Below are 54,988 nucleotides of genomic sequence, written 5' to 3' on the forward strand. Positions count from 1 at the left end.
CGCCATCGTTGAACATCTCGATCTCGAACTGGGTCGCGGCATGAGTGTGATCACCGGGGAAACCGGGGCCGGCAAGTCGATCATGCTCGACGCCCTCGGCCTGACGCTGGGCGATCGCGCCGACAGTGGCGTGGTAAGGCCAGGGGCCGACAAGGCAGACATTCTCGCGACCTTCGACGTGTCGGATATCCCTGAAGCAAGCGCCTGGCTGAAGGAGCGGGACCTCGAAACCGACGGCCCCTGCATTCTGCGCCGCGTCATTACTGCCGAAGGCCGTTCACGCGCCTACATCAATGGCACGCCATGCCCCCAGGGCGACCTGAAAGCACTTGGCGAGCTGGTCATCGACATTCACAGTCAGCACGAGCATCAGTCACTGCTCAAGACCGATACCCATCGGCGACTGCTGGACGAATACGCGGGCGCCACCGATCTCGCCCGTCAGGTTCAACTGGCCTTCCAGCGCTGGCGGCAAACGCGGCAGGAGCTTGAACGTCTTTCCAACTCCGGCGACGAGCAGCGTGCCAAGCATCAGTTGCTGAGCTACCAGCTTGAAGAGCTGGAAAGCCTGAGCCTTGGCGAAAACGAACTCGAGCGGCTGGAACAGGAACACACCACGCTGACCAATGCCGAGAGCCTGCTGGGCATCTGCCGGCAAGTGGTCGAGCTGTGCAGTGAAAGCGATTCGGGCAATGCGCTGAACGCACTGACCGCCAGCCTCAACAGACTCAGCAGCGTAAACAACACGCCCGATGCACTGAACGAGGCGACCAACCTGCTCTCCAGTGCGCAGATTCAGGTCGAAGAGGCCGTCGGCGAGATCAATCGTTTCCTCGATCGCTTCGAAGCGGACCCCGCCCGCCTGCAGCAAATCGAAGAGCGCCTCGACACCATCTACACGCTGGCTCGCAAACACCGCGTGCAGCCGACTGAAGTCGCGGCGCTGCATCAGAAATTGCTCGACGAGATCGAAACCCTCAACGCCAACGATGAAGCGATCGAGAGACTGGAGCATGAGGTAGGTTCCTACGCGCGGCACTATCAAGAGAAGGCGCGCGAACTGAGTGACCTGCGTCACCGCGCTGCACCGGAGCTGGCCCACAAGGTCGAGCACGAAATCCAGCGGCTGGGCATGCCGGGCGGCCGTTTCAATATCGAGCTGCGTGAGAACGTAGATAAAGAACTGTCACCCAACGGGCTGGAGCAGGTTGAGCTGCTGGTCAGCGCCAACCCGGGTCAGCCGCTCAAGGCGCTGGCGAAAGTGGCGTCGGGCGGGGAGCTGTCGCGAATTAGCCTGGCGATACAGGTGATCACCGCACAGACATCCCGGGTTCCGACGCTGGTGTTTGACGAAGTCGACGTTGGTATCGGTGGCCCAACGGCTGAAATTGTTGGCCAGCTGCTGCGACGTCTTGGCGAACGCGGCCAGGTCATGACGGTTACTCACTTGCCGCAAGTGGCCGCCCAAGGGCATCAACACCTGTTCGTGCACAAGGTTCGTGAAGCGGATGTGACGCGCACGGCGGTGTCCAAGCTAAGCAAAAATGAACGCGTGGAAGAAGTGGCGCGAATGCTGGGAGGGATCGATCTGACCAAGGAGTCGCTCGCGCACGCCAAGAAGATGGTGGTCACGTCCAAATCGTGACGATCATTATGGCCTGAGCCGGACGGCGTCGATGTGGCGGTATCCCGATCACGCAACGTAGACACAACAAAGGCGACCCGCGGGTCGCCTTTGTCGTACTTCACAAAAGGCTTATACCTTTTGCTTGCGTACGTAGAGCACCAGATTGTGATCAACCAGCTCGAAGCCGTGCTTGCTCACAATGGCTTTTTGCAGTTTTTCGATTTCTTCGTCGAAGAACTCGATAACCTCGCCGGATTCCACGTTGACCATATGGTCGTGGTGGCCTCCGTCAGCCAGCTCGAATACCGCATGGCCGCCGTCGAAATTGTGGCGAACCACCAATCCGGCCGCTTCGAACTGAGTCAGAACCCGATAAACCGTTGCCAGACCGACGTCTTCGTTGGCCTCCATCAGCGCCTTGTAGACGTCCTCCGCGCTCATGTGACGCTGCTGCGCAGAATCGAGCATTTGAAGGATCTTGACCCGCGGCAGGGTCACTTTAAGTCCGGCTTTGCGTAGTTCGCTATTTTCAACCATGGTCAGCTTTCTCGCAGACGCTGCTTCGCAGCTTCTCTTAATGCAGGTATGATCGGGGTTTACGTTGTCCCAGCCAAGATAGTGGAAGTCGCCCACCGATGCAAAACACCAAGCTCTTGCTAACCAGTTTCACCTTCGTGGGACTGCTCGCACTCGCCGGTTGTTCATTCCCCGGGGTTTATAAAATCGACATCCAACAGGGCAATGTCGTCACGCAGGACATGATAGACCAGTTACGCCCGGGAATGACCCGTCGGCAAGTAAGGTTTATCATGGGCAACCCCTTGTTGACCGACACCTTCCACCCTGAACGCTGGGACTATCTGTACAGCCTGCAGCCTGGTGGTGGTGAACGCCAGCAGGAGCGTGTCAGCCTGATATTCAACGGCAATGATCAACTGGCGAGCCTGTCCGGTGACTTCAAGCCGGGCGTCAGCCGCGACGAGGCCATTCTCGGCAATAGCAGCGACACGACTGTCACCCCCGAAAATCAAGGGACGCAGCCGCCGAAGGAAGAGCCGCCGAAGCCTGGTTCGTTGCTTGAGCAGATTCAGAACGATGTCGACAAGGTCGAGACCGTGCCCGTTCCTTCCCAGGAACCACTGGACACAAATCCGCGCTGATCCACCGTTTCCCAGTAGAATCAGCCGCACAAAAAAGCCCGGACATCCCGGGCTTTTTTACGTCTCTCAATCGTGCCGATGAGAAAATTAAATCGATTTTTGCGCCTTTCTTGAAGCCGCGGCTTTTAAAGCGCGCAGACGCCGTACCTCTTTCGGATCAGCGAGCAACGGGCGATAAATCTCGACCCTGTCACCGTCATCCAGCTCGCGCCGCTCCGGATCGCCAACGAGCTTGCCGAAGATGCCCATCGGGCACTGCGCGAGATCCAGCTCAGGAAAACGCTCGGCCATGCCCGACGCGATAGCCGCAGCGCGTACTGATGTTCCGGCAGGCACATCCAGTGCGAGCAACGTCTGACGGTCAACGGCGGCATACACCACCTCAACGCGAATCAGCCGCTCAGCCATGCAGCTCTTTGGCTCGCTGGCAGAAGGCATCAACCAGAGTGTTGGCGGCCTGATTGAACAGCGGCCCCAATGTTGCGCGGACTATCGAGCCGCTGTAGTCGAACGACAGGTCCAGACTGATCTTGCAGGCCTTTTCATTCAGGGCCTTGAAGGTCCAGACGCCGTGCAGCTGGCTGAAAGGCCCCTCCTCCAGATTCATCTCGATGGTTTGCCCGGGGGTCAGCGTATTGCGTGTGACGAAGTGCTGGCTCAAGCCGCCTTTGGCGATCTCGACACGCGCACGCATTGAGGTATCACTCTGCTCCAGCACACTGGCGCCGGAACACCAGGGCAGAAACTCGGAGTAGCGACTCACGTCATTGACCAGGTCATAAAGCGCCTGGGCGGGATACGGCAAAAGGGCGGAACGTTGAATATGCGTAGTCATGTCAGCGTCATTTCCAAAGCTGAGCGGCAAAGACAATCAAGATGCCGATCGGCGCCACATAGCGCATCAAAGAGAACGTTAAAGCGAACAGAACCGGGCTACGTACCGACAACTCGTCGCGCACCGCACCGCGTCCCATCACCCAACCTGCGAATACCACGAAACACAATCCACCCAACGGCAGCATGATCCGCGAGGTGAAGAAATCGATCACGCCAAAGAAATCCAGCCCCGACGACGATCCCCACTGATAGAGATGGAACCCGCCGCCTTCGTTCACGAAGAATTTGGCCTGCTTCCAGATGTTGAACGAGAAAACCGTACCAAGGCCCACGAACCAGCAGATGAACGATAGCCAGAAAGTCACCCAGCCACGGCGCACCTTTGTACGCTCGACCAGGTACGCGACCATGGGTTCGAGCAAGGAAATGGCCGAACTCCAGGCCGCGACGGCGACAAGAATAAAGAACACCACGCCCATGACGGTACCGAAGGCGACGTTACCAAATGCATACGGCAAGGTAACGAACATCAGGCCCGGCCCTTCGCTTGGGTTCAGGCCCGCTGCGAACACAATCGGAAACAATGCAAGGCCCGCCAGCAGCGACACAAACGTGTCGAGCAATGCCACGCCGACCACTGTCGCGCTGATCGAAGCCTCCTTGGTCATGTAGGCGCCGTAGATCATGATCGATCCAACGCCCACGCTGAGCGAGAAGAACGCGTGCCCCATGGCCGGGAGCAGACCATCAAGGACCTTCTCAGGCGTGAAGTCGAACATGAAATGCACGCCTTCCATGAAGTGCCCGGTGGTCAGGCTATAACCCAACAGAATCACGATGAGCACGAACAGCAACGGCATCAGGATGCGCAGGCTGCGCTCAAGGCCGGCGTTGACGCCCTTGGCAATGGTGATCGCCGACAGCAGCATGAACAGCGTGTGCCAGCCGACCAGGCGCCATGGATCAGCGATCATCTCGCCAAAATAGGCACCGACACCGTCAGGCGTCACGCCTTTGAAATCGCCCCTGCCGACATCGATGATGTACTCGAGCGACCAGCCCCCCACGACGCTATAGAAAGAGAGGATGAGCAACGCGGTGACCATGCCGGCAAACGCGCCCCATGACCACTTCGACGAATGCCCGGCGGCGAGCGCCAGCGAACGCAGCGCGTTGGCCGGACTCTGCCGCGCACGACGGCCGATGAGCGTCTCGGCGATCATCACCGGAATCCCGATCAGGGCGATGCACGCGAGGAACACCAGCACAAACGCACCGCCGCCGTAGACGCCGACCATGTAGGGGAATTTCCAGATGCTGCCCAAACCCACGGCAGAGCCGGTGGCAGCCAGGATGAACACCCAGCGACTGGCCCAACTCCCGTGAACCGAAACCTTGTCCGTCGACATCGTTGACACGTCCAACACGCAAAAAAGATCGCGCATTGTCCGGGATTCACTCCACGTGCTCAAGCACACAGCTTCAGCGTGCGAGCCCATAGCCGAGACGCCCGTTGATCCCTATAATGCGTCGCCTATGGCTAAGCTCAAGAAACATCCCACAGGGACCATCGCGCAAAATAAAAAGGCGCGTCACGATTACTTCATCGAACACAAGTTCGAGGCCGGTCTGGTCCTGGCTGGCTGGGAAGTAAAAAGCCTGCGTGCCAACAAGGTGCAGCTGGTGGACAGTTACGTGTTGCTCAAGGACGGTGAGGCCTGGCTGATGGGTAGCCATATCTCGCCGTTGACGACAGCCAGTACCCACGTCATCGCTGACCCGACACGCACCCGTAAACTGTTGCTCAACAAGCGCGAGCTGGAGAAGCTGACGTCGTCTGTTCAGCAAAAAGGCTATGCCTGCGTGGCCCTTGCCCTTTACTGGAAGCAGCACTTGATCAAGTGCGAGATTGCTCTGGGTAAAGGCAAGAAGGAATACGACAAGCGCGACACCGAGCGCGAACGCGATTCCAATCGCGAGCTGCAACGCGCAGTGCGGAACAAGGGCAAGGAAGACTGACTCAGTCTCTCCCGCCTGCTTCGGCAAGACCGGGTCTCGGCTGAGGCCCGGTAAAAATGCACGTTCAGCAGCGCCGGCTGGTTATCAGCGGCACGTTCCCCATCGTGCGCAACATCACCTCCTCAAATCCGGCTGCGCCGCTCAGCCCGGGCAGTTCGCTGCACTTGCTGGCGCACTTCCTCCAGCACTTCCTGCACGTACAGCAAGTGACGGCTCGACACTTCTCGAGCGTCGTCCGCCCGCCCTTCGATAATCGCCAGGTACAACTCACGATGCTGATCAATCAGCATGTCCCGGGTTTCTGCGCGCTGTTTGTACATGCCGCCAATGTTGGTGACGACACTGCGCCGCAGCAGATCGAACAGACCGCGAATGGTGTGCAGCAACACGGCGTTATGGCTGGCTTCGGCGATGGCGAGGTGAAAATTGGCGTCCGCCGCGCCCTCCTCCGCGCGGCTCACTTCCTCCGCACGGCTGTAGCAGTCCTGCAAAGCATCAAAGGCTTCGCGCAGCTGCATCCGATCAACATCTGTCGCACGTATCGCCGCGTAGTAGGCGCAGGAGGCTTCAAGGGTGTGGCGAAATTCGAGCAGGTCGCGCTGGGCTTCCGGACTGCTTTCCAGCAGATGAAGCAGCGGATCGCTGAACGTCGATCCAATGCTGTCGACGACGTAGTTGCCGCCCCCCTGACGGCTGACCAACAGCCCTTTGGCCGTCAGCTTTTGAATGGCTTCGCGCAGCGAGGGGCGTGACACACCGAATTGCTCGGCCAGCGCTCGCTCAGCCGGCAGGCGACCGCCGGAGCGCAGCGTGCCCTCCAGAATCATCCTTTCCAGCTGCTCGACAATATCGTCGGACAAGCGGCGCTGACGCACCTGATCAAACCCCATAACCCCTCACTCCACATCCCGACTGCCCCGCCTGACATGGCCGCAGGGCGCATATTCTCGCCCATCGTAACCAGACATTCACCCGGCAGATGTAGGAGAAATCGCCCTCTCAGGCGAAGAGCGGGCGAAATCCGGGCGAGCTGCTACGAAAGTTTAAGCGTCATAAATTGACACACCATCGGCAAGGCTTCTAACCTAGCGCCAAGACATTGTAAATTGGTATTACCAATTTACAATGCCGGCAATGGACGGTTTGCCGCTGTCCCACGCCGCAGGCACTTCCCGACGGCGGAACGCTTGAGCTGGTGAGCTGTGCGACTCGTTCGTCAGCGCCGGCAGGAAGACAGACAAGCAGTTGTCACCTGCAGGAGCCGCGCACGTAAGACATGGACACCGGGCCTAACCAAAAACAATTAGGGGCCTCATACATGCAAACCTGGCAACAGCTCTACACACCTCTTGGCGGCTTGGGCTTTTCGGCGCTGGCGGCTGTCATTCCGATCGTTTTCTTCTTTCTCGCGCTGGCGATATTCCGGCTCAAGGGCCACGTCGCAGGCGCCATCACGCTTGTTCTCGCCATACTGATCGCGATCTTCGCGTTCCAGATGCCTGCCGACATGGCCGTTGCTTCCGCCGGTTACGGGTTCCTCTACGGCTTGTGGCCGATCGCGTGGATCATCGTCGCCGCCGTGTTTCTCTACAAACTGACGGTCAAAAGCGGCCAGTTCGAGATCATTCGCAGTTCGGTCATGTCGATCACTGACGACCAGCGCCTGCAGGTCTTGCTGATCGGTTTCTGCTTCGGCGCGTTTCTGGAAGGGGCCGCAGGCTTCGGCGCACCGGTGGCAATCACCGCTGCGTTGCTCGTTGGCCTGGGTTTGAACCCGCTGTACGCCGCCGGCCTCTGCCTGATCGCCAACACTGCACCCGTGGCCTTTGGCGCATTGGGTATTCCGATCATCGTGGCCGGTCAGGTGTCGGGCCTCGACCCGTTCAAGATCGGTGCAATGGCCGGTCGTCAATTGCCGCTGTTGTCGGTGTTCGTGCCGTTCTGGCTGATGTTCATGATGGACGGAGTGAAAGGCGTCAAGGAGACTTGGCCGGCGGCGCTGGTCGCGGGCGGCAGCTTCGCCATCGTTCAATTTCTGACCTCCAACTTCATTGGTCCGGAACTGCCTGACATTACCTCAGCGCTGGTCAGCCTCGTGGCCCTGACGTTCTTCCTGAAAGTCTGGCAGCCCGCTCGCGCAGCCGATGCGCAGATCGCCGGTACGCCAGGCGGTGCCGCAGTCATGGGCGGCGGCGCAGGAAATGCAGGCGGCTTTGGTCAGCCGCGCACCACCAAGAAATCGCCGTACTCGGCGGGCACCATCGTCAAGGCATGGTCGCCCTTCCTGATCCTCACAGTCGTCGTGACGATCTGGACGCTGAAGCCGTTCAAGGCGCTGTTCGCGGCAGGCGGTCCGCTGCAAGCGCTGACCATGAACTTCCCCGTCCCGCACTTGGATCAACTGGTCATGAAGATGGCGCCGATTGTCGCCAACCCGACGGCCATGCCAGCGGTGTACAAGTTTGACCTGCTGGCCGCCTCGGGCAGCGCGATTCTGATCTCGGCGATTCTGGCGATGATCGTGCTGCGCATCAGCGCCAAAACCGGGCTGACCACGTTCAAAGAAACGCTCATCGAACTGCGCTGGGCCATCGTGTCCATCGGCATGGTGCTGGCCTTCGCCTTCGTCATGAACTACTCCGGCATGTCCTCCACCCTGGCGCTGGTACTCGCCGGGACAGGCAGCGCCTTCCCGTTCTTCTCACCGTTCCTCGGCTGGCTGGGCGTGTTCCTGACGGGCTCCGACACCTCGTCGAACGCGCTGTTCGGCTCGTTGCAGGCGACTACCGCACATCAACTGGGCGTCAGTGACGTGCTGATGGTAGCGGCCAACTCCAGCGGCGGCGTGACCGGCAAGATGATTTCCCCGCAGTCGATCGCAGTGGCCTGCGCGGCGACCGGGCTGGTGGGTAAAGAATCCGACCTGTTCCGCTTCACCCTCAAGCACAGCATTTTCTTTGCCACCATCGTTGGCTGCATCACCTACGCCCAGGCGTACTGGTTCACCGGCATGCTGGTTCATTAATCAGACGAGCGCCGGGTGCGTTTTTAGCGCCCGGCTGTGGCCCCCGCTCACTCATCTGCGAGATCCCATGATCATTTCTGCCTCCACCGACTACCGCGCCGCCGCTCAGCGCAAACTGCCGCCCTTCCTGTTTCACTACGCCGACGGCGGCGCCTACGCCGAGCACACCCTGCGCCACAACGTCTCCGACCTGGCCAGCATTGCGCTGCGCCAGCGCATCCTGAAGAACATGTCCGAGCTGAGTCTGGAGACGACGCTGTTCGGTGAAACCCTGAGCATGCCGATGGCACTGGCACCGGTCGGTCTCTGCGGCATGTATGCCCGCCGTGGCGAAGTGCAGGCCGCGCGCGCTGCAGACGCCAAGGGCATTCCGTTCACGCTGTCGACGGTTTCGTTGTGCCCGATTGAAGAAGTCGCTCCGGCGATCAAGCGGCCCATGTGGTTTCAGCTCTACGTGCTGAAAGACCGCGGCTTCATGCGGAATGCGCTGGAGCGAGCCAAAGCCGCCGGCGTGAAGACACTGGTATTCACCGTCGACATGCCCGTCCCGGGCGCGCGTTACCGTGATGCGCATTCCGGCATGAGCGGCAAAAGCGGGCCGATGCGCCGCGTCCTGCAAGCCATGACTCACCCGCAATGGGCGTGGGATGTCGGCATCAACGGCCGCCCCCACGACTTGGGCAACGTGTCGGCCTATCGCGGCAACCCTACCGGTCTCACCGACTACATCGCCTGGCTGGGCAACAACTTCGATCCATCGATTTCATGGAAAGACCTGGAATGGATTCGCGATTCCTGGGACGGCCCGATGATCATCAAGGGCATCCTCGACCCGGAAGACGCCCGGGATGCGGTGAAATTCGGCGCCGACGGCATCGTCGTGTCCAACCATGGCGGTCGCCAGCTCGATGGCGTGTTGTCCAGTGCCCGTGCGCTGCCGGCCATTGCCGACGCGGTGACAGGCGATCTGAAGATTCTCGCCGACTCCGGCATTCGCAGCGGCCTGGACGTAGTGCGCATGATCGCCCTCGGGGCCGACACCGTGCTGATCGGCCGCGCGTTCATCTACGCCTTGGCCACTCACGGCGAGGCCGGGGTGAAAAACCTGCTGGATCTGTTCGAGAAGGAAATGCGCGTGGCGATGGTCCTGACCGGTGCCAAGTCGATCAGCGAGATCACTCGCGATTCGCTGGTTCGCGAACTGGGCGCCTGAACGGCACCGATCCCGACCTATGCGGCCCGACAGAGACCGCAGCCGCCACTGAGATGCACCCACGAGGAAAACCGCATGACCTTGCCCGCCGCGTTTCTGGACGGAGTGAACAGCCTAATTCCTGCCGGAAGACGCTTCGACGACCCGCTCTCGACCCTGGCCTTTGGCACCGACGCCAGTTTTTATCGGCTGATCCCCAAACTGGTCATCCGCGTCGAATCAGAAGACGAAGTCGTGGCGCTGCTGAAGCTGGCGCAGGCGGATAAAGTCTCCGTGACCTTCCGCGCGGCGGGCACCAGCCTGTCGGGGCAGGCCATCAGCGACTCAGTATTGATCGTGCTCGGCGACAACTGGAACGGCCGTGAAATACGCAAGCAAGGTGCGCAGATCCGCTTGCAACCGGGCGTCATCGGTGCACAGGCCAATCTCTGGCTGGCGCCGTTCGGGCGCAAGATCGGTCCAGACCCGGCGTCCATGCACGCAGCAAAAATCGGCGGCATCGTTGCCAACAATTCCAGCGGCATGTGCTGCGGCACGGCCCAGAACACCTACCACACCCTCGCCGGCATTCGGCTGGTGCTCGGCGACGGCACTCGCTTGGACACGGAAGATGCCGCCAGCGTCGCTGCATTTAAAGTCAGCCATGGCGAGCTGCTCCACCGCCTCGCGCAACTGGGTCGTGAGACGCGCGCGAATACCGAACTCGCTGCGAAGATTCGCCACAAGTACCGCTTGAAGAACACATGCGGCCTGTCGCTAAACGCCTTGGTGGATTTCGACGAGCCCCTCGACATCCTCAGTCACCTGCTGGTGGGTTCGGAGGGCACGCTGGGTTTCATCAGTGCGGTGACGTATGACACGGTGCCCGATCACCCGAACAAGGCGACGACGCTGATTGTCTTTCCCGACATCGAAACCTGCTGCAACGCCGTAACGGTTCTGAAAACCCAGCCAGTCGCTGCCGTCGAACTGCTTGATCGACGCAGCCTGCGTTCGGTGCAGAACAAGCCAGGCATGCCGGTATTCGTTCGTGAGCTGTCGGAGGGTGCCTGCGCGCTGTTGATCGAAGCCCGCGCCGCGACCCGGCCGTTGCTGCACGAACAACTGGCCCAGATCATGGCGTCCATCGCGCATTTCCCGGTCGAGAAGCAGGTTGATTTCACCGAAGACGCGATCGAAAACGCGCGGCTCTGGGCCATTCGCAAAGACACCTTCCCTGCCGTCGGCGCGGTGCGTGAGACCGGTACGACCGTCATCATCGAAGACGTCACCTTCCCCGTCGAGCAACTGGCCGTCGGCGTTCGGCGACTGATCGAACTGTTCGAAAAGCACCGCTACGACGAAGCGATCCTGTTCGGCCATGCGTTGGAGGGCAACCTGCACTTCGTCTTCACCCAAGGGTTCAACGACCCGCAGGAAATCGCGCGTTATTCCGCGTTCATGGATGACGTCACGCAACTGGTGGCCGTGGAGTTCAACGGCTCGCTGAAGGCTGAACACGGCACCGGCCGCAACATGGCGCCGTTCGTGGAGCTTGAGTGGGGCGGCGAGGCTTATGCGCTGATGTGGCAACTCAAACGGTTGCTCGACCCCGCCGGCATTCTTAATCCGGACGTCGTGCTCAGTGAGGATCCGCAGGTGCACCTCAAGCACCTGAAACCCATGCCCGCTGCCGATGCGATCGTCGACAAATGCATCGAGTGCGGCTTTTGCGAACCGGTGTGTCCATCGAAAGGGCTGACCCTGAGTCCACGGCAGCGGATCGTCATGTGGCGTGACATTCAGGCGAAAAAACGTGCGGGCACCGACACCACTCAGCTGGAGCGCGACTACCAATACCAGGGCATCGACACCTGCGCGGCTACCGGTCTGTGCGCGCAACGTTGCCCGGTCGGCATCAATACCGGCGAACTGGTGAAAAAGCTTCGTGGGGACCAAGCGCATCATGACAAGGCCGCCAGCTGGATCAGTCAGCATTTTGCGACAGCGTTGAAGGGGACGCGATTTACGCTGCATGCGGCCAATGGCGCACGCATGCTGCTCGGCGCGCCGAGGCTGGCGAAGATTTCCAGCGCGCTGAGCAAGGCGTCGTCGGGCCGCGTACCTCAATGGACGCCGGCGATGCCGCAACCCGAGCACGCTATTCGCTTCCCTCGGCCGGTTGAAGATCAGCGCCCCCGCGTGGTCTATCTGGCTGCCTGCGTGTCCCGCGTCATGGGGCCTGCGGCGGGGGATCGCGAACAGATGTCGCTGATGGACAAGACCCGAGGGCTGCTGGAGAAAGCCGGCTATCAAGTGGTGTTTCCGGAAGACCAGGACAGTCTGTGCTGCGGCCAGCCTTTCGCCTCCAAGGGCTACGCCGAGCAGGCTGAAGACAAACTCCAGCAGCTTCTCGCCGCGCTGACCAAGGCCAGTCGTGGCGGGCTTGATCCGATCTATTGCGACACCAGCCCTTGCACGTTGCGCCTGGTTCAGGACCTCAAGGAAACACGGCTCGACCTGTATGACCCGGTACGTTTCATCCGCACCCATCTGCTGGATAAGCTGGTGTTCACCCCGCAGCAGGCGCCCATCGCCGTTCACGTCACCTGCAGCACGCAACACCTGGGTGAGAGCCAGGCGCTGATCGACCTTGCGAGGATGTGCAGCGTGAGTGTGGTCGTGCCCGAAGGCATTCATTGCTGCGGGTTCGCGGGCGACAAAGGCTTCACCACACCGGAGCTGAACGCCCATGCGCTGCGCTCGCTGAAAGACGCGGTTCAGTACTGTGATGAAGGCATTTCGACCAGCCGGACGTGCGAGATCGGGCTCACGCAACACGGCGGTATCGACTACCACGGCTTGGTCTATCTCGTGGATCGAGTGACTCAACCAAGAACCGCTTAATGCACATAAACGGGGCGTAGATCGCCCCATATCCCGAAACATCCGGCAACGTGGCTTTTTCACAGCATCGTGAAAAAAAATAGAACCCCTGCGACAGGCGGCAGTCCATCTCTTTAGGCGCCACAAACCATTCGGCGCTTTTCCCTCTATCTCGGGCACCGGCAAATTGAGCGGCGACACCGAGTCAACAGGCTCAAGGAGATACACATGAAGCGCACCGCACTGACTGGACTGTTTCTTACCGCTGCACTGTTGGGCTCCCCGGTTTTCGCTGCTGATGACCTGTGCGGCGCGAATATCGCGACACTGAAGAATGCTGAAGCGTCGACTACCACCAATCTGACCGGCGACAGCAAGACTGACATCGAAAAAACCGTTGCTGATGCCACCGCCGCGCAAAAACGTGGCGATGACAAAGAGTGCATCTCGATCACCACCAAGAAAATCACTGAGCTGAAAACCGGCGGTGACGGCAGCGACGGCGGTGCCGCGAAGTAATTGCCGAATCGCGACGGCTCCAAGGCCGTCGCGAGCGGAATGTCAGGCGGACGGTCGACGTATCTCATTGATTCGGGTAGACTCCGCCGCCTGACTGCTAGAGCAGCAGAATTGGGGCCGATTAGGATTCGACGCCGGTGATGAAACTCTAGGGGCATGCCGACTTGGTAACAGAAGTCGTAAATCCACTGTTGCAACTTTCTATAGTTGCCAATGACGAAACCTACGGGGAACAAGCTCTCGCCGCGTAAGCGGTGCTAGCCTTCCTTCTGGTAGCTTCGGCTCCAGCAATCACCAGGGGATGCCTGTAAACCCAAAGTGATTGTCATATAGAACAGGATCGCCGTGCAGTACGCTGTGGACGAATCGGCTAAAACTTACACAGCTCGCCCAAAGCACCCTGCCCGTCGGGTCGCTGAGGGTTAACTTAATAGACACGGCTAAGCATGTAGGCCCGAAAGCGGAGTACTGGCGGACGGGGGTTCAAATCCCCCCGGCTCCACCAAGCACGCATTACAAATCAAGCACTTAGCGTTTATCGCAAGTGCTTTTTTTGTGCTTGTTAGGGCTGTTTTGGCTTGGGAATGCCAGCTTAATGACAGCTGGTACCCTGCTCGGTACGCCTCAGATCCGAGAATACAGCCCTCGTAGAACACTGTTTATAAAAACAGTATTTTTGCTAGGTAAAATGTTCGTCTTGTGATAAAACGCGCCTGCGCACAGCTGCTATTCTCTCCATCGAGATGGCCCACAGCGCAACGCAGTCATCGAATGCATTGTTAGAGGTGATGAGAGTGCATAGCCCTAAATCCGTCGCAAATTATTTTCTGGATCTGGCTGCGGCCAGCGGGCAGGCCATCACCCCAATGAAACTCCAGAAGCTGGTTTATTACGCACATGGCTGGTATGCGGGCTATACCGAACAGCCGCTTATAAATGAGCCGGTCGAAGCATGGCAATACGGTCCGGTAATCCCGTCGCTATATCATGAATTCAAGCGCTTTGGGGCGAGAGTCATCAAAGGAAAGGCCACCGACGTTGATTTCGATCGTGAAGGGTTCTGCGAAGTCCCTCCCCCTTCTGACCCGAATCTTCGAGCCTTCCTCGATAACATCTGGAAAAGTTACGGGCGCTATACTGGGATCGCGCTGTCAGAGATGACCCACGCTTCGGGTAGTCCATGGCATGAAACTTGGTCTAAATGCGCAGGTATGAAAGGCACTGACATACCTTTCTCAGCTATCAAAGACCATTTCAAATCTGCTGTGCTCAAAACCAACCTTCAGGGTGTTGTCGTTTGATCAGCCAACAGCCCGGTGGTGGTGGGCAGAACATCGGGTCGGTCGTTATCGATCCTGATGCCGAGTCTGAAAGCGCCGGTACGGTTGGAGTTAGCGGCAAACAGGAAGAGGCTTTTTTTGATCGTGGCCGTCGTGAGCATGAGATCAGACAAAATGAGCTCAACTTGGGCTGGTTGGGGAAGTTTTGGGGCGGCAGCTCGGCTGCGTCGAATGTTGCCGGTCTCGTGGCGATCACGACAATACTGATGATTTTCGTCACCCTCTGCTTTGAATCCACCCCTGAAATCACCGACACACGAAAGCTACTTTTCGGCCTCGTAGGCTCAGCCCTGAGCTTTCTGTTCGGTGCGGCTACAAAAAAATAGCCGCGCGGCCCGAAGTGCGCGTGCGGGCAGCGTTGGTATAGCCGTACGCTCCATATCACACACTCCTGTGTAGAGCAGAACTTCCCCTCCCCTAGGCGTCAGGCACATGACTTCTAATCAGTAGGTCCCGGGTTCGACTCCTGGTGCCGGCACCATACAAAACAAGGGCTCGCAGAAATGCGGGCCCTTCGTTTTTCGCTAGACGGACAATTGCACGTACAAAACATTGTGTTCTCCTTTCCCATGGCGGTCTTATCCACAGTGACGGCTGCACCCTGTGCGGATTAGCTGGCGTAAGAATTATGCGTTCAAGGGGGCATTGCAGCGTACTCCGCCCCCCCCTAACAACTCCTGCCGAGAACACTGATTGGTACATAAAGGGGTACGAGCTTTTAACCCACCCCACTGCCCCCCTCTTGAAAGCTTGACTGCGATGAATACGGATGACCTTGCTATGCCTCCGCTGCTCGCCAGGAGCTGCATCAACTTCTGGCTATGATGAGCGCGCCACGACCTGCGACAAAGCAGAGCGCGCCGGTATTCGGGCGAAAGGTTACGTCTTGGGACGTCGAGCGGCTCAGAGGTCTGCCGCTGCATCTATCGAGGCGCTTTACTTGGTGGTCGAGCAATTCGTCGAATTGCGAGTCGGGGAGCTTGCCGCGCAAGCGTGACCTCTGCACAATCGCCACCCACGCGGCCGAAGCTTCTCGGCATAACGTGGAGGACAGAGATTGATATGCAGGTTGCATCAGAAGCCATAATGGCTCAAGCCAGAATTCTAATTTCGGATATCGAATCGGCTCTTTCCCAAGAGCTTGCCGAGTTCAATACTCTGCTAGTCGGCGCCTATCTCACCCAAGCATTGAACGACGGGCAGCTCAATAGAGAGGAATTCAATCTGCTGACGCGCTCGGCCGGCGACACGCTGCGGAACTATATCGCTCCCTCCCCAATTTGAGAGCTGTCACACCAAAGCTGATCAGATCTTCCTTACCCCGATCTGGCCGACCTTCACCCTCGATTCGAGCTTAACCCCAGCGGCCAGATAGAGGCCCGCTAGCTAAACTGATCACCGTTTCGCTCGCTTCGAAACTACGGCGCTGGTCTCAAGGACGCCCTTCTAATTCGCGGGGACTGTGGTCGAATCAAGTTTCTGGCCTTCAGATTCGGTGCGTAATTTTCGAGATAGGTCGCGCTGCTAAAGCGGAACCTCGGATTTGCAATCCACCAAAGCCAGTAAGCCGGCAAGGGAAAGAACGTCACCACGGAGGCTTCCATACTTGCGCTTTACCGTGAGAGGGAAGGTTCGTGCAACCCACTACCAGAAAACCGAGCGTTATGGTGTAGTGCGCCTTATATCAGACAGAGGATGTCGACATGGCCAAATCCAAACAAGGATGGTTTCTGCCCCTGATCGCTCTGATGTTCATTCTGTGGCTATTTACCAAGCCCGGTGAACATACGGCGACGCTCCCTCCCGCCGCCCCCTCTCCGCCATCAGCCCTCTCGTATTCACCTTCACCCGCGGTATTGTTACCAGAGCAAACCGCAAACGCCGAAGAGTTTGTGAACGCCGATAGGTTGAACGTCCGCGACCGGCCGGATGGAAAGGTCGTTTCAAAGGTCAACCGCGGCGACAAAGTGCGCATCTATGAAAGAACCCAAAGCCTAGTCTGGGCACGAATCTCGACTGACGGCTCGTCTGCGCGATGGGTTAGCGCGGCGTCGCTGTGTGATTCACCTGGGTGTTATGACCCGCGCGCGTCCACAGCAATGGCACCTGTGCTTCGTCCAGAGCCTAAGCCACGTCAAGCGCCAATGGGCCGGGAGTACTCATGCTCATGCGATGGTGGGAATGTATGTATCGGACCCCGTGGCGGTAGGTACTGCATCACGTCAGGTGGGTACAAAAAGTATGGCAGATGAATAGCGCTAGGCAACTCTGAGCCAATAAGACCTTGGCCCAAATCTGGGAGCAGTAAATATGGCGCCTCAACCCCAACATTCATACGCATGGCTCAGGTCTTGCGGATACCGAACTGCGCTACCTTCACCCGGGATTCCTGAGCGATGCCGGCAGCCAGGTACAGCCCCATGCGTGAGGTGATGACGGTTTCGGTAACGTCGCCGGTGTAACGTTGCGTCTCCAGCACGCCCTTCCAGTTGGCCGGTAGAGTGAACGGCTCCTGGTATTTGTCCATCGAGCGGTAATAGATGGTGGTGGAAGTGCTGGACACCGGCTTGGTGATAATCAGTTCCGCTTCCCAGCCGAGGATTCCACGGCTGTTGCCTACAATTTCGGGAGCCGAAACCATCTCGATCACATCCCCTGCCAGAACATTCGACAGCGTAACGTTCGCAGCTGGCTGCAAATAGATGTAGCCGCCGGCGGCCGCCATTGCACCGGCCAGCTCTATGCACTGTGCCTCGCCATATGCGGCCGGCTCCTTGTACCACCGAGTAGTGATTCCGTTCAGGCCTGAGCCCGAGGCTTTGTAGTTGTCCGCCAGCACCGATCCGGCCAGCGGATTGACCGACGCGTTTATGACACCGGTCGAGCCCGTCATCAATGGGTTCGCGTTCAGACAGCCGAACGGGCGAATTGCCGAATACAGATCAGCAGCGTCCGTCGGCAGCGGCACGCCGAAGAATTCGAAGTTGGCATTGATCACCGGCACACACTTCGACTGGATGAAATCTGCGCCGATCAGATTCGGGTGCAAGTCATCGACGGTCATGGCCTGGGTGAAGCCATCCCAGATGTTCACCACCGGGACGAACTGTTTGACGTAGGCCAGCACCCAATCCTTGTAAGCGATCGCGTCCGCCAGTGCCTGGCCGGTTAGCGCTTTAGTGCCGAAACGCGGCGTGCCGGTGCCGACAATCAGGTACTTCCCGGGCGTGTTCTGGAACGCTGTGATGGCCTTCATCACATTGGCCTTGCTATCGGCGAGCGTCATGCCGGGCGTCGTGCTGTCGTTCGTGCGCGACAGCAGCATCCACAAATCGGCCGTCGCTGAATTCAGGCAGGACGGCAGCCGTGGCATGAACTGGCCGGAGTGGTCGCCGACCTTACCTTGATTGTCCAGGTAGCTGGGAAACAGGCCCGTCTTCGCCGCGATCGCACCGGCGTAACCATAGGCTTCGGTGCCGAAGGCCTTCGGATCAATGGTGTGGCAGTTGGCGCTAAAGCTGTCGCCTAGCAGGCCAAGCCCACGCCGGATACGTCTTTTGGTTCCAGGCGCCCCGCCTATCACCAAGGTCACTTAGCCACCTCATAAGCCGCGCCGCCTTTTGGTGTGAACCGGGTGGGCGAGTTGCCCAGATCCAGACGCCACGCGCCATCAGTGCTGAATGTGTCAGCGGTCACCCAGTCAGTGCCCACTGCCTTTTCCACAAGCACGCTTCCGCCATTTGCTTTCACGGACAGCGTATGCGGGCCGTAGCTGTACTTCATCACGAATTGATCTGTACGCACTGAGCCTCCGGGGCTTCACATGTGAGTTAGGTCGTTGGTGCTGGTACCCGAGGCGCCAGCACCAGCCGAATGTTTAGGGCACGTCCTTAAAGAACACGTGGTTGCCGAGCTTCAGCGTTCGCTTCGCTTTGGCAGCCCAGTCCGGCGCCTTCGGCATGGTGGTCGCGTGATAGTGGGTCGCCCCGCCCGTAGAATCCGGCACCTTGCCGTCAATCACCTGGTCAGCAGCAATCCGGCACTGTGCCAGCTCACGGAACGGGATCTCACGCGCGCCGCTCAGGAACTGATAGTTCGGGTCATTCCGGTTCCAGCAGCTGAACTGGTACGGCTTCTGGCACACGCCGGCGTAGCCCTCGCCCCACCACGATTTATCCTTGCCGTCGTCCACTCGGTTGCGGATCGTCCAGGCCACCGACACCATCCCGGCCAGCCCCTCCCCGCGCGCTTCGCCCCACAGTGTGCGCGCCAGCACGTCACGATCTTTCTCGGTTACGGTCATGTAGTTTTCTCCAGACGAAAAAAAGCCCGCGCATGGCGGGCCTCGTTAAAAGAACGGCTATTTGATTTGGTAGCTGAAGCTGATACGCACCTGCACCGTGACCTTCACGGTAGACTTGAACTGGATCAGCACGTTGTCGGCGGTAGCATCACTCCAGATCACACCCGTCATGAGCGGTTCCTGAACACCGACACAGAACCCAGCAGCGTCCGTCACAGCGGTAAAGTCCGAAGGGATCGGGATAGAGAGCTGCAGCTGCGTCAACGTGGATTCCACCGCCGGCGTCAGCGTGATGCAGCCGGCTACCGTGACCATGTTGCCGACTCGGTGGTAGATCAGTTGGTCTCGCGGCACCGCAGCGCTGAGGTTTTGCAGGTTGCTCATGACTGGGGTGTAGAGCCCGCTGCCGTATACAGTTGCTCGCAGATTCTCCCCATCCAGAAGCGGGCCGTAGATCAGTGTCGAGCCCAGCGACGAGAAATGATTCAGCCCGTTGCCGCCGTATGGCAGTGAGGTCGTGGCGGTCGGATTTGGCGCGCCCCATGCTTGGATTGACGTCAGCTGCGGACGATACGCAGCTGGCTCGCCCAGATTGACATGGTTAACCCGCGTCCAGGGCCCGGTTTCCAAAGCGTAGTAGCGGGTCATTGGCAAGAACTCGCCGCCGTGCGCCAGCAACTTTATCGTCGTGCGCGTCGTGTCCTGCTGTCCGTCAACGCTAATAGCTAACCAAACGCCGGTTTTGATCACCTCCAGGTTGAACGAGGCAGCAGGAAACGGAATGGTCGTGTTGATCGTTTGATAGTTCACGCCCGCGCAGTAGCACTGGAAAACGAAGAAGCCGTTCGCGTCCTTGCGGATTTGGACGATATCCCCCGAGCTACCTGAGCCGCCGCCTGCGCCCACTCGCACAAACGGCGGGTTATTGGGGTTGCCGGTCAAGCTGAAGGCCGCAGTGTTCGCCCCAGCATCACCAACGAACGCCAGGTTCAGCGTGAAGTCATGCGCCGCCACGGGGCACGTATACAGCCCGGCAGGCGTATCCACACTTGAGGCGAAACGTTTCATCGATGTGGTGAGGATGTCGCGGCCGTCGAGAACAATGCCGCCCATCCGATTGCCGTCGATCAAGCCGTGCCCGTTGTAGATCGCGAAGGAACGCACCAGGCCGGCGGCGAAGTCCCGGCCTTCCTGATCCGCGTAGCTGCCGTAGGACGCATATGCATCGTTCGGGTCTGCGCAGACCGAGGGCTGCGTGATGAAAACCAGATCAGGCACCTTGGCGAAGGCTTTCATTTTGGCGACGGCCGATGTAAGCGCCGCACTCGAAATCGCGCTGCTGTCGTTGCTGCCCATGATGATGTAGATGACATCCGGCTTCACGTCAGAGATGTAATCAATCCACGCGCGACTTGAATCTGCGTACCAACCCGGGAACGCAGACGGTTTGCCGTCCAGGTTGGCGAAGGTCTGCCCGCCAATGCAGCGGTTGAAGAAGGTGATCTTCTTTTCTGGGTTGAGCTGCTTGATACGCAGCGACAGCATCGCAGCAACGCCGCCCCCGGTATCCACCGTATTCGGATTCCAAGTACCCGTCGAGCTGCCGGTCAGGACCACAACCGGAGCGCGAGCGTTGGAAAAGACCTTGAGGTGCCGGGCCGGGTCAAGGTCATAAAACTTGGGCGGAGTGGTTGGAGCAGAGTCCGGGATAACTCGAACCCTGTAGCTGGCGTTTCCCGAGAGCTGCCCGTCGCCCACGAAGCGCACATTGGTGCGGTTCTTCAGGGCTCCCACGCAAACGTACTGGCGGGAGACCAGCACCTCCTGAACGCCGACTGCAATCGCCTCATCAATGGCGCGCTGGATTATCGCGAGGTCGGTGGAGCCTTCAAACCAGGCCGCATGCACTTTTCCTTCGTAAACCCTGCTCCATGCCGCGCCGTTGCTGGCGATGACATAGGTTCCGCCATTGTCAGCACGACCGGACTGGGCCGCGATGCGCAGAAAATCACCAGCAATCCCGGCCCGAGTCAGGGTTACGCGCATGGCATCCCCGCTGTACGCGCGCAACTCAACGTAATCGAGCAGGACCTTCGCTTTGTCCAGCTCGTCCTTGACCGTGCCGCCTTCGTACCCGATATCGTCGGCCCCATCAGGGGCCTGAAGCGCAGATACGCGGGCAAGTGACTGGGGCATCCATTCCTCCGCAAGAACGCCTGCTTCGCCTGCTTGTGGGACCTGTCCTGCACCGGCCGCCGTCGTGACTTTACCGTTGAGCGAAGTGGCCAGCTGCTCGGCATGAGCTGCTTGGGTGGCCACCTCGTTTACTCGCTGGGTCCGCGCTACGGAAGCGGGCAGCCAGTCTTCGTTGATCTTACTCTCAGCGCTGCCGATTGGGATGTTGCCCGGGGCTGGGTTGAAGCTGGCTGTGCCGCCCGTAACGACTGCGGCAGCATTAGCCTCGCTTGCCGCCGCCGCTTGAGCACTTCGCTGAGCGGCCGCCCGACCTAATTCGACCTGGACGGCAGCAGCATCTACGGCATTGCGCGCCTGCGTGACGAACACCTGGGCCTCTTGGGCGATCTGTGCCGCTGCGACAGATGCCCCTTGGCTCTGCGAGGCTGCCCTGGCGCTGGCGTCTGCCTGCCCTGCACTTTGTTGAGCCAAGCTGCGATCATCTGCCGCCGAGGTTTTGGAAATCAGAGCGGCCGCAGCGGCATTCTGTGTAGCCTCCCGATCTACTGCGACAGCCATGGTCTGATCGGCAACTTTGGCCGAATTGCGGGCAACAGCCTGAGACTGTTCAGCCACTTGCGTGGTGTCGCTTCTGACCTCGGCGCTCAGGGTTTTAACGGTCGCAGCATTCTCGCTGGTCTCGTCTCGCGCTGACTGCACCTGTGTAAGCATCTCGACTGCAGCGTCAATTTCTGGACCGGTGTGAGCACTGTTATAAGCCATTTGTTCATTTCTCCAGGCACAAAAAAACCGCCTCTCGGGCGGTGCGTGTTTGCGTTTCTGTAATCAGTAAGCGGAAAGAATCAGGTTCCGTTCTACCCCAGAAGGGGCGTCAACGTAGATGTCGGTTATCGTCTTTGGCAGGGTTACGTTGGACCAGTAGACTTGCAGCGCTGGCTCGGAGGCCACCGAAACAACGGAGCTTTGCGGCGCCCCTGTCATGTGCCCGATCCACGCTTGCGTTGACCTTGGTGTAATGCCGATGCTGATCAACAGCTCGTTGGGGGCGCGCGTACTGACATTGACAGGCTGAGCTGGGGAGATATGCGATTCCAGTTGCAGCCTTGACCAGCCCTGCGCACGAAAGGTCATTACCGCGAGTCCCAGCGTATTGGATGCCGACTTCTCCCATCGAGGAAGGGCAAGGCCCGGGGCGTATCTGGCGGCGCACAGATAGTCCTGATCGCCTTCGGAGAAGTGCTGCCAGCCGCTAGCCATAAACCTCGTCTTAATTGCTTCGGAACCTGGCGAGGCTAATGCCACCACCAGGTCACCTGGCTGAGTGCCTGCTGGGAAATTCACCTCTGCCGGCGTAGCGCCGACCGAAAGGTGGCTGTCAGCAGCAATAAGAGCCCAAGGCACAGACGGGCCGGCCTCCTCGCCGCCCATGAACAGTACCTCGATCATGACCGCGCTCCTACAGAGCCAACCCAGCCGGTACCGACCCAGAGCAGGATGACTGTCGTCCAGGCACTCCCCAGCACGGGAGCCTGGCTGTAGTTCCAGAGAATGCCGGCCGGCCAGGTGATTTTGGCCGTACCTGTTATGTGCAGAACAACGGTTTGGGCGCGGTTTGCGGCCGGCGCATTTGCAAATGTCAGTGTTCGCGGGACATTTGCGCTGACCTGAAAGACCTGGCTGACAGCCAGATCCAGAACGGCGGTGGATGACGCCACATCAAGATCGTAGCGGCGCAGGCTGCCCGTGTATTCCACCCCTCCATCAGCCCGGGCAACCAGCGGAAGGCCAGCCTTGCCTGAAGTGGCAGGAAGCCCTGCAGCGCTCTGCGCGGCGGAAGCTGCTGCCTGAGCTGAGTCCCGAAAGCCCTTGCTGGCATCGGCCTGTGTCTTAGCAGCGCCCGCCTGGCTCGCAGCGGACTGGGCACTCAGCGCAGCGGCATTTGCTCTATCTGCTGCCGCCTCGACCTGAACTGTGCCGTTGTTGGTAACCTGCCTTGCAATCTCGACTACGGCACCAGCCTGCGCATCAATGAAGTCGCCCATCTGATTTACTTGGTCGCCAAACTGCGGCAAGGCCCCCATGAAGTTGTCAGCCAAGGAGGCGAATGTCCCGGAGGCATTCTGACGGCTCGGTGCCGGCGGCAGCGGTGTAATGATCGGCATTGTTGCCATTAGACGAGTCCTTCAACAGAGATTGAGCAGTCAGATACAGTCGGGCCGCTGATGACCAAGTTAAACTCCCGGTAATACCCGTAAATAATCGTTGACTGATAAGTGGCCTCGCCGATCCACACCAACGGCTTGGCGCGGTATTTGGCAAGAGTCCGTTGGGTTGCGCTCACGCGTGAAGTCGGCACCATGAGGTCGAATTCAGCGCGTTTGGAATAACCTCTTTCCACGACAGTAAAGTTCCCAAAGTCGTCACGATCCTTGCGGCTGTAGTCCGTGATCCCAACCGAGGTGCCGTAGAGCGTTTCTCCAAGCTCTGCCATCTTCCCCATGATCAGCGCTCCAACAGAAGCGATCCCGCCAGGCTTGGATATAACGATGTCGATAGATCCGTAACTACCGACCGGAGCATCCAGAAGAACAAAGTCTTCGTTCAACTCAACCGGACTGAAGAAGTAGTCATACCAGTCATCAATGCCGTCCGTGGAAACTGGCGAGACTTGAGATTCGAATATGATCCCTTGATAGGGATCAATCGCTCGGACGTAAATCGACGCCGCATCAAGTCCAAAGAAGGCCATGGCATCTACTGCACGGCCGGGCACCATCTTCAGAGAAATGGTCTCGGGGTTGGTGGTTACAGTTCCAACCTTGTCATCAAACAGTTTCCAGCGGTTTGTTGCCCCCAAGTCCAGCCAAGTGGCCGGACTGGTGATCTTCGAAATCGGATTGGTGTTGGTGTTGGCCATCAAAGCTTCGTAGTTGCGGTGATCAAGCATTACGCGGTCGCCGACCACGTAGGACTTGGTCGACAACCACAACGGGTAGTCGTCCTCGGGGACATTCGTGCTCATCGAAGCCAGCTGAAACGCCTGCCCCACCTGGACAACCAATGGATCGGCCGCCGGCGAGACTTGAAACGCCACCACATTCATCATGCTGGGCGTTATTTGCACAGGTTCAATGATCCTCACGCCAACAACTCCTGTTCCAGTTTCTGCGGAAGCAGATCAGTATTCTTCGCCGCCTTCATGGTGTTTTTCGCGATGGCAAACAGCGCCAACTTAAGCTCCGCACGAAGCTGTCGGACTTCCTCGGCAGCATCCTGGCTGCCGCTGCCCCGCATCATCGATGCGGTTTGGTCAGCGTTGTAAATACGACTCGGACCTGTTACCTCTAGCTCCGGGCCATTCTCGCCGACCAGCCGCAGACCTCCGCCGAAACTGCCGCCGGCGGCATAGCCTGGGATTTTCACTGTTTCGCCGTTGGCCTTTCCGCCTTGCGCGATGGCATCGACAAGACCTGCGTAAGTGACCGAACCATTCGCCAGCAGGGACGACCAGAACGAGACACCGCCGGCTTCAGCAGTACGCCCGAGCACCCGCTGGTAAACCGACTCGACCAGTGCGGCGTTGTTGTTGTAGGTGTTGCCAGCGCCAGCACCAGTGGCCTGGCCGGCCAAAGCCCGAACAACGTCTGCATTCATGCGATCCACGGCATCGGTCACCGACTGCACCGTCGTGTCTACGCCGTTGAGCGCGTCCAGCTGCGACTGGGCGAACGCGAGTTGCGAGTCGAACTGCGCGACCTGAGCGTCATACGCCTTCTTCGCCTGATCCAGCTGCTCCTGCAGCGCCGCGGCCGATTTCTCGGCATTGGTGAGCTGCTTACCGTTCAGCGTGTTGAGCTCCGCCACCACGTTGGCCGTGCGGCCCTGATCGCGATTGAACTCTTCCAGCGAGGAATACAAGCCGGTGCTGTTGCTGCTTACGGCGGTGAGGGCATCGCCCAATCCTGCGAAGTTTGCCAGCGATCCGCCGGCCCGCGCGGTTGCGAGAGCATTCTGCAGCGTTGCCTGCGCCTGGCGGCGCAACATCTGCACGGCGGACTCCGAATCGCCGCGCAAAGACTTGAGCGCCGAACCGAGGTCATTGCTGACACCGGTCAGGTCACTGACCAGACTATTCGCGGTGTCGAGCATGTCGCTGATCGAAGCATTCGTAGCGTTATAGGCCGCCTCGGCTGCTTTCTGCTGGGCACTGATAGCGCGCTGTACTGCCGCGAAGCTGTTGTTGACCGCCAAGCTCAACGCATCCTTGATCGCCTGAGCAGCTGATTCGGTCGCATCAGCCTGAGCTTTCGCCGCATCCTGAGCGGCCTGAGTCGCCGACGCTGCACTTGCCTCCATGACATCAAAAGCAGCATCCGCATCCGTCGCCAAGCCCAACAACGAATTGAACAGTGCCTTACCTGCGACAGTGGTTTGATCAATCGCGTTGACCATCTCCGCGAAGTCGCTACGACTGGCTGGCAAGCCCAGGCCCAGCGCGCGAAATTCCTGAGTGGCGCGCATCAGCGCATCCCCGGCCTTCTGTGTGTCGGTCGCGAAAAGGCCGTAATAGTTCGACCACGCACTGGCCGCTGCTTGGGCTGCCTCATTGGCTGCATCCACTGCTGCCTGGGCCTGCTTGTCGATCTGGGTGTAATACGCGTCTGCGTTGGTAGCCAAGCCCATCATGGTGGCGAACATCGCCTGACCCGCAGTGGTCGTGACGTCAATGTCTTCGACCATATTCCGGTATGCAGAACGGGTGTCCGGCAGGTTTAGGCCAAAGCCCGCAAAGGCACCCTGCAAGCTCTTCGTGAGACCGGCAAATTGCTCATCGGCACTGAAGAACGCCTGGTAGTAAGTTCCCACGCTCTTGTTGAGCGCATCGACCTTTTCCTTCGCCGTCGCCGTGGCAGTGTCCAGATTAGAAATCGCCCCGATCATGTTGAGGATCGAATCGGAAGCGATCAGGCCGGTGTTGTCCAGCTTGAGGTTCGCAACGTTGATCAGGGACAGCGCATCGTTCACCCCGTTGAAGCGGGTGAAAACACCCTCGATCGCCTTGATGACCTGATCAGCCGTGGTGTTCCAATCGTTGGCAAAGGCCGTGAACTGAGACTTGAAGTACTCCGGCAGCGACTTCGAACTCACGATCGCCTTCGCGAGGAAGGTGCCCATGATGTCGTCATAGTCAGCGGTCAGCGCCGCCGCGATGTCGTCAGCCTTGAACTGCTGTTTGCCGGTGATGACAGAGCCGTCGTCGAGTTGCGCGCCGAATGTGCTCGAGTACTTCCCGGAGGTTTTGCGCTGCTGCAAAGTGCTGTAAGCCACGACAGGCGCGCCGTTGCCGAGCGCTGTGTACAGATTGCCGAGCGTGGAGCTGAACTTGTTCAGCGTCGACGACATTGCGTTATCAGCCGCAGTGCCATACTTGGGGGCCTTGCTTTGCCAAGTGGTCGCGACGCCGGTGTCAATGTACTGGCCGCCGACATAACGCCCGGTAGCCGACGTGCTCAGGTCTGGATATTTCTCTCCACTCCCGAACAGAGAGCTGGAAGCGATCGAGCCGATCACAGCACCGATAGCAGCGCCAAGAGCTGTGCCAATAACAGGAACGACGGAACCAATGGCGGCACCAGCGGCGGCAAACCCTGCCGTCGTGGCAGCGCCCTTCGCGCCGTACGCCTGGTACGACTGAATGACCGCGTATACCGCGCCGACGTAGCTTAGCGTAGCGCTCAAGGCGCTGAGGCTAGAGGAAGCAGCAGATGCCGAATAGGACGCTGCGGCGCCGCTGAAAGAACCTTGCGCCACTCCTGTGCCGAACTGCGCGCCATAACCGGCGTACGAAGTGGCAAGTGTCGAAGTCAAGCTTTCTGCGGTAGTGGATGCGACGGCGCTGGCAGTAGCCGAGCCCGCGGTGAAACCACTGGTAATGGCATCCTTGATGTAGGACGCGCCGTTCCCGAACGCGCCCTGGATACCGCCAACGATACCTTCGCCGCTACTCCAGCCAGCCATGATGGACTGCCCGAAGTTGCTGCTCGCAACAGAAAAAACGTTTTTGGCAGTACCGAGCCACGACGTCAACCCACCACCACCGCCGCCGGTCAAGTCTCCAAACAGCCCGGAGGATTGAGCCTGAGCACCGCCCACACCCAGCGCGCTGGCGAACTGAACCAGAATCGGCTTGGTGATCGCCATGTGCAGCATTTCCGCGAGGAACTGCCGGAAGCTGTCCTTGAGCGTGTCCATGAAGTTGCCGGATTTGCTCAGGACGGACTTCCACATGTCTGCAAAAGCGTCGTCGATGCGGTCAATCGCCCCCTCGGTGAACTGGCCCCAGCTTGTCGCAGCGTTCTTGTTCTTTTGGTACTCAACGCCCAGCCGCTGAAGGGCATCGCGGTATGCATCGGCTTTCTCCGGGTAAAGCTCGATCGCCTTGTTCAGCGCTTCCTGCTCTTGGGTGTAATCGCGCAACAACTTTGTCTGTGGATAGAGCCGGTCGACGATGCCGTTCGCGGCGTTGGCCTGCTCAAGCGCTTTGTTGCTTTCCAGTTGAGCCTTGGTGACAGCAACAAGCTGGTCGTACTCGGCGGAGCCGACAGCGATCTTCTTATCGATCAGCTCAGCCTGCACAGACTTGGCAACGTTGAATGTGTCGATAGCCTTTTGGCCTTGAAGGGTCGCAACGGCCTCTTTCTGAAGGCTGTCGATTTCCACGCGCAGTTCGGCCACATGCTTCATGACCTCAGCGCGATCCTTCGCGTCGTGCATTGCATTGACGGCAGCTGCGACGCGGTCATAGGCCTTGGCGCCGGTTTTCAAAACCTCGGTCTCGATCTCCTGCTTGATGGTCAGCTCACGGACGTTGTTCGCGCCAGCCAGGTATGCATCGGCGATATCGTTGGAAGCCTTGGTCGCGATGCCAGACTTGGCGAGCAGATCCTCCAGAGCTTTCTGCTGGTTTTTTAGCGCAGTGGCCGCCGCATTGGCCGCCTTGTCCACACGCTTGTTCGCCTCAGTGGTCGCGTCCAACTGCGCGATGGCAGTTTCAGCCCGCTGATCCGGCGTGGCCTTCGGCTTCACTGGCGCGACTGGTGCAGTCCCACCATTGGTAAGAAGGCCGTAACCGGTCTGGTTTTTGGTGTCCTGCTTTGTTTCTGGCAGCAGGAGAAGATTACGGCCCTTGGTCAGATTCACGGCCTGATTAATGACCAACTGCATTGCATTAACCTGGCGTGCCGCGCTTTCCTCCGCAGCCTTGGCGGTATCGTCCAACGCCTTTTTCTGCGCTGCAGCGGCTTCGTTGGCAGCGTCTTCAGCGGTGTAAAGCGCGACCAACTGGGCCTTGAGACGAACCTTTTCTGCCTCCGAACTATCCTTGATTGCGTCCTGATATTTTTTGAGCGTATCAGTCTGATCAGCAATGATCTTTGCCTGGGCAGCCTGAGCCGGGGTTGCGCCCATTTTTGCCGCGGTGTACGCGGCTTCGGCCGCAGCGTTCGCGCCAAGCAAATCGCGAGTTTTTGTCAGTTGGTCAATGTACTTGTCCCATGCAACCTTGCTCGCGTCGGTTTGGCCGGAGTTCTGCTGCGATGCCGCGAGTTGGCCGGTTGCTGTTGTGGCGGCGGTTGTGACGCTGTTGACCTGCCCAAGCAGCTTTCCGTATTTATCCGCTTTTAGGCCGTTAATCTCATACGCCGCGGCCGATTGCTCCAGCAGTGCGGTGTATGTTGGCAAGATTGCCTTGTTCTCCTTCACCCACTCAGTGACGGTATTGAGCGGCAGTGTCCCTGCGCGGACCCTCTCGACCATTTTGCTGAATGCGTCAGCGCCTTCCTCCCCTGCAACACCGAGTTGCTGAAATGCCTCCATGCCCCGCAGCGAATATTCATTCAGTGCGGCGCCGACGCTGTCCAGGGCCTCCACCTGCTTCTCGGTCCAGGTGGAAACTTGAAGCGTCCGCTGCGCGGCACCCAGCTCCTTGAACTTGGCGATGGAATCGTCCACTGTCAGGTTCTGTTCGATCAGCGCTGCCGTGGCAGTTTTTGCACTTCCTCCAAAATCTATGAACGAGGCGGCGACGAGCGCCACGGTCGCGATCATGCCAACAGGACCGGTCAGCAGGGCAAGCAAGCCACCGCCCGCCGCCGATAGGCCCGCAATACCTCTCGACACGCTGGAAGCAGCTGCGGTGGTTTTTTCCGATGCTGCGACAGCCTCATTGACCGCGAGCGTGGTCTCACCATAGGCCCCCGCCGCTGCCGATCTGCGTTGATACGCAGCTTGGATCTGTGCAGAAGTGGCAACCGACGTCTCTGCCAGCGCGGTCTCTGCCGCCCTCACCTGGTTGGTGATCGCGATTTCCGATTGTCGCAGCTCAACGATGCGAGCAATGGATTGCGCGCGGCCGGTGTCGGTTATCTGCGCACGCAGGCGTTGCTCTTCGAGCCCGCGCTCCGCGACCAGTGCCGTCTGGACGGCCTGCAAGTTTGCGACTTCTGATGCCTGACGCACGCGATCAGCTGCTACCTTTTGTTCGGCAGCCGCCAATTCGACGCTCGCGCGCTCGAGCATTGCCTTTGCGTCGACTTGGCGAGACTGAGCAGTTAGAAGTGCTTGCTGCGCACTTGCGGCGTCAGCGACCCGAGCAGCATCCGATGCAACTGCTGAGCGGCTGAGCGCAATCGCCTGTTCTATCGATGCTTTGGTTGCCGAAGCAAAGGCAGCAGCAGACTGCCCAGCAGACAGAGCCAAACGGGCGCCAATCACTATGGCGAGCTTCTCGGCAACGCTCGTTACGCGCTCAACGGTGTCTGCCAGCGACGAACCATCCGCCGACACCGAGTCCAAACTTTTCGAGACTGACGTCAAAACGCCGGCAAGTTTCTGACTGACGCCGGAAGTCTGATCCAATTTTCCGATGAGCTGGGTGGCCGAGTTGTCCAGCTTTGTCAGGCCCTGGCTGACGGTGGCCTGCATCTTTCCGTACAGCTCATTCACCGCTGCTGCCTGGGCCTGCAGTGCCTTAACGACAGAGTCGGCAGTGAGCTTGCCGGCGGCGCCCAAAGAGCGAAGCGCGCCCACAGAAACGCCCATGCCTTTTGCGATGGCTTGGGCCAGAGCTGGGGCTTGTTCCAGAACGGAGTTGAGCTCTTCGCCACGAAGAGTCCCCGAGGCAAACGCCTGTCCCAACTGGATAAGCGCAGCGTTGGCAGATTCGGTAGACGCACCACTGATCACCATGGTTTTGCTGATGGTTTCAACAATCCCAGCTACGCCCTGACCGGTCAGTTTCAGTTCTTTCTGGTTCGTCGCGATGCGCTGGTAAAGTTCGGCGGTGGCGGTCAGTGGCTGACCGGAACGCTGAGCGATATCGAAGACTGCACGCTGGGCAGCTTGGAACTCTGCGGCGTTGGTAGTCACCAGCTTTAAGCGGTTCGCGATAGTGGTGTATGCCTCGGCATGCTGCAGCAACTGACTGATGCCTGCGGTGCCTACTACGCTAGAAATTGCACCTTTAAGGGCGCTGGCGGCTGCCTCTGCGCTGGCGCCAGCCCGATCAAAAGCGCTATCCACCCGGCCAAGCTGGTTATCAATCCGCCCTGCCACTTGCGCTACGGTGGTATCCGCTTTCGCCATTTCCTGACGAAGCTGCGCCGTGGTTGCTTCAAGCCGGATCAGCATCCCGCGAACTTCTTGACCTGACATGCACTTTCTCCGGGCGAAAAAAAACCGGCTGTTAAGCCGGTTCGATGTAATTAATGTCCCGGTGGCGGGACGGAGCCAATCTATCTATTTAGCAGGCTTTGATCCTCTCGCGCCGCGTATCAGGTCGACGACTTGCTTGGCCGCATCAGCAGCGGCCAGCCCCGTTACTTCTTCAATGACCTCTGCGTCCATGCTTGCTGGCTTCAGGTTCTTGAGTCCTTTCCCTGCAATTTGGATGGGACGGCTCTCACCGCTGGGTAATAAAAGATTTCCCGTCAAAGTCACCTTGGCCTGGGCGTCAACCGTGTTCATGTAATACGTTGGAGCGAGCACCATTTGCGACGCAAACGACGAGTCATCATCAATCCACAGCTCAACACTGGCGTTAGAAAGAACTACCGTGAACCCTGCGATATCGGCGTCTTTCGTATCGCCTATTGTGGTGTGATCGAAGGTCGATCGCGCATAGGAATAGACGCCCTCTGTAAGTGTTTTGCCGATGGCAACGTTGAATTTCTGCCACTTCCAGTTGCTCGACCTCAACGGAACGTCCTGCAAGGTCAGTTGCTGAAATTGCTGGCTCGCGACGATCTGGACATTTTCGTCCCTGATTTTCGTGATGTACAAGCCCTGGTCTTTAACAACCGGGCGGATGTCATGCGTACAGCCTGCGACGGCAGCGATAACGAAACACATCAACCAGACCTGCAATCCTTTACTTCTTGACATGACGAACGCTCCTTTTTGATGGCGGCAAATCTAACACTTTTCAACAGAAGCGCCATCATCCGTCGCATGCTGCGGTCAACGTCCGAATCAGCCCCTCGCGCCACGAATCTGAGCCTTGATGCGCTGCCGCTTTTGTTCCGGGGTTTCATCCGGTGGGGGCGCTGTCGGGCCGCCTGCCTTCCCTGCCACACCCAGCGGATTGGTGTTGCGCAGGAACTCTACTTTGCAGTCCCACGCCAGCAGAATTTCGGGAACGGCCGCAGACCATGCAACGTCCGGCGTCCATCCCAAGCACCCGGTCGCTATGCCGAACAGCTCATCGACATAGCTGCCGTTGCCCTCCCGCTTTACTTTTTTGCCTTGCCGCCGGCATCAGCTACTTCGGCTTCGGCCAATTGGTCGGCAGTCTTCGCAGCGGGGTTCAGCAGCGCGCTGAGGTACTCGATCAGCGTCGGAGTGACGCTGATGATGCCCGCCTGGTAAACGGCTTCTTCCAGCTCTTCGAGCGCCGACGGCTTCAGCGCGAGGCCTGCGCCAGCAACAATCACCTGAATAATCGCCGACAGGTTGAAGCGCTGAACTTCCTGCATTGCCGGAAGAATGCCGCCCAGGGCGCGCTCGATCTTTTTGACAGCTTTGAGGTTGAAGGCCAGGACGTACAGCTCTTCGCCGATCGAGAGTTCAACAGTACCGTGGTCAGTCTTGGACATGGATCAGTGTTCCTTACAGAGAGGGGAAGATTCAAAACAGGCGCCGCGATGGCAACGCCTGTGCACTGCGTTGAGCAGCGGGCCTTAGGCCGCCGGCGCCGCTTGCTCGTAGATCGCGGAGTTGATCGCCACAGACACCGACGCCTTGCGGATCGATTCAGCGGTACCGATCTGCTTGCGGCAGCTCAGCACCTGGCCGAGGTAGAAATCGGCTGTTCCGTCGCCGTAGTCCATCTGGAAAGCGAAGTTGGAGTCGCTGGACAGCGCTGCTTTCACTGCTTTCTGCCCGAGATCAACCGGGTCGGAACCCAAGGTGATCTGCTGGGTACCGGCGTCGAAGGTGCCTTTCACCTTGCGTTTGCGACGGTTGGCCAGCGCGGTGAAGTCTGCGGTGCTGGCCTCGTCGCCCAGCTCGCCGGCGTCTTCCACTTCGCCAACTTCCACGAAGGTCAGCGCCTTGAGCGCGGTCAGCGCAGCAGCACGGCCTGCGGTGTCTTCGGCATAGGTGATGTTGTGGGCCGGGCCGATCAGGAATCGGACGCCGGCGGAAGTTTTGATAGTCATGGTTGCCCTCCAGGGCGCGGGTGGTTTTTGGCAATAAAAAACCCGCTCGATGGCGGGTGTCGGTGTTGCTCGGCGGTGTCAGTGCTGGGTGATGATTCGAAGGGTCACCGATCCCATATAGGTCTTGCCGTCCGGTTCGCGGTTCGTTTCCGTGCGCAGCACGCGGACAGAGACGGCGGTGCCCGTGCTCAGCGGCAGCGCAACTTCGTCCAGCGCCTCGGCGATCTCGCCATTGATGCGCTTCACTTCCGCCTGGCCCTGATAGTCCGACCAGACCGACAGGTAGAACAGACGGTTTTCGCGTTTCTTGCCGCTGACCGGCGTCGTGTTGTCGGTGACCTCGTAATCCAAGGTCACATACGGATACGGCGTCCCAGTGGGCACGGCGTCGAACACCGGCGCCGTCAGGCTGGCCGACAACTTCTCGAAGAGCGCCTTCTGCAGCGCGAGGCCTGGGTCACTCATTTGGCCTCCGCAGCCTTGCGCAACGTAGAATCGATCGCTCTGCTGATCAGCAAGATGATCTGCTCACGGTTGAGATCGTAGGACGGCCGCAACCACGGATGCGCTGGCCTCGCCGGAATCTGCGTTTCACCCCGGGCGTAACCCTTGGTGCCGTACTCGAGGAACTTCGTATAGAAGTACCGCGTGTTGTTTCTCTTGCCCCTGATGCCGATTTCCGCATCCAGCCCGCTTTTCGAAACGAACGACGTCAACGTCTCCGCCGCATCGCCGGTGTCCCGAGGAATCAGGAAGGTCTGGGTCTGCAGCACCAGGTCTGCTGCCTGAACCATAGCCGGGCGCAGGTCGCTTTCGATCTCGTTGCCGATCCGGCGCAACAGGCCGCGAAGCTTGATATCTCCCTGAACGCTTGAGCGCCGGCCCATGATCAGGCTTTCGGTTTGGTGGGTTTGGGTGCTTTCTGAGCCGGGTCAGGCTCGGGTACAGGCTCAGCGTCAGAGCGCTCAACCAGACCGCGCGCAATCAGCTCTTCGGCCTCGGTAGCATTCACGGTGAATTCGTCGCCCGCAGCTTTCCAGCCTTGAGCAGTGGACAGGCTTGCCAGTGCTTTCACTTTCATAAGGACCTCAGGGGTGTGGAACGTTTGAACACAACAGACGGAGCATGGACCGGTCGTTGTCGGGAAGCGCCGCCTCGATGAGGTAGGTAACGCCTGAATTGACCAGGCGAACCCCGGCCACCAGATCCGCCGCGGGCCTGACCTTTATCTCTGCGGTCACCAGTGCGGTGAGCTGCTGGGAAACGGGAGACGTCCGGCCTGTAGGTGCGGTGATTTCTGCCCAGATCTTCCGCGCTTCAATCCAGCCCTCGACCCCGCCGCCCATGCCGTCAGGCACGCGCTGCTTCGTCTGCACAGAGCACTCATGCCGAAGGTTTCCTGCTCTCATCAGACCCCCATATCAACGCGGTAAGGGCTCAGCAGCGAGCGGGAGCCCTGCGGCAGGTCTGAGACGCTAACGCTAACTACAACGTCCTCCCGGTTAGCGTACAGGTTACCTAGAATGAGCAGGCACGCCGCCGTGATGGCTTTGGTGACAACAATCGGATCGTCGCCGGCCGTACCATCCAGCACGGCGGCAGCCATGGCTTCTGCATCCGCGTAGAACGAGCGATTCAGGTAGAGCGCGGCAGATTCCTCCGCCGCCTCCAGCTTCAAAAGCACGTCATCGCGATCGCCTTCCTCGGCGCGGCAATGCCGCATGGCTACGCCGATATCGATGACCGACATATCACTCGCCCTTCGCTGGCTTTTCCGGCTTCTTGGACTTTTCAGTCTTCGCAGGAGCGGCCAACGCCGCGCTGGTCAAAACGCCCGCGCCGGCGGCATCTTCTTCGCTCAGAACAACAACGGAATCGTCGTCACCCGAGTCTGGCTCGGCGTAGCCTTTCTGGATCAGCTCGCGACCGTGCTGCTCGATGGTTTCGAAAGACGTGCCTTCAACCCGCGTTTGTCCGCCCAGATACAGCGGCTTCAGAGTCTTCAACTTCATGATTGCCTCCGTTGGGCCGCCTTTCGAGCGGCCCGACTTGAGTTAAGGGGTGACCGGTGCGTTGAACGCGCCGTAAATGAAGGCCTCAGGACGCTTAACCGCCAGCGCGCATCGCTCCTCGCAACGGACCGAGATCAGGTTTTTCTCGAAGTCGTCGGCGTTCTCGGTGGAGATCACCACGTTGGCATCTTCACGGTCGAACAGCTGAGCGCCAGTCTGGAATGCGCCAGTCAGGAACTTGCCTTGGAAGCCGGCCGCTTCAGTAGCCACCACCGGAAGGCCCCACAGCACCGGACCTGCCAGACCCAGCGGGTTCGCCAGGATGTAGCGGCCCAGCGAATCTTTGGTCAGCTCGATTTTCGCCCAGTCGATGAAGTGAAGGACGTGACCCGAAGCTGGCAGACGGGCCAACTGTGCCTGCAGCATCGCCAGACGCAGGTCGTCGATCCCGGAGCGGGCCTCGACCTCAAATGCCGGGTCGAAAACAGACGCTTGAGGCACGATGCCGTGCAGATGAACGCCGGTGCCGTCGCCGAACAGAATCTCCTGCTCTTCCGCGTACTTCAGGCCGTAGCGCATTTCCACATCGATGGTGGACTGCAGCTGCGCGAAGTCGTCCATGATCTGCTTGGACGCTTTGAACATGTGCGCGATCGTGGACACTGCGGTCAGCTTGGAAGCAAAGCTGATGTTCGAGTACGGCTTCGCCATGCCCTCGGCTACCACTTTCGCGGCGTTGACGAAGCCGGTTTGCTGAACCCAGAAAATAGCCGGCGACGTGGTGCGACCAGGAGCAATCAGGTCGCGGATGAACAGCCGCTGTTTCGCCGGCGTATCAATGCCCGGCAGGCGCTGCGGCTCGACGACACCCTGAGCGACGTCAGTCGACAGAAGCGCCGCGCTGACGGGAATGTTGACGCGTTTACCGCCTTCAAGGCTTGCAGCGAAGGCCTTCAGCGCCTCGCTTTTGATGACGGTTTGACCGAGGCTGTCGCGGTTCTGCGGCGTGCTGGCCGAGGGCAGGCGTGCGAATTCCTGCTCAACTTCGCCCAGCTTGGCCTTGAGTTGCTTCTCGGCCTCGGTCAGGGAGTTGAACTTCAGCGCCAGCTCGTCGACGGCGGCCTTGGTTTCAGCAGACAGGTTGCCTGCTTTCTTCGCCTCGGCCAGTGCCGATTCGGCCTTGGTGCTGAACTCACTGGTGGCTTTCGCCAGTTCGGCGGAGACGCTCTTGAGCAATTCGTTTGTATCGGACATGGGTCAAACTCCGGGTACGGTAGAGGCTGCCGACTTGAAAGAGGCCAGTGCCCTTTCGAAATCAGCGATTACGGAGGCCGAAACGGCCGGGGATTCGGTAGCGCTCGGCGTACCAGGGCCGGCAGCGCTGGGCGTGCCGGTTTTGAGCTCTTGAATCATTGCGCGGCGCTCGGAACGGGGCATGCCCTGCTTCGCGAGGATCACATCGAGGCGGCGAGCGGCGATCTGCTGCGGCGTAGATGCCTTGGTGCCTTCCTTCAGCTCGGCACTGTCGAGCAGCGAGTCGGCAAAGCCCTGATCGACAGCGTCACCGCCACTGATCCAGCTCTCGGCATCCATCAGCGTCTGCATGGCGGCGACTTCGTCACCGGTGCGAGCTGCGTAGATGTTCGCCATCGCTTTATCGAAAGGCTCCAGCGTGTCGGCCATTTCTCGCAGGCCGATGCGGTTACCCGCCACGCCAACCCAGCAGTTGTGGATCATGAGGAAGGCGCCGAGGCCCATGCGGACCTCGTCCCCTGCCATGGCAATGACTGACGCAGCCGAGGCGGCGAGGCCGAGGATCTTGACGGTCACCTTGCCTTTGTATTCGCGCAGGATGTTGTAGATCGCCAGGCCTTCGAACATGTCGCCACCAGGCGAATTGATGTTCACCGTGACGTCGGCGCCTGCCAGGTTGCGCAGCACCGCGCTGACCCGCTTCGCGGTAACGCCGTCACCCGTCCAGTAGTCGTAGCCGATCGGGTCGAACATGGAGATGGTGTTCTCGTCGTCGGCCGCGGCGCGGATGTCCGGGTTCCAGCGCTCGAGCGCAATCGGCAGCAGATCCGAGGAAGCGCTCGCGCGCGGTCGCTCCGCCGGCGCTGCTGGCAGGGTTCTGATCGTCATGGTTACTCCGCTGGTTCGGTGATGCTGAGGCGTGAAATCGAGATAAGGGCGTGAGCCATGGTCGAGGCGTCTGGATCCCCGCCATCAAGCGCGGAGCAAATGTCCTGGAGCAATTCGCGGGTTGCCTCGCGGTTGCCGTCCTTGTGCGCGTGGAGCGCCTTGGACATGAAGCGGTTGAACTTGGCCGAGATATCCTCGCCCTGCTCCAGGCTCTCCAGCGCGACCATCGCCGACTGAACGGTGTAGATGTCGCCACCAGGAATCGGCGGCAGGTTTTCCAAACGGCGGACCTCGTTGCGGGACATCCAGCCATTCATCAGCGCGGTGTTGTACCAGGCGCCACGGCCAGCACTGTCGGCACGCAGCAAGCCTTCCACTGCGAACTCGGCGAAGAACTCTTCGGCATCCGCCTCGCCGATCAGGCAGCGGGTGATTTCCTGCTCAATGTTGACCAGCAGCGGCCGCAGGCTGTTGGTGAGGAAGTGCAGGTTCTGCGCCTCGACACTGGCCGCCCAGCTCGACTGCTTGTCCATGTGGCCGACCATGAACGGCGGCACGCGGAACCAGCGGCAGATCTCCTCTACGTTGAATGCCCGGGTTTCCAGCATCTGCGCTGCTTCCGGGTTCATCGTGACGCTTTGGTACTTGAGGCCAGCTTCCAGCACCATCGTCTTGCCGGCGTTCTTCGAGCTGCTGAACGCTGCCAGGCTTTTCTTCAACTGCTCACGTTGCTTCGGTGTCAGCGTGCCGGAGCCCTGCGCTGCGCCGCCTTCGACTGTCAGGAAGCCCGAGGCTTGCAGGCCGTTGGCAAATACCTTGGCGGCCGCCTCTTCTGATGACAGCGCGGTGCCGATGACGTCACGGCCCGTGGTCACCGGAAGCATCCCGCACACACCGTCCAGGCCAAAGCCGCGGATGTGCATCAGGTTCTTTTCCGGGATGTCCCGGTCGTTGCCGTTTTCGGTGTAGGTGTACTTCAAGCGGCCATTGTCCAGGCGCTTGACCGTCATGCACTGCGGCAAAAGCGGGTCGAGGGCAACGATCCGGGTGCCGATGAACTTCTTCTCGGCGAAAGCGTTACCGCGTAGGCAGATGCTGGCCACAACCTGCAGCATGAAACGCTGCGGGGTCATTTCGGCATTTGGGGAGCGGCACAGCACCCTGAAGAGTGGATGATCCCGGGCGGATTCACGCGACCCGTCCGGCATCCGCCGGTAGAGCTTCAAGGGCAGCGTCGAAACGGACTCCGACAACAGACGAACGCATGCCCAGACGGTGGAAAGCCGTACCGCGCCGTCGACCGTGACGTGCTTGCCGCTGTTGGAGGTGCCAAACCACTCCTGCCAAAAAGCCTCACTGGTAAGCCCAACAGGAACACCCAGCCAGCTCTGTAGCGCGGAGCGAATGAGCCCCGGTTTGTTTTTGCTCGCCATTAGAGCCCTGCCATTATTGGGTCATCAAAGAAATCGTCGACGTTGCCCCGCGCGACGGGGTTGAGCGACAACAGGGCTACGGCGTTGAAGAACGCCATCAACGGGTCGATCTTCGCCGTCCCCGACGCTTGTTTCGTGATCAGGATCGAGTTTCCGGCCGGAACGACCTTCGCGTTACCGCAGCACCAGGACATCATCGGCTGACCGCCGTGGACCATCCCGCCCTCTGCCAGCTTGCGTTCGGCAGTCTTGATTGAACCGCCCAGCTTCCAGCCCTGCGAAATGCCAATCACCTTGTCCTGCGGAATCTCGGCCTCGATCAGGCCGTCAAGGATTCCGCCTACGCCTGCCGGGTCGACGCCGATCATGTCGAGCTTCCCGGACGCGTAGATTTCGGCCACCAACTCGGCCACCTCGGCAACGTCCTTGCCGATGTACTCCACCAGCGTCAGGTTGCCGTCTTTGGCAAAGTCATGCAGGCGCGGGGCCTCGCTCTTGCGGCGCTCCAGCACCGAGGGGTGGGCCCAGGCATGGGTCCATAGAAGCCAATTGCGCGATTCAGTCTCGCGGCCCAGCACTGCGAACCCCAGCAGGTCGTCAAGACCGCCGCCGTCGATCCCGACGTCGATGACTTCGCAACGGGTGATGAGCTGGGCGAGCGTTAGGTTCTTTGCCTTGGCCTGCGCCTGCCAGAACTCAGCACCCGCCCACCGGTTGGCGCGCAGGTTCATACCGATTTCGACGTTCAGGTGCTTGGCGAGGAACTTGCGCTGCGCGCCTGGCTCTTTCTTCGCCTCCTTGACCATCTGGTCTTCCAGCCATTCCCGGCTGACCGACCGCCCCATGTTCGGGTTGGTGATGTAGAAGTTTTCAGGCTTCAGGTATTCCTCAGACTCCACCATCGCCTTCGGAAATTCGTACAGCACGCCCAGCGACTTCTTGTCCTGGATCTTGCCGTCCCGAACGTCGCGGTAGTAATCGAGCTTTTCCTTGAAAACCCCCGCCGGCGGCTCGTCGCTCTGGGTCGAAAGGAAAATCACAAAACCTTCATCCCGCGAGATCTGGCCGCCGGTGGCTTCCATCAGCATCGCGTCAGCATTCGGGCGCTTGCCGAACACCCAGAGTTCGTCGACCAGGATCTTGCCGGACTTCTTACCGGACACCGTGTCCGAATCGGCAGCGACCACCTTCAAGGCGGCCTTGGTAGTGAGGTGCGTGATGGTCCGAATGTGATCCTGGACGTGCAGCATCTTTTCCAGACGAGGGTTGGCCCGGACCATCGCAGCAGCGGGCTTGTAACTGTTCTGAGCGACCTCGATGGTAGGCGCGAGAATCAACAGTTCTTCGTTGTCGCGCCAATTGCGCACCAGGGCGGTGACCATGATCCCGGCGGCGATCGTTGACTTGGCGTTCTTCTTGCTGATCAGCAGGAAATACTCGCGGATCTTTTGGTTGCCAGTGTCGGAGTCGTAAGCGCCGAAGATGGCCGCCACGAAATCAAACACCCACTGCTCGCAGCACTGGCCGAAGGTCGGTTGGCCTGGTACATCGACAACCTTGAGCGACTTGAACAGCTCAAGCGCGGCATCGGCCTCAGAACGGAACAGCGGCGGAAACGGAATCAGCGACTGGCGAGAGAGAATCCGGCGCTCCCAGTCTGGGCACGCGGTTGACCACTCCACCTACTTCACCGATCGAAGCGGTGGCTTGCTCGTCCCGTACATGCCGGCCGCCGCCTCTTCCGCTGCGTTCTGCCTGTCTTCTTTCTTGCCCGACTCGCCTTTGCGCTGGTGCATGAACGGCATGAGCGCTTTCGCAGCGTCGACCCTGAGCTTTGCCTCGGCTTCCGGGTCGTTCATCGCGGCAATCAGGAACGCCTTGGGGTCGGTAAAGGTCAGGGCACGGGCCAGGTCGAATGTCGGGCCTGAGTCCTCATCGTCCGCCTCAGGCTCGACCAATTTGGGCGCCTTGGCCTTCGGCTGAGCTTTAACATTTTTGTTAACGGGCCCGCTTGCCAGCTCGGCCAAAACGTGAGGGTCTTTTGCAAGCCGTGATCCGGCGGCCGATGCGCTGGAAGCGCTATAGCCTGCGGCTATCGCTGCTTCTTTGTTGGACGCACCTCCCCTCAAAGCGTCGGCGAATGCGCGCTTTTTGGGTGTTAAAGCCATTAACAAAAAACCTCAAAACAGGAAAAAAACTCTGAATGCGGGACCGGGTGGTCTAGAGCGCCAAGGCTCCGAACTTTCGAGGCACCCCTGCCCTTGTTGCACGTCACTGGCGTGCCGGAATCGACCAGCACGGGGAGTTGGCCTGCTACAGCCTTCCGGCTTCCTCGCGCTGCTTCACGGACGAGTGACAGTACGTGCAGAGCGGCTGCCAGTTGGCGCGATCCCAGAACAGCGTCATGTCACCCCGGTGCGGCTGGATGTGGTCGACCAGCGCCGTCGCTGTCACTCGACCCAATGCGTCACACATCACACACAGCGGGTTGGCAAGGATGAAAGCCTTGCTCGCCTTCTGCCATGCATAGGTGTATCCACGCTGGCCTGATGTGGCCTTGTCGTTGCGCCACGACCCGGGCTGAGCAACAGGAATCTTGCTCGCCTGCGTGCCTACTCGATTGCCAAGCGTCTGAAGGCGAGTCATAGGGAATGGTCGGCGCTAGGGTGTCGAGACCTGCCAAGCTGCTTGAACGGCATATATCACCCTTGTGTCTGAGTCTGCTTACCGGTATTGGTGTTGGACCCAAACCGAGGCTACTGAAATGGATTTTGAAACAGCGAATATCGACATTTATCAAGGCATTGACGAGGACGTTCGCTTGACTGGAGTGGCCTTCCACTTCAATCCAGGAGAGCGGTCGTTATATACCGGCGCCGATGGTACCCAGGGTGCGGTTCAAAGAGCTGGTTGGCTTGGCATCAAAACCGAGCCGTACAAAGGCTGGCATTCCGCACACGTCATATCGATCACTGGGGAGCGAGGAAGCGACCTTGTGTTCGAAGTGACGCGAAATTTCCACAACCCGATAGAAGAAGATGGTTGGCTCTGGTTTCCCGCACTCCCACAAGGGGTGGAACCTCTCACACGCTGACAAAGCTGATGCACTACGGAACGGGCTCATCTGCTTTCGTGGCACCTGTTACTTGCTTTGACTGCGGACAATCTGCGCATCGACCTGGTCAGCGCATGTGTCGAGCAGCTTGATGGCCTGATCTTTCAGCTCCCACACATCGCCGTTGTCACGCAGATCGGTATCGTCTGCGTTGACGCGCTCGCATGGAATCAGCTCAGGGGCTTCCAGCCTTATTGCCGTGGTCTTTGTTACCACTTGCGGCTTTGCCGCGCAGGCCGTCAGGCAAAGGCTGAGCAGCCCAATCACGAACAGGTTTGCTGTTGCGCTTGAGGTCATCGAATTCCTTCCTCGCCTTCTTGGCTTTGTCCTCGCTGGCCTTGATGCGTTTATTCAGGTCGGCGGTGTAGTCAGCGTTGCGTTGCGCTTCAGCGCGAAGCGTTGTGATGGTGGCGAGGCTTTCGAGGTTTGCGGCCAGAGCGTCTGTCTTGGCTTTGGTCTCGACGGACATCTCACCCCGCAGCGCAACAACACGGTACTGCTGCAGCCCGATGAGGAGGATGGCTACCAGAACGATGATGAATGCCGTTGCGAATGCTTTCATGCTGAGTCCGCTTTGCGACCGAGAAACCTGATGATCAACTCGCGAATCGCTGTCACACCGATGAACCCGATGGCGCCTCCGGCTGCAACTGAAAGGCTCGACGGCCAGGCCATCCACTCAATGACGCTGCTGGCTGACAGGCTCAAGGCCCCGCAGATTAGCGCCTCAAGTACGACACGCCATTTATTGGCCTCCTTGCCTTCGTAGAGCACGCGCAATAGGGAAATGGTTGCGGCCATAACCGCTCCTTGCCACAGAGGGTCGCTCAGTTTCAGTCGAAGCCATTCCCAGGCCTGCGCCCAGAGGTCAGGATCTTTATCTAGCATGACGGCGCCCGACTGCCCCCCAATTTGGGGAGCGGAAATGAATCAGCCCCACAGCACTCCCAGCTCGGAGCGATGGGTGTGGAGGGGCTGAAAACGAGAAAGCCCCGGCATATGCCGAGGCTCGATGTTTAATGCGTGTCTTTCCACGCCTGTCCGCCGAAGCCGCCCGTGTTGCAAACTTGGAGCCGAGCTCGTCAATTGCCAATGTCCTTTCGAAACAGGTGACTGCCCGGCACCACGCAGTCCAGGCCCTCCCTGTACGGCCTCTTGGGCAGTGCATGACAACTGCGGGGTTGCTATCGGTATCAGACAGGCTTGAGGACGCTTAGCTGAAAACGCTTCTTCATGGTCTTCGCCCCTACCTCCCACTTACAAGCAGCTAGATCGTCACGAACCGAGCCCCCTACTCTCTTCACGCCTTGAGTCGCGCTGCCCACGAACCCTCCACCAACATGCATGGGTCCGCATGCTTCAATGAGCATTTTCGGACCTCCCGAAGCAAGCTGCACAATTTGCCCTTCAAAAAATTCATGATGCTGAGCAGGAAGAACTAAACTGAGATCAGAGACAGAGACCCTTTTCTGCTCATGTTTTTTTGCTGCAAACCATTCACAAACCACCAAATCGTCTCTCAGGGTGCCGCGATGGACAGTGCCAACTCCGACAAAACTGCCCACTTCGATCGGCCCTGAATTAGTGATTGTCATGTCGTGATCACCAATACGAGACCTAACAACGTCACCAACGCTAAATTTAGTACTCATGCAACACTCCATCCTTGATATTTGGCTTATTCCGAACTACTGAGCCCTGGCCTGAATTCGGAGCTCAGAGGGTCTCAAAATCGACAACCAAAGTGTTGAATTGATTCGGGACGCTGACGTTGAACCTTAGCGATGGGTGACGCACTGCTAACTCACGCATCAGCCAATCGCATAACTCGACACGATCCATTACAGAATCATCCCCGAGGGATATCAGGAATCGAGGCTCAACGCTGGATTGCTTCTGAAATGCCTGATCAACGTGCTTATCCACAGCTTCGAGCAATCGATCCCGCGCTTGTTCGTCAATCATCGGCTTACGGCTCCTTTCAATGAGAACGCAACGTGCGTTAATCGCATGTCCAGTGCAAAGACAGTGGGTGGAAGGTGAAGGGCTCCACCATTTACCGCTTTCAAAAGATCTGCGCACCTTCCAGAACAAAACCACACTCAACCTATCAGCGGCCCGGACCACCATCGTTCGATGCGGGACGTGCTGGTTTCGTTGGATCTTTGGCTTTATCGGGAACCAAGGGATTAGGCCGCGCCCGAGGGGGCAGGCGATGCGCTTCTCGGTTTGCGTGGTCCCAGGTGACATATGGCCCATCGACAAGGTTGTTGTTCTCGTCATAAATGTTCCAGTTGCCATCCTCTCCTTGAGTAATTTTATAACCGTGGTTATTGGGCACAAGCTGCTCCTTTTGCGATGTGAGGGCCTAATAAACACCAAATACCATGAATAAGAAAGCCCGGCGCATTGGCCGGGCTTTTGAGTTGGGTGTCGCGCTGAATGCGTTGAACACCGTGCCATGAAAACAGGTGTTTATCCGCGAGGAAAGAACTTTCTACGCCGCCTCTCGAACCTGCTCGATGGCGCAGTCTATCCACGCTACGCCGGCCTTGATGATCTCCCTGGCCTTGGCCTCCCCCATCTTTGTTTCCCTCCCGATCCGTAACGCCGGGTACTTCATGCCGAAATACATCCAGACGAAGCCGCCCATCTGTGGATCGCGCTTGGTCAGCTTGGCCACCGCGCTGTCGACAACCAGAGCGACGTCGTCGGTGATGACAAATTCCGCCGTACCACCCTCCCCTACCGTGTTGTCACGAATGAGCGCATACAGCGGTGACACATAGCGCGGAACGCCCATCCCGGACATCCGCCACCATCCCCATTGCTCGAGTAGGTATTCGGTATCGCCGAGCGGCTTGCCCAGGTACGTACGCTTCTTCATGCCGCTTTCCTCGGATTTGGTTGATTCAGCCCGAACAGCTCCCGCAGTAGCTGATCAGCGACCTTGTTCTTTGCGTGCCCTTCGGTGATCCATCGGCGGGCGTAGTCTTGGAAGGCGAGGCTCCCGCGGTGATTGCCCCAGTCAGCGACTAGGTCCATCAGAGCAGCGGCCCCGATCCGGCCGTGGGGCTTGTCGAGCAGCAGGCGGTTGCCTTGCTTCAGAAAATCCCGCTCGCCAGAGGTCAGGATCTTGCGTGGTAATGCTGCAGTTACTTCACTCATGGCCGTCTCCTGGTTGGGCTTGGGCGGCGCCTTTTTCAATATGGCTCCTCCCTTGGGATGGATGCTGATTTGGGCTGAAAGCCCCGGATTCAAAGGGATGCACGCGTGTGCATATCGCTGGCTGTCCCGCATATGTCCCACCGTGAAGCGGGGCGAAGCCTTGGCTGTCGAGGTGCTGATGCCATGCCTCCAGCGCCTTGCGTTTCATGCCTTCGGCGGTGGTGTGGATGTAGGTCGCGTCCAGATCCTTCATCGCGTGGTTGAGCAGCATTTCGCCGACCATGTAATCGACGCCCAGATCGGCCCAAGCGGTGCGTGCGACCTTGCGCAGGTCGTGGCTCGACCATTCACCCTTGCTCACGCTGGTGAACACCGTGCACGCCTTGCTGGCACTCAGTGCCGACCCGTTGCTGCCGGGAAACAGGAAAGGCCCGCTGTAGCCGGTCGAGTGCTGTTGGGCACGGTATCGCTGTAGGAGCGCGCAGGCCTGCTCTGTCAGCGGCAGGGTGTGCTCGGCCTTGGTCTTCGTGTCGCCCGCCGGGATGAACCACTGCCGGGTCACGAAGTTGAGGTTCTTCCAGCGGGCCAGCCGGGTTTCCCCGAGCCGCGTGCCGTGACAAAGCATCATCAGCGGCAGCATGGCCTGCACCGGCACAGCGTCGAACTGCTCAGCGAATGTCTGTAGGAGCGGAGGAAGGTCATCACCACGCAACCGCGCGGCCTTGGGCCTGATCCGGGTTCGGACGAAGTCGGTGAACTTCAGATCGGCCATCGGGTTGACGTCGAGCAGCTTCAACCGCGCGGCTTGCCTAAACGCTGCCGCCAGCACGCCGTAAACCGAGCGCACGAACGACAGCGCGTATTTCTCCTGCATGGGCCACATCAGCAGGCGGTCGAGCGAGGACCGACTGAGCCCGGCCAGCTCCAACTCTTGAAGGCGCGGCACCAGGTGACAGCGCAGCGCCGACTGGGCACTGGCCTTGCGCTTGGCCGACAAGCCACGGTCCCGCGTCATCCGGTCGGTGTACCAAGTCAGCACGTCGCCGACGGTGCGCCAGCTGGTGGTGGTCGACGCCGCGGTCGAGTCAACCGCACGGCGCGCGAGGATGTCCGGCAGCGTGGCCTGCATCAGCTTGGCGTTGATACCGGGATAACTGCCAGCCTTGCCCCACTTACCGCCAACCACGACGTGCCAGGAGCCCTTGCTGCGATCGACGGTCGAATATCGGAAGCGCAGCTGCGGATAGCGAGGATCGCGTAGCTGACGAGCACTGGTGGCTGCCTGCTTGCGGATCTCGGTGTCGGTGATGGACACATGAACGGTCCGGCTCTGATTATTCATCACCACGCTCCTGCCGCAACCGGTCGGCCTTGTCGATATGCTGGTTAACGCGCTCGAGGTGGCTGTCACGCTCGGCTCTCAGAGTGCGAAGCCGGTCAGCCTCGCGCTCCGCGGACCGCTCCCTCATCTCATCGCGGATTTGCCGCAAGCGGTCCCTCACTTTGGGCGATGGCGACGCAGCCTTTCCTGTGAGCAGCCCGGCTATCGCACGCCCGTCTTCGCTGATGGCTGGTTGTCCAAGACCTTCGAGCGCAAGATTTGCAGCCATCGGCTCAAGGCGCTTCATCAGTACCGCCTGTTGAATTGCGGCTACGCGGCGCTGTGGATCAAAGCCTGCGGAAATACTCCACCGCGCTGGCTCGCCTTTCTGCCGTGCTTCGGCTATCAGACGATCGTAAGAAGACATGAACGCCATGCGAGCACCGACTTTGTCGCCCACTGTCAGAATTGGCTGTGCCGCCGACATCGCCAGGCGAATTTCCTCGGTCATCACAACAGTGTCGGTCTCGTCGCTTGATGCCAGCCCGATGGACCAAGCTTCGTCCCGGCCAGGGCGCCCATCCGCCGACTGTAGCCGCTGGATGATTGCTGCCAGCGTCAACCGTCCATTCAGCTCGCGGCGGCAGAGCTGCAGCGCGTCAACCAGCGCAGACACCGAGTACTGCTCCAGATCGTCGGCCATAGTCTTGGCGGTGTTTGGGCTCAAAGTGGTGCCAAGCGCCTCTGCGGTCACGCAGAGAGCCTCGACCAGAGCGACTTTATCGGCGGAGGAAAGCATTACCCTGCCCTCCTTCCAGAATCATCGCTTTGGCCTGTTCGGCGGCGTTGAGATTGGCCTGGGTGTTTTCCATCTGCCGAGCCGTAACCCCATTCACCTGCGTGTTGGTTGCCCACTGCGTTCGGTAGGCTTCCGCCTTTGCCAGCAGCGATCCAAGGTCATGACAGCTCCGGATTAAGTAGCTGTCATTGATCGTTACGTAGTACGCCGCGACATGAGGCGCCTCAACGCTGCCCAGCCGCTTGAGCAGATCGTTCACCTGCGTGTTGATCTTGGCATTGCGCACCGGCTCAGTCCGGTACCGCGCAAAGTAAGCCGTCGAGTAGGAGGACCAGATCATGCGGCAAGCTTCTTGCCGCTCAGCATCGGCCAGCTCCGCCTTCGGTCTTTTCGCCGATTTGTTCGAGACGGCGGCCTTCGTCGGGGGGGCCGAAAGGTCGCCGCAAGGCTTTTCAGTTTTACTTCCTGTTTTATCTTCCTGGTTATATTCCTGTTTTATAGGTCTGTGTGACCCTACCCCCAGGTCACTGTGACCTAACCCCTCGGGTCTGTGTGAACCCACGGTGGGTTCATCCTGAACCGGGTAGGTTCTGTGTGACCCTACCCCCCTTTCAAGGCAAAGCCGGTACTGATTCGGCAGCTTCACCGCATTGAATGCTCGGTTTTCGATGACCAGATAACCGTCCTCCTCCAGCTGCTGGATAGCACGCTTCACAGTCGAGGCGCTCATACCGCAGTCATCTGCCAGACGCCGATGCGAGGGGTCACAGCGGCCGGTGTCGTGGTTGGTTCTGTTGGCCAACATCAGAAGCACGAACTTCTCCCGAGTAGGCAACTTCTGCTCGACCGCCCACGCCATGGCTTGGAAGCTCATTGCAGGGTCTCCCCGGCAGGCCGGTAGGAGCGAGTGACAATTTCCCTCCTGCTTTCGATGCTGCCACCTGACATGCGCCGTACGAGCAGACGCAGAGCCGTCAGCGAGTTCTTCATGGGGATAATGCAGTCGCGGAAATCCTGTGGGTTCATCTCGTGATCCGCCCCGAGAACAGCAGCCTGGGCGACGTCGGTACCGTTGAATGCCATACAGGCGAGCGTTAAGTCGTCAAACGCATCGAAGTAATCGACGTCCAGGAGCACACGGCGCTCAGTTGGCTCAGGCAGAGCCCGAGCTGCTGGCTGTTGAATATCGGTAGCCTTGGTCGTGCCGCAGGTGATACCTAGCGCGATTTGAAGCCGGCGCGTCTGCTCTTCCTGGATGCTGCGGGGCTCCACACCAATAATCCGCCGAGCCAGCACCCTGGCGCAGATCTGGCCTTCTAAAGCGCTGCAGTACGCTTCCTGCTGGTTTGAATCCCAGTGATCCCGCGAGCCTTCTTCGTCAGGGTTGCCAACTATCTCGACGGTGCTGTCGAGAAGATTCCAGATCCGGTAAGCCAACTGCTCGTTGGTGAGCAGGCTCATCATCTCGTCGTTGATGTGCACAGTCTCAGCCAGAGCTGGAAGATCGATTTCTTTACTCACTGGGACACCTGCTGGACCAGTCGAAACCGGCCCTCAAAATATGGGTTGGTAGCCTGGGTGGCGGTGACCATCTGGGATTCGGAAACAAACCGGTTGAACGCGGCCAGCACGTCGGTCTTGTGCCACACCACGTATTGGCTGCCTTTCGCCTCCTCGTGTCCGTTACGGACCATCCCTGCTTGCTTGGGCATGTGCGGCCACTGCTGGAGCACGAACGTCACCGTGAGCCCCGACAAACCGAAACGTTTGTTCATGCTTTGCTTGATGCGCCCCAGCGGCACGCAGTTCTGCGGGCAGTGATCCCACGCGCGTTGCTCGGCGATAACCTCGACCCTCCGCTCGATACGCTTCAGCGCGACTTGCTGTTCACGCTGTTGACGCTCAACCTCAACCAGTTGGTTGGCGTTTGCCGCCGTGATCTCGGCTTGAGTCATTGGGCGACCGGCCTTACCTTCCAGCTCTTGCCAGCGATCGACTAGCGCGGCGGTGAACTCAGGACACAGCTGCGCTACCACTACGAAGCTGTCGCGCTTTATCACCTGATATACGGACTCAGTGCGCGGGCGCCCGATTGAGTCAGTGGTCTGTCCGTCCACCAATGGTGGTTGGACGATCACGCGCTTTTCCACAAGCCGTTCGATGGTGCGCTTCACACTGTCGTGACGGGAGCCAACCAGATCCGCAATCTCCAGTGACGACATGGTTAGTGCGGTGGTGGTGATCAGATTCACGCCGCACCTCCGGCGCCACGATTTGGCATGTCGGGGTTTTGTGGCGCGGATTCACTTCGCGCGATCTTCCCGAACATCTCGATGGCAGACTCGGTGCCGGGGACACCTGTGTCTCCCAAATAGGTTGCGAGCTGCGCCAACTCCGCTACATCGCGGCCTGAGTTGTGCTCAACGTCCCGCGAAATAGCCCGGGCGAGAGCCGAAAACCAATCCAGTAGGTTCTTCGCCGCGAGCATCTGGAACTCGGCTTCTTCTGCAAGCCGTTTGAGGTTTGGAATGGGACTGTTCATTGCGCAACCCCGCCCGCTTTTGGAGTCATGCCGCGCTGAACCGACCAAACAAGGGCTGAAACTGCTTCGGCGACGAACGCCAAGGTTTTCATGCCGTCGCAATAAGCCATTTCGCCCATGTTGAGCGAGTCATGCATGTGGTCGCAGATCTGGCCGAGACCGGAAGAAAGAGTCTTGGCTGTTTGCAGCGCGTCCTCTACGTTGACCCCGGCGGTGACGCTAAAGACTTTCAGGCCCCGATTGTCGATTGGTGTATCGCCGAAATCAGCTTCTACTGTGAGAGGCTGTTGCGTTACATCAGGGGTTTTGCTACTTTCTGATCTCATTTTGACTTTCTCAGGGCAAAGTGAATCCGCAGAACCCGTTGGCGCGGGAACTGACTAAGACGCTCGACTAAGGTCGGGCTTTTTTGTGTCCGTTCGAAAAACTAACCGGACCTCAAAATAAGGGTTTCACAGGCGTTCATGGAGTTGCCTGCGTTGTACTGGATGGGTGAACAGGGGAAACGCCTACCTGTTGGTGGCGGCGCTGTACGGTTATCTTTTGCTCCAAGGTCGGCGAGCCCCTCGCGTCAGACCCAGGCTTGACTGTTTCATCAGGAAATACGTCCTCCAATGAGCAGCAGGTCGACAACGAATTGAGAGCGCTGACAATCTCCCGGGCTTCAGATAGTCCAGGAGTTCTTTTTCCTGCTTCGTAGTTCGCCAGCCGCGATTGCTTCCATCCAAGCGCTCTGTACAGCATTGCTTGGCTGATACCGGCACCTTCACGAATTGGTCGAATTCGATTCATTGCAAATTTCCTGTTGGTCCTTCACAAAGGATGAACACGTATCGTGTTTAAGTCAAACACAAATAGTGAAAGAACAGGTGCGCAAATCGTGATTAATATTCTTCTATGAAAAAGACGATAGGTTCACGCATTGCCTTCTATCGAAGGCTTAGAAAGATGTCTCAGGCGCAACTCGCTGAAGCCTGCGGTTGGGCGTCGCAATCACGCATTGGAAATTACGAGAGAGACACGCGGGAGCCGTCCGTTGACGATGTGATGGCCATGGCTGGGGTTCTAAAGATTAGCCCCGCTGTACTTTTAGGCTTTGACAGTGATTACACGTCTTTGACAGCGGTACACGGTAGGGATATTCGTACAGAATTCGACTCGAACGTCGAGGTTGCGCTGCAGCCGACTAGGTCTTTTTTGTACCCTGAGATCAGTTGGGTCCAGGCAGGTTCGGCCATGGAAGCGGTGGATTTGTCGAATGTCGCTGCGGCGCCCAGACATTCGTCTGACGTATGGGCTGGAGAAAATGGTTTTTGGTTGCGAGTGGTTGGGGCCTCTATGACGAATCCCGCTGGCGCAAACTCGTTCCCGGAAGGTTCGCTGATTCTAGTCGCCCCGGATATCGAGCCGCGCCACGGTCAGTACGTCGTGGCACGAATGATCGACTCTAACGAGGCCACTTTTAAGCAGCTTGTCAGTGACGCAGGCGACCTCTACCTAAAGCCTCTAAACCCGCTTTTCCCAATGAAGGCGGTTGACAATACCTGGGAAATCGTAGGCACCGTCGTAGACGGGAAAATGCCTAAATCGATTTTTCTGTAGTGTCAAAAATGTCCTCAAGCCGCCTACGGGCGGTTTTTTTGTGCCTGCCTTTTGGGTTTTTCGTCCGGCGGCGAGTTTCTTATCCTTTAAACCAAAGAAAAAAACACGAAATGTGATTGACTTGAAAATCACGATACGTGATTATTTCAACGCCCCAACACACAACACCTCAGCAAGGAGCATTAAGCATGACTACTTCGACCTCCATCACCGCTCACGGCATCACCGGTTTCCTTGGCCGCGGCGCAGCCTTGCGCGAGCTGGAGTGCTTGCTGGAAATCGCGGCAGGCAAGACATCGAAGCAGGCGGCGCGTGGCCTTGGGTGCGCACCAAGCACGGTCGAAAAAGCCGTTGAGCGCATCTTCTTCAAGCTGCGCGTCAGCAACAGAGCAGCACTGATCGCCGAAGCTTTCCGTCGCGGCCTGATCAGCTTCGCTGCCGCCAGCAACCCTACTCCTGAAAAACAACGAGACGAGTCGCAAGACGGCGTTTTCATCGCATGACTGCCTTCGCAGCGGCGTGCGCCTCCAGCGGGGACGCAGTCCGGTGCTCAGGCTGATCTGAACCACTAACCAAAACCCAATTTTTTGCGAAGCCATAGAACGCGGTCGGGAATCACTCGGCCAGGAGAAAGGACAATGCTAATTCTCACCCGCCGTATTGGCGAAGCCCTCCGCATCGATAGCGAGATCGCCGTCACCATCCTTGGTATCCAAGGCCAGCAGGCGCGCGTAGGCATTCAGGCTCCGGCCAGCATCGAGGTACACCGCGAGGAGGTTTACCAGCGTATTCAGCGTGAGCTCGGGGCGGCTGGTTGCATTCACGAGCGCATCAAGATGGTGGCCGCCGAAGTCGATCCACGCTCCCTCTTTGTGAAGGAAAACCCAGCAGGCTTTGCTCCTGAGGATCTGGAGCAGGAAGGCTCAGGCTTCGCGAACAAATACGCCCAGGACGCCTACGTGGTTTTCCTGTCGGGATATCGCGCTGGTGTAGAGGCTGACCAATGATCATGTCCCAAGGCAGCCAGCTTCACCCGCGTGCTGAGTTCGAAAGCTTGGGCGATCGTCTAATCCGCTTCGGCCAGGCGTTGAAAGAACCAGCCACCACGGTGGGCCAGCTCACGAGCTTGGCCAACTCCTGCGGCATCCACTTGAAGCTACGCACGGTGAATGATTCGTATGGAAAGCATGATGAATAGCTCATGCGCCAGCCATCCAGTGCGCCTGGACAATCGCCCACCTGAGTGCTTCATCATGTGCGACGTGCAGGGTGGCGTAAGTTTCCTCACTCACCATCGAGCCATCGCTCGTATAAATGCCGACGAAGATGAGCGTTACTGGCTCAGAGACATGAATCCGAATGTCGAGCTGCGTGCCGCCTGGCAAAATCTCGCTATATCTGAAAGCACTGAGCCTTCGCTCGGTCCACTGATGAAACTTCAAGCCTCTTTGGCGCATAGGGCCTCCTGCGGTCTGATGCCAAACGATAAAGCACGCCGCACCGTCCCGCCAATCAACTCAGTTGGCGCGGATTGGCGCGCACGTCAGCTTTAGACGGATAGCAAACCTGACGCGTCAGGAGTCACTCAATGCGCTACATGACTATTAGAAAATTTGCCAGCGAGTCTGGCTACAGCGAGGACGCTATCCGCTCGAAGATCCGTGATGGAATTTGGCGGCTTGGCGAGATTTGGTACAAGGCTCCGGACGGCCGGACGCTGATCGACACAGAGGGATATGAGTCATGGGTAGAGATGGGCGGGGAGTTCGGGCAGTCTCCGATTCGAGTATCGAAATCACGTTCATGTATCGGGGCGTCCGGTGCCGCGAGCGCATCACGCTCAAGCCCACCTCCACTAATCTGAAGAAGGCCGAGCAGCACAAGGCCGCGATTGAACACGCCATCTCTATCGGCACGTTCGATTACGCGGTCACCTTTCCGGGCTCGGCCAGGGCGGCGAAGTTTGCGCCGGAGGCCTCACGGGAAAAGGTTGCCGGCTTCCTCACTCGATGGCTCGGATCTAAGAAAAAACATCTGTCCAGCAGCACTTTCGATGGCTATCGCAAGCTCGTCGAGCACCGCCTGGTGCCCGCGCTGGGCACGCATATGATGGTCGATCTGAAACGGAAGATGATCAAGGACTGGCTCGACACCTTGGAAACCAGCAACAAGACGCTGAGCAATATCCAGAGCTGCCTCCGCTCGGCACTTACCGAGGCAGTCGACGAGGAATTGATTGAGAACAATCCGATGGCGGGCTGGACGTACAAGCGTAAGTCCGCTCCGACAGATGAGGATGACGTCGATCCATTCAGTCCGGAGGAGCAGCACGCGATCATAGGCGCGCTTGAAGGCCAGACCGCAAACCTTGTGCAATTTGCATTGTGGACGGGGCTGCGCACGAGTGAGCTGGTGGCTTTGGACTGGAGAGACGTCGATTTCATCCGTGGGGAGGTGATGATCACCAAGGCGATGACTCAGGCTTCAAAGGGAGCGGCGGAGATACCAAAGACAGCTGCGGGTCGACGTGCGGTGAAGTTGCTCGGCCCTGCGATGACGGCTTTAAAAGCGCAGAAAGAACACACTTTCCTGGCTGGGGAGGAGGTATTTCAAAATCCGCGCACGCTGGAGCGGTGGGCAGGCGACGGGCCAATTCGGAAAACCATGTGGGCACATGCGGTGAAGAAAGCTGGCGTTCGATATCGGCGCCCGTATCAGACACGCCACACCTACGCGTCAATGATGCTGTCAGCCGGAGAGCACCCAATGTGGGTTGCGCAGCAAATGGGGCACAGCGATTGGACGATGATCGCGCGGGTCTATGGGAGATGGATGCCGACGAGTGGTAACGATGCTGGCGTCAAAGCAGAAAATGCATTTTCCCAGCCAACCAATGCAAAAGTGGACCGTGTAGTGGAAGCTGGCGATACGCCCTAGCCAGTGATAGATTGAGGAAAATAACCTCAACCACATCCAGGTGCGATTCTGAGTTAAGCCTGGGACGAAAGGGACTTCGCAATGCTCCAAAGTGGCTATCTCAACTTTTTTTCTGTGAACAAATGCGGGTTGTATCGCCATTTCAGTGATGATCCTAAGGGGTTAAATCTAGCCGATACTTTTGCCAGACTAAAGGCGTGGAAGGATGATCGGAATTTTGAAGCGACAAACCCATGGGACGCATCTAAGTATAAAAATAAAACCCACTGCTATTGCCATGCTATCCATAGCGATGCGGAGACCGGGGATTTCTTTCTTGTCCTCTGGAAGGGTGATTCCGACCGTCATGGTCCGCTATATGGCATCACAGTAAATCCAGACGGCTCGATCGAACAATTGGTCGAACAGACAAAGGCGAAAGGTAGTAAACAAATGATCTGGGGGCGCCCGTGCTACTACTGGGTGGTGCCTGAATTGAACATTGTCGCTTCTTTGAAGTTTGACAATTCGAGAACTGACTCAGCGATGTTTCAAGACTGGGTAAGTGGGTGCATGAATTTCAGAGTCCCGTTACCGGAGTATGTTGTAACGACGACTGAGAAAGGTTTCACCCGCTTCGAACTAAACGACGAAGACGACAAATATAAATATTATTTCCAATTTGATGTGTCGATGAAATCTCTCTCGACCTCATCGGCGGAAATGCAAGAACTCGCAAGAAAGGTCACACAAATCGTCAGACGCGAAACTGTCTCCATCAAGGATGTTAATAAAAGAAAAGGATTCGCAAAACTTTTTAGGAATTTTGAGGTTCCATATATATCCGCTGAGGACAACTCAATTCGTCAAGTCGAACTAAGAGTTGAGGCAAAGCCTACAGTAGAGGAGCTTGAGCACATTATTGAGACTTACGCCGCGAATCACGACACAAAATCATGGGAAGATGTCGGCTTTGTGCTAGACAAGCCAAACTCAATAATCTGGGCAAGCAAATACCGGTTAACCGACCACATTGCGCTGGACGACGATAATCAACCAGTTTTCAAAGCACATGAAATTTATGCTAGCGTTAAAAAAAATCGAGATCGGTACTTAGCCC

At 58.7% G+C, this 54,988-nt stretch carries 62 protein-coding genes, 1 other RNA gene and 1 pseudogene (2 of these 64 only partly in view); 18 read left to right on the forward strand and 46 right to left on the reverse strand.

From position 1 onward, the window contains the following. Nucleotides 1-1,645 carry the 3' portion of a DNA repair protein RecN gene (gene recN, locus IFT99_RS14140; protein WP_192132974.1) on the forward strand. It extends 29 nt beyond the left edge of the window, so the window shows 1,645 of its 1,674 coding nt (coding positions 30-1,674); its start codon lies off the left edge, out of view; it ends in the stop codon at nt 1,643-1,645. A gap of 111 nt (nt 1,646-1,756) precedes the next feature. On the opposite strand, the gene fur is transcribed toward recN, so the two are convergent. Beyond that, on the reverse strand, nt 1,757-2,164 hold the full coding sequence (gene fur, locus IFT99_RS14145; RefSeq protein WP_065987616.1) for a ferric iron uptake transcriptional regulator: 408 nt from the start codon (nt 2,162-2,164) through the stop codon (nt 1,757-1,759). A 98-nt stretch (nt 2,165-2,262) separates the two neighbouring features. Between fur and IFT99_RS14150 the strand changes: the two genes are divergently transcribed. Continuing rightward, on the forward strand, nt 2,263-2,787 hold the full coding sequence (locus IFT99_RS14150) for an outer membrane protein assembly factor BamE (protein WP_192132976.1): 525 nt from the start codon (nt 2,263-2,265) through the stop codon (nt 2,785-2,787). An 87-nt stretch (nt 2,788-2,874) separates the two neighbouring features. Here IFT99_RS14150 and IFT99_RS14155 read toward each other — a convergent pair whose 3' ends face one another. The 3 genes from IFT99_RS14155 to IFT99_RS14165 are packed head-to-tail and all read right to left on the reverse strand — an operon-like array spanning nt 2,875 to nt 5,033. Further along, entirely contained in the window at nt 2,875-3,195 is a 321-nt protein-coding gene (locus IFT99_RS14155; protein ID WP_192132978.1) for an RnfH family protein, read from the reverse strand. After that, entirely contained in the window at nt 3,188-3,622 is a 435-nt protein-coding gene (locus IFT99_RS14160; protein ID WP_065987619.1) for a type II toxin-antitoxin system RatA family toxin, read from the reverse strand. The genes IFT99_RS14155 and IFT99_RS14160 overlap by 8 nt, the downstream gene beginning before the upstream one ends. A 7-nt stretch (nt 3,623-3,629) precedes the next feature. Continuing rightward, a complete protein-coding gene (locus IFT99_RS14165) occupies nt 3,630-5,033 on the reverse strand; it encodes a sodium-dependent transporter (RefSeq protein ID WP_192132980.1) in 1,404 nt (467 codons plus the stop codon). A 127-nt stretch (nt 5,034-5,160) separates the two neighbouring features. Here IFT99_RS14165 and smpB point away from each other — a divergent pair, with 127 nt between their 5' ends. Further along, nucleotides 5,161-5,643 carry an SsrA-binding protein SmpB gene (gene smpB, locus IFT99_RS14170; protein ID WP_065987620.1) on the forward strand — a complete coding sequence of 161 codons (483 nt, stop codon included), beginning with the start codon at nt 5,161-5,163 and terminating at the stop codon, nt 5,641-5,643. Between the two features lie 122 nt (nt 5,644-5,765). Here smpB and IFT99_RS14175 read toward each other — a convergent pair whose 3' ends face one another. Beyond that, on the reverse strand, nt 5,766-6,533 hold the full coding sequence (locus IFT99_RS14175) for a GntR family transcriptional regulator (RefSeq protein WP_192132982.1): 768 nt from the start codon (nt 6,531-6,533) through the stop codon (nt 5,766-5,768). 428 nt (nt 6,534-6,961) lie between these two features. Between IFT99_RS14175 and IFT99_RS14180 the strand changes: the two genes are divergently transcribed. The 9 genes from IFT99_RS14180 (at nt 6,962) to IFT99_RS14220 (ending at nt 16,857) form a co-directional block, all read left to right on the forward strand. Then, nucleotides 6,962-8,668 carry a lactate permease LctP family transporter gene (locus tag IFT99_RS14180; protein ID WP_192132984.1) on the forward strand — a complete coding sequence of 569 codons (1,707 nt, stop codon included), beginning with the start codon at nt 6,962-6,964 and terminating at the stop codon, nt 8,666-8,668. Nucleotides 8,669-8,735: 67 nt separating this feature from the next. After that, entirely contained in the window at nt 8,736-9,881 is a 1,146-nt protein-coding gene (gene lldD / locus IFT99_RS14185; RefSeq protein ID WP_192132986.1) for an FMN-dependent L-lactate dehydrogenase LldD, read from the forward strand. A gap of 75 nt (nt 9,882-9,956) precedes the next feature. Further along, on the forward strand, nt 9,957-12,767 hold the full coding sequence (locus tag IFT99_RS14190; RefSeq protein WP_192132988.1) for an FAD-binding and (Fe-S)-binding domain-containing protein: 2,811 nt from the start codon (nt 9,957-9,959) through the stop codon (nt 12,765-12,767). A gap of 207 nt (nt 12,768-12,974) precedes the next feature. Continuing rightward, nucleotides 12,975-13,265 carry a hypothetical protein gene (locus tag IFT99_RS14195; protein ID WP_065987624.1) on the forward strand — a complete coding sequence of 97 codons (291 nt, stop codon included), beginning with the start codon at nt 12,975-12,977 and terminating at the stop codon, nt 13,263-13,265. Nucleotides 13,266-13,378: 113 nt separating this feature from the next. After that, nucleotides 13,379-13,770: a transfer-messenger RNA gene (gene ssrA, locus IFT99_RS14200) on the forward strand. Between the two features lie 289 nt (nt 13,771-14,059). Then, entirely contained in the window at nt 14,060-14,566 is a 507-nt protein-coding gene (locus IFT99_RS14205; RefSeq protein ID WP_192132990.1) for a type II toxin-antitoxin system antitoxin SocA domain-containing protein, read from the forward strand. Continuing rightward, the gene (locus IFT99_RS14210; RefSeq protein ID WP_192132992.1) at nt 14,563-14,931 is read left to right on the forward strand and encodes a hypothetical protein; all 369 of its coding nucleotides are present in this window, start codon (nt 14,563-14,565) and stop codon (nt 14,929-14,931) included. Before IFT99_RS14205 ends, IFT99_RS14210 begins: the two co-directional genes overlap by 4 nt. Before the next feature lie 736 nt (nt 14,932-15,667). Next, nucleotides 15,668-15,889, forward strand: coding sequence for a hypothetical protein (locus IFT99_RS14215; RefSeq protein WP_192132994.1), 222 nt, complete (start codon nt 15,668-15,670; stop codon nt 15,887-15,889). A 464-nt stretch (nt 15,890-16,353) separates the two neighbouring features. After that, nucleotides 16,354-16,857 carry an SH3 domain-containing protein gene (locus IFT99_RS14220; RefSeq protein WP_244656984.1) on the forward strand — a complete coding sequence of 168 codons (504 nt, stop codon included), beginning with the start codon at nt 16,354-16,356 and terminating at the stop codon, nt 16,855-16,857. Nucleotides 16,858-16,949: 92 nt separating this feature from the next. Here IFT99_RS14220 and IFT99_RS14225 read toward each other — a convergent pair whose 3' ends face one another. The 24 genes from IFT99_RS14225 to IFT99_RS14340 all read right to left on the reverse strand — a co-directional run bounded on the left by IFT99_RS14225 (nt 16,950) and on the right by IFT99_RS14340 (nt 41,051). Further along, nucleotides 16,950-18,197 (reverse strand): SGNH/GDSL hydrolase family protein, encoded by a 1,248-nt coding sequence (locus tag IFT99_RS14225; protein ID WP_192132997.1) that lies wholly within the window; start codon nt 18,195-18,197, stop codon nt 16,950-16,952. Then, nucleotides 18,194-18,409: a hypothetical protein gene (locus IFT99_RS14230; RefSeq protein ID WP_410935983.1), complete on the reverse strand. Its 216-nt coding sequence runs from the start codon at nt 18,407-18,409 to the stop codon at nt 18,194-18,196. The genes IFT99_RS14225 and IFT99_RS14230 overlap by 4 nt, the downstream gene beginning before the upstream one ends. Before the next feature lie 73 nt (nt 18,410-18,482). Then, nucleotides 18,483-18,908, reverse strand: a complete 426-nt coding sequence (locus IFT99_RS14235; protein ID WP_192132999.1) for a cell wall hydrolase — start codon at nt 18,906-18,908, stop codon at nt 18,483-18,485. 57 nt (nt 18,909-18,965) lie between these two features. Then, nucleotides 18,966-21,866 (reverse strand): hypothetical protein, encoded by a 2,901-nt coding sequence (locus IFT99_RS14240; protein WP_192133001.1) that lies wholly within the window; start codon nt 21,864-21,866, stop codon nt 18,966-18,968. A gap of 63 nt (nt 21,867-21,929) precedes the next feature. Next, complete coding sequence (locus tag IFT99_RS14245; RefSeq protein WP_192133004.1) at nt 21,930-22,550, reverse strand: hypothetical protein; 621 nt, start codon at nt 22,548-22,550, stop codon at nt 21,930-21,932. Next, nucleotides 22,547-23,275 (reverse strand): hypothetical protein, encoded by a 729-nt coding sequence (locus tag IFT99_RS14250; protein WP_192133006.1) that lies wholly within the window; start codon nt 23,273-23,275, stop codon nt 22,547-22,549. Before IFT99_RS14250 ends, IFT99_RS14245 begins: the two co-directional genes overlap by 4 nt. Next, nucleotides 23,275-24,246, reverse strand: a complete 972-nt coding sequence (locus IFT99_RS14255) for a hypothetical protein (protein ID WP_192133008.1) — start codon at nt 24,244-24,246, stop codon at nt 23,275-23,277. Before IFT99_RS14255 ends, IFT99_RS14250 begins: the two co-directional genes overlap by 1 nt. After that, nucleotides 24,243-30,815, reverse strand: a complete 6,573-nt coding sequence (locus tag IFT99_RS14260) for a tape measure protein (RefSeq protein WP_192133010.1) — start codon at nt 30,813-30,815, stop codon at nt 24,243-24,245. The genes IFT99_RS14255 and IFT99_RS14260 overlap by 4 nt, the downstream gene beginning before the upstream one ends. An 84-nt stretch (nt 30,816-30,899) precedes the next feature. After that, the gene (locus tag IFT99_RS14265) at nt 30,900-31,544 is read right to left on the reverse strand and encodes a hypothetical protein (RefSeq protein ID WP_192133012.1); all 645 of its coding nucleotides are present in this window, start codon (nt 31,542-31,544) and stop codon (nt 30,900-30,902) included. Nucleotides 31,545-31,891: 347 nt separating this feature from the next. After that, nucleotides 31,892-32,134: a hypothetical protein gene (locus IFT99_RS14270; RefSeq protein WP_192133014.1), complete on the reverse strand. Its 243-nt coding sequence runs from the start codon at nt 32,132-32,134 to the stop codon at nt 31,892-31,894. Then, the gene (locus IFT99_RS26795) at nt 32,089-32,289 is read right to left on the reverse strand and encodes a hypothetical protein (protein WP_192133016.1); all 201 of its coding nucleotides are present in this window, start codon (nt 32,287-32,289) and stop codon (nt 32,089-32,091) included. Before IFT99_RS26795 ends, IFT99_RS14270 begins: the two co-directional genes overlap by 46 nt. A 49-nt stretch (nt 32,290-32,338) precedes the next feature. Continuing rightward, nucleotides 32,339-32,818, reverse strand: coding sequence for a phage tail tube protein (locus tag IFT99_RS14280; protein ID WP_192133019.1), 480 nt, complete (start codon nt 32,816-32,818; stop codon nt 32,339-32,341). Nucleotides 32,819-32,896: 78 nt separating this feature from the next. Further along, complete coding sequence (locus IFT99_RS14285) at nt 32,897-33,283, reverse strand: DUF3168 domain-containing protein (RefSeq protein ID WP_192133021.1); 387 nt, start codon at nt 33,281-33,283, stop codon at nt 32,897-32,899. Continuing rightward, nucleotides 33,280-33,705 (reverse strand): HK97 gp10 family phage protein, encoded by a 426-nt coding sequence (locus IFT99_RS14290; protein WP_192133023.1) that lies wholly within the window; start codon nt 33,703-33,705, stop codon nt 33,280-33,282. Before IFT99_RS14290 ends, IFT99_RS14285 begins: the two co-directional genes overlap by 4 nt. Nucleotides 33,706-33,707: 2 nt before the next feature. After that, nucleotides 33,708-33,899 (reverse strand): hypothetical protein, encoded by a 192-nt coding sequence (locus IFT99_RS14295; protein ID WP_192133024.1) that lies wholly within the window; start codon nt 33,897-33,899, stop codon nt 33,708-33,710. A gap of 7 nt (nt 33,900-33,906) precedes the next feature. Beyond that, nucleotides 33,907-34,227: a head-tail adaptor protein gene (locus IFT99_RS14300; RefSeq protein WP_192133026.1), complete on the reverse strand. Its 321-nt coding sequence runs from the start codon at nt 34,225-34,227 to the stop codon at nt 33,907-33,909. Beyond that, complete coding sequence (locus tag IFT99_RS14305) at nt 34,227-34,568, reverse strand: head-tail connector protein (protein WP_192133028.1); 342 nt, start codon at nt 34,566-34,568, stop codon at nt 34,227-34,229. The genes IFT99_RS14300 and IFT99_RS14305 overlap by 1 nt, the downstream gene beginning before the upstream one ends. Before the next feature lies 1 nt (nt 34,569). Next, nucleotides 34,570-34,830, reverse strand: a complete 261-nt coding sequence (locus IFT99_RS14310; RefSeq protein ID WP_192133029.1) for a hypothetical protein — start codon at nt 34,828-34,830, stop codon at nt 34,570-34,572. Nucleotides 34,831-34,872: 42 nt separating this feature from the next. Continuing rightward, entirely contained in the window at nt 34,873-36,084 is a 1,212-nt protein-coding gene (locus IFT99_RS14315; RefSeq protein ID WP_192133031.1) for a phage major capsid protein, read from the reverse strand. Nucleotides 36,085-36,087: 3 nt separating this feature from the next. Next, on the reverse strand, nt 36,088-36,972 hold the full coding sequence (locus IFT99_RS14320; protein ID WP_192133033.1) for a head maturation protease, ClpP-related: 885 nt from the start codon (nt 36,970-36,972) through the stop codon (nt 36,088-36,090). Between the two features lie 2 nt (nt 36,973-36,974). Continuing rightward, on the reverse strand, nt 36,975-38,405 hold the full coding sequence (locus IFT99_RS14325; RefSeq protein WP_192133035.1) for a phage portal protein: 1,431 nt from the start codon (nt 38,403-38,405) through the stop codon (nt 36,975-36,977). Then, on the reverse strand, nt 38,405-40,087 hold the full coding sequence (locus IFT99_RS14330) for a terminase large subunit domain-containing protein (protein WP_192133037.1): 1,683 nt from the start codon (nt 40,085-40,087) through the stop codon (nt 38,405-38,407). Before IFT99_RS14330 ends, IFT99_RS14325 begins: the two co-directional genes overlap by 1 nt. Beyond that, nucleotides 40,088-40,573: a terminase small subunit gene (locus IFT99_RS14335; protein WP_192133039.1), complete on the reverse strand. Its 486-nt coding sequence runs from the start codon at nt 40,571-40,573 to the stop codon at nt 40,088-40,090. A 145-nt stretch (nt 40,574-40,718) separates the two neighbouring features. Next, entirely contained in the window at nt 40,719-41,051 is a 333-nt protein-coding gene (locus tag IFT99_RS14340) for an HNH endonuclease signature motif containing protein (RefSeq protein WP_192133041.1), read from the reverse strand. Between the two features lie 118 nt (nt 41,052-41,169). Between IFT99_RS14340 and IFT99_RS14345 the strand changes: the two genes are divergently transcribed. Continuing rightward, nucleotides 41,170-41,499 (forward strand): hypothetical protein, encoded by a 330-nt coding sequence (locus IFT99_RS14345; protein ID WP_192133043.1) that lies wholly within the window; start codon nt 41,170-41,172, stop codon nt 41,497-41,499. A 48-nt stretch (nt 41,500-41,547) separates the two neighbouring features. Here the strand turns inward: IFT99_RS14345 and lysC are convergent, their stop codons facing one another. The 16 genes from lysC to IFT99_RS26800 form a co-directional block, all read right to left on the reverse strand. Next, entirely contained in the window at nt 41,548-41,787 is a 240-nt protein-coding gene (gene lysC, locus IFT99_RS26170) for an Rz1-like lysis system protein LysC (protein WP_237251065.1), read from the reverse strand. Beyond that, nucleotides 41,696-42,082: a hypothetical protein gene (locus IFT99_RS14350; RefSeq protein WP_192133045.1), complete on the reverse strand. Its 387-nt coding sequence runs from the start codon at nt 42,080-42,082 to the stop codon at nt 41,696-41,698. The genes lysC and IFT99_RS14350 overlap by 92 nt, the downstream gene beginning before the upstream one ends. After that, complete coding sequence (locus tag IFT99_RS14355; RefSeq protein ID WP_192133047.1) at nt 42,079-42,408, reverse strand: phage holin, lambda family; 330 nt, start codon at nt 42,406-42,408, stop codon at nt 42,079-42,081. The genes IFT99_RS14350 and IFT99_RS14355 overlap by 4 nt, the downstream gene beginning before the upstream one ends. 305 nt (nt 42,409-42,713) lie before the next feature. Then, entirely contained in the window at nt 42,714-43,172 is a 459-nt protein-coding gene (locus IFT99_RS14360) for a DUF2158 domain-containing protein (protein WP_192133049.1), read from the reverse strand. A gap of 64 nt (nt 43,173-43,236) precedes the next feature. Continuing rightward, on the reverse strand, nt 43,237-43,485 hold the full coding sequence (locus IFT99_RS14365; RefSeq protein ID WP_192133051.1) for a hypothetical protein: 249 nt from the start codon (nt 43,483-43,485) through the stop codon (nt 43,237-43,239). Nucleotides 43,486-43,630: 145 nt separating this feature from the next. Next, entirely contained in the window at nt 43,631-43,861 is a 231-nt protein-coding gene (locus IFT99_RS14370; RefSeq protein WP_192133053.1) for a hypothetical protein, read from the reverse strand. Between the two features lie 156 nt (nt 43,862-44,017). Further along, nucleotides 44,018-44,407, reverse strand: a complete 390-nt coding sequence (locus tag IFT99_RS14375) for an antiterminator Q family protein (RefSeq protein ID WP_192133054.1) — start codon at nt 44,405-44,407, stop codon at nt 44,018-44,020. Then, nucleotides 44,404-44,688, reverse strand: a complete 285-nt coding sequence (locus IFT99_RS14380; RefSeq protein WP_192133056.1) for a hypothetical protein — start codon at nt 44,686-44,688, stop codon at nt 44,404-44,406. Before IFT99_RS14380 ends, IFT99_RS14375 begins: the two co-directional genes overlap by 4 nt. Further along, nucleotides 44,681-46,030, reverse strand: coding sequence for a tyrosine-type recombinase/integrase (locus IFT99_RS14385; protein WP_192133058.1), 1,350 nt, complete (start codon nt 46,028-46,030; stop codon nt 44,681-44,683). Before IFT99_RS14385 ends, IFT99_RS14380 begins: the two co-directional genes overlap by 8 nt. Beyond that, nucleotides 46,023-46,808 carry a hypothetical protein gene (locus IFT99_RS14390; RefSeq protein ID WP_192133060.1) on the reverse strand — a complete coding sequence of 262 codons (786 nt, stop codon included), beginning with the start codon at nt 46,806-46,808 and terminating at the stop codon, nt 46,023-46,025. Before IFT99_RS14390 ends, IFT99_RS14385 begins: the two co-directional genes overlap by 8 nt. Then, nucleotides 46,789-47,682 (reverse strand): helix-turn-helix domain-containing protein, encoded by an 894-nt coding sequence (locus tag IFT99_RS14395; protein ID WP_192133062.1) that lies wholly within the window; start codon nt 47,680-47,682, stop codon nt 46,789-46,791. The genes IFT99_RS14390 and IFT99_RS14395 overlap by 20 nt, the downstream gene beginning before the upstream one ends. Beyond that, nucleotides 47,679-48,329, reverse strand: a complete 651-nt coding sequence (locus tag IFT99_RS14400) for a hypothetical protein (RefSeq protein WP_192133064.1) — start codon at nt 48,327-48,329, stop codon at nt 47,679-47,681. The genes IFT99_RS14395 and IFT99_RS14400 overlap by 4 nt, the downstream gene beginning before the upstream one ends. Then, nucleotides 48,326-49,060, reverse strand: coding sequence for a Rha family transcriptional regulator (locus IFT99_RS14405; protein WP_192133066.1), 735 nt, complete (start codon nt 49,058-49,060; stop codon nt 48,326-48,328). The genes IFT99_RS14400 and IFT99_RS14405 overlap by 4 nt, the downstream gene beginning before the upstream one ends. Next, nucleotides 49,057-49,350 (reverse strand): hypothetical protein, encoded by a 294-nt coding sequence (locus IFT99_RS14410; protein WP_192133068.1) that lies wholly within the window; start codon nt 49,348-49,350, stop codon nt 49,057-49,059. The genes IFT99_RS14405 and IFT99_RS14410 overlap by 4 nt, the downstream gene beginning before the upstream one ends. After that, entirely contained in the window at nt 49,347-49,676 is a 330-nt protein-coding gene (locus IFT99_RS14415; RefSeq protein ID WP_192133070.1) for a hypothetical protein, read from the reverse strand. Before IFT99_RS14415 ends, IFT99_RS14410 begins: the two co-directional genes overlap by 4 nt. A gap of 136 nt (nt 49,677-49,812) precedes the next feature. Then, nucleotides 49,813-50,142 (reverse strand): helix-turn-helix domain-containing protein, encoded by a 330-nt coding sequence (locus IFT99_RS26800; protein ID WP_192133072.1) that lies wholly within the window; start codon nt 50,140-50,142, stop codon nt 49,813-49,815. Nucleotides 50,143-50,247: 105 nt separating this feature from the next. On the opposite strand from IFT99_RS26800, the gene IFT99_RS14425 reads away from it, so the two are divergent. From IFT99_RS14425 to csrA, 3 genes and pseudogenes are all read left to right on the forward strand, one after another. Further along, nucleotides 50,248-50,952: a LexA family protein gene (locus IFT99_RS14425; RefSeq protein ID WP_192133073.1), complete on the forward strand. Its 705-nt coding sequence runs from the start codon at nt 50,248-50,250 to the stop codon at nt 50,950-50,952. A gap of 188 nt (nt 50,953-51,140) precedes the next feature. After that, nucleotides 51,141-51,455, forward strand: a complete 315-nt coding sequence (locus IFT99_RS14430) for a response regulator transcription factor (protein WP_192133075.1) — start codon at nt 51,141-51,143, stop codon at nt 51,453-51,455. A 135-nt stretch (nt 51,456-51,590) separates the two neighbouring features. Continuing rightward, nucleotides 51,591-51,761, forward strand: a pseudogene (csrA, locus tag IFT99_RS26315) (carbon storage regulator CsrA); the annotation flags it as partial. A gap of 390 nt (nt 51,762-52,151) precedes the next feature. Here csrA and IFT99_RS14440 read toward each other — a convergent pair. After that, entirely contained in the window at nt 52,152-52,409 is a 258-nt protein-coding gene (locus IFT99_RS14440) for a hypothetical protein (protein ID WP_192133079.1), read from the reverse strand. A 286-nt stretch (nt 52,410-52,695) separates the two neighbouring features. Here IFT99_RS14440 and IFT99_RS14445 point away from each other — a divergent pair, with 286 nt between their 5' ends. Continuing rightward, nucleotides 52,696-53,889, forward strand: a complete 1,194-nt coding sequence (locus tag IFT99_RS14445) for an Arm DNA-binding domain-containing protein (RefSeq protein ID WP_192133081.1) — start codon at nt 52,696-52,698, stop codon at nt 53,887-53,889. Between the two features lie 81 nt (nt 53,890-53,970). After that, nucleotides 53,971-54,988: the 5' portion of a hypothetical protein gene (locus tag IFT99_RS14450; protein ID WP_192133083.1), read on the forward strand. Its footprint extends 47 nt past the window's final position; only the first 1,018 of its 1,065 coding nucleotides appear in the window; it begins with the start codon at nt 53,971-53,973; its stop codon lies off the right edge, out of view.

It is taken from the genome of Pseudomonas sp. CFBP 8772 (genome assembly GCF_014841665.1).
Lineage (GTDB): Bacteria > Pseudomonadota > Gammaproteobacteria > Pseudomonadales > Pseudomonadaceae > Aquipseudomonas > Aquipseudomonas graminis_B.

Bases quoted from the DNA above. Each gene is read 5' to 3' on its own strand.
- fur (WP_065987616.1), bottom strand. From the start codon at position 2,164: ATGGTTGAAAATAGCGAACTACGCAAAGCCGGACTTAAAGTGACCCTG.
- IFT99_RS14150 (WP_192132976.1), top strand. From the start codon at position 2,263: ATGCAAAACACCAAGCTCTTGCTAACCAGTTTCACCTTCGTGGGACTG.
- IFT99_RS14155 (WP_192132978.1), bottom strand. From the start codon at position 3,195: ATGGCTGAGCGGCTGATTCGCGTTGAGGTGGTGTATGCCGCCGTTGAC.
- IFT99_RS14160 (WP_065987619.1), bottom strand. From the start codon at position 3,622: ATGACTACGCATATTCAACGTTCCGCCCTTTTGCCGTATCCCGCCCAG.
- IFT99_RS14165 (WP_192132980.1), bottom strand. From the start codon at position 5,033: ATGTCGACGGACAAGGTTTCGGTTCACGGGAGTTGGGCCAGTCGCTGG.
- smpB (WP_065987620.1), top strand. From the start codon at position 5,161: ATGGCTAAGCTCAAGAAACATCCCACAGGGACCATCGCGCAAAATAAA.
- IFT99_RS14175 (WP_192132982.1), bottom strand. From the start codon at position 6,533: ATGGGGTTTGATCAGGTGCGTCAGCGCCGCTTGTCCGACGATATTGTC.
- IFT99_RS14180 (WP_192132984.1), top strand. From the start codon at position 6,962: ATGCAAACCTGGCAACAGCTCTACACACCTCTTGGCGGCTTGGGCTTT.
- lldD (WP_192132986.1), top strand. From the start codon at position 8,736: ATGATCATTTCTGCCTCCACCGACTACCGCGCCGCCGCTCAGCGCAAA.
- IFT99_RS14190 (WP_192132988.1), top strand. From the start codon at position 9,957: ATGACCTTGCCCGCCGCGTTTCTGGACGGAGTGAACAGCCTAATTCCT.
- IFT99_RS14195 (WP_065987624.1), top strand. From the start codon at position 12,975: ATGAAGCGCACCGCACTGACTGGACTGTTTCTTACCGCTGCACTGTTG.
- IFT99_RS14215 (WP_192132994.1), top strand. From the start codon at position 15,668: ATGCAGGTTGCATCAGAAGCCATAATGGCTCAAGCCAGAATTCTAATT.
- IFT99_RS14220 (WP_244656984.1), top strand. From the start codon at position 16,354: ATGTTCATTCTGTGGCTATTTACCAAGCCCGGTGAACATACGGCGACG.
- IFT99_RS14235 (WP_192132999.1), bottom strand. From the start codon at position 18,908: ATGACCGTAACCGAGAAAGATCGTGACGTGCTGGCGCGCACACTGTGG.
- IFT99_RS14240 (WP_192133001.1), bottom strand. From the start codon at position 21,866: ATGGCTTATAACAGTGCTCACACCGGTCCAGAAATTGACGCTGCAGTC.
- IFT99_RS14245 (WP_192133004.1), bottom strand. From the start codon at position 22,550: ATGATCGAGGTACTGTTCATGGGCGGCGAGGAGGCCGGCCCGTCTGTG.
- IFT99_RS14250 (WP_192133006.1), bottom strand. From the start codon at position 23,275: ATGGCAACAATGCCGATCATTACACCGCTGCCGCCGGCACCGAGCCGT.
- IFT99_RS14260 (WP_192133010.1), bottom strand. From the start codon at position 30,815: ATGTCAGGTCAAGAAGTTCGCGGGATGCTGATCCGGCTTGAAGCAACC.
- IFT99_RS14265 (WP_192133012.1), bottom strand. From the start codon at position 31,544: ATGTCAAGAAGTAAAGGATTGCAGGTCTGGTTGATGTGTTTCGTTATC.
- IFT99_RS14270 (WP_192133014.1), bottom strand. From the start codon at position 32,134: ATGCAGGAAGTTCAGCGCTTCAACCTGTCGGCGATTATTCAGGTGATT.
- IFT99_RS14280 (WP_192133019.1), bottom strand. From the start codon at position 32,818: ATGACTATCAAAACTTCCGCCGGCGTCCGATTCCTGATCGGCCCGGCC.
- IFT99_RS14285 (WP_192133021.1), bottom strand. From the start codon at position 33,283: ATGAGTGACCCAGGCCTCGCGCTGCAGAAGGCGCTCTTCGAGAAGTTG.
- IFT99_RS14290 (WP_192133023.1), bottom strand. From the start codon at position 33,705: ATGGGCCGGCGCTCAAGCGTTCAGGGAGATATCAAGCTTCGCGGCCTG.
- IFT99_RS14295 (WP_192133024.1), bottom strand. From the start codon at position 33,899: ATGAAAGTGAAAGCACTGGCAAGCCTGTCCACTGCTCAAGGCTGGAAA.
- IFT99_RS14300 (WP_192133026.1), bottom strand. From the start codon at position 34,227: ATGAGAGCAGGAAACCTTCGGCATGAGTGCTCTGTGCAGACGAAGCAG.
- IFT99_RS14305 (WP_192133028.1), bottom strand. From the start codon at position 34,568: ATGTCGGTCATCGATATCGGCGTAGCCATGCGGCATTGCCGCGCCGAG.
- IFT99_RS14310 (WP_192133029.1), bottom strand. From the start codon at position 34,830: ATGAAGTTGAAGACTCTGAAGCCGCTGTATCTGGGCGGACAAACGCGG.
- IFT99_RS14315 (WP_192133031.1), bottom strand. From the start codon at position 36,084: ATGTCCGATACAAACGAATTGCTCAAGAGCGTCTCCGCCGAACTGGCG.
- IFT99_RS14320 (WP_192133033.1), bottom strand. From the start codon at position 36,972: ATGACGATCAGAACCCTGCCAGCAGCGCCGGCGGAGCGACCGCGCGCG.
- IFT99_RS14325 (WP_192133035.1), bottom strand. From the start codon at position 38,405: ATGGCGAGCAAAAACAAACCGGGGCTCATTCGCTCCGCGCTACAGAGC.
- IFT99_RS14335 (WP_192133039.1), bottom strand. From the start codon at position 40,573: ATGGCTTTAACACCCAAAAAGCGCGCATTCGCCGACGCTTTGAGGGGA.
- IFT99_RS14340 (WP_192133041.1), bottom strand. From the start codon at position 41,051: ATGACTCGCCTTCAGACGCTTGGCAATCGAGTAGGCACGCAGGCGAGC.
- IFT99_RS14345 (WP_192133043.1), top strand. From the start codon at position 41,170: ATGGATTTTGAAACAGCGAATATCGACATTTATCAAGGCATTGACGAG.
- IFT99_RS14350 (WP_192133045.1), bottom strand. From the start codon at position 42,082: ATGAAAGCATTCGCAACGGCATTCATCATCGTTCTGGTAGCCATCCTC.
- IFT99_RS14355 (WP_192133047.1), bottom strand. From the start codon at position 42,408: ATGCTAGATAAAGATCCTGACCTCTGGGCGCAGGCCTGGGAATGGCTT.
- IFT99_RS14360 (WP_192133049.1), bottom strand. From the start codon at position 43,172: ATGAGTACTAAATTTAGCGTTGGTGACGTTGTTAGGTCTCGTATTGGT.
- IFT99_RS14365 (WP_192133051.1), bottom strand. From the start codon at position 43,485: ATGATTGACGAACAAGCGCGGGATCGATTGCTCGAAGCTGTGGATAAG.
- IFT99_RS14375 (WP_192133054.1), bottom strand. From the start codon at position 44,407: ATGAAGAAGCGTACGTACCTGGGCAAGCCGCTCGGCGATACCGAATAC.
- IFT99_RS14380 (WP_192133056.1), bottom strand. From the start codon at position 44,688: ATGAGTGAAGTAACTGCAGCATTACCACGCAAGATCCTGACCTCTGGC.
- IFT99_RS14385 (WP_192133058.1), bottom strand. From the start codon at position 46,030: ATGAATAATCAGAGCCGGACCGTTCATGTGTCCATCACCGACACCGAG.
- IFT99_RS14390 (WP_192133060.1), bottom strand. From the start codon at position 46,808: ATGCTTTCCTCCGCCGATAAAGTCGCTCTGGTCGAGGCTCTCTGCGTG.
- IFT99_RS14395 (WP_192133062.1), bottom strand. From the start codon at position 47,682: ATGAGCTTCCAAGCCATGGCGTGGGCGGTCGAGCAGAAGTTGCCTACT.
- IFT99_RS14410 (WP_192133068.1), bottom strand. From the start codon at position 49,350: ATGAACAGTCCCATTCCAAACCTCAAACGGCTTGCAGAAGAAGCCGAG.
- IFT99_RS14415 (WP_192133070.1), bottom strand. From the start codon at position 49,676: ATGAGATCAGAAAGTAGCAAAACCCCTGATGTAACGCAACAGCCTCTC.
- IFT99_RS26800 (WP_192133072.1), bottom strand. From the start codon at position 50,142: ATGAATCGAATTCGACCAATTCGTGAAGGTGCCGGTATCAGCCAAGCA.
- IFT99_RS14425 (WP_192133073.1), top strand. From the start codon at position 50,248: ATGAAAAAGACGATAGGTTCACGCATTGCCTTCTATCGAAGGCTTAGA.
- IFT99_RS14430 (WP_192133075.1), top strand. From the start codon at position 51,141: ATGACTACTTCGACCTCCATCACCGCTCACGGCATCACCGGTTTCCTT.
- IFT99_RS14440 (WP_192133079.1), bottom strand. From the start codon at position 52,409: ATGCGCCAAAGAGGCTTGAAGTTTCATCAGTGGACCGAGCGAAGGCTC.
- IFT99_RS14445 (WP_192133081.1), top strand. From the start codon at position 52,696: ATGGGTAGAGATGGGCGGGGAGTTCGGGCAGTCTCCGATTCGAGTATC.